Consider the following 56118-nt stretch of genomic DNA (forward strand, 5'->3'; position numbering starts at 1 on the left):
GTGCTCGGCGTCCTCACCGTCGTCCTGGGCCTGGCCTTCATGGGCGTCATCCCGGGCTTCGGGCGCGAGTTCCGCTTCCACCGCCTGCCGCGCGCCGGACTGGCGGGCGCCCCGCTGCTCGGCGTCCTGTTCGGCCTGGGCTGGACCCCCTGCATCGGGCCGACCCTGGCCGCCGTGCAGACCCTCGCCTTCGTCGAGGGCGGCGCCGGACGCGGCATGCTGCTGTCCCTGGCCTACTGCGTCGGCCTCGGACTGCCGTTCGTCCTGGCCTCCCTCCTCTACCGGCGCGCGCTGGGCACCTTCGACTGGCTCAAGCGCCGCACCCGCACGGTCACCGTGATCGGCGGGGCCATGCTCGTCCTGGTCGGCCTGGCGATGGTGACCGGCCTGTGGACACAGCTGACCATCGCCATGCAGGGCTGGGCCGCCGACTTCCAGACGGTGATCTGATGAGCACGACCGCGAACGACCGAGGGACCGGCACCGCCGCCCGGGACGGGGAGAGCGCCCGACCGCGCCCCAAGGGCCTGGGCGCGGCCGGCTGGCTGCGCTGGATCTGGCGCACCCTGACCTCGATGCGCACCGCCCTGATCCTGCTGTTCCTGCTGGCGGTCGGGGCCATCCCGGGCTCGATCCTGCCGCAGAACGTGGTGAGCGTCGACGAGGTCAACGTCTACTTCCAGGAGAACCCCGAACTGGCGCCCTGGCTGGACCGGTTCTACCTCTTCGACGTGTTCTCCTCGCCCTGGTACGCGGCGATCTACCTGCTGCTGTTCGTCTCCCTGGCGGGCTGCGTGCTCCCGCGCGCGCTGACGCACGCCCGCGCGGTGCGGGCCCGCCCGGTGCACACGCCCAAGAACCTGGGCCGGATGCCCTACGCCGCCGCGTTCACCACCGACGCCGACCCCGAGACGGTGCTGGAGCAGTCCCGCAAGGTCCTGCGGCGCCACCGGACCGAGCGCTACGGCGACTCCCTCTCCACCGAGACCGGCTACCTGCGCGAGGCCGGGAACGTCCTGTTCCACTTCGCCCTGCTCGGCCTGCTGCTGGCCCTGGCCGCCGGGTCCTTCTTCGGCTACCGCGGCAACATGCTCCTGGTGGAGGGCGACGGGTTCGCCAACACCCTGACCTCCTACGACGCCATCTATCCCGGGCACTGGACCGACACCGACTCCCTGGAGCCCTTCTCCATCCACCTGGACGACTTCGAGGCCTCCTTCATCGAGGACGGCGGTCTGCGCGGACAGGCCGAGTCCTACGTCGCCGACCTCACCTACAGGGAGGCGCCCGACGCGCCGCAGGAGCGGCACCGGCTGGAGGTCAACCACCCGCTGAGCGTGTCGGGCGTGCAGGTCTACCTGCTCGGCCACGGGTACGCGCCGGAGTTCGAGGTGCGCAACGCCGAGGGCGACGTGGTCTTCGACCAGGCGGTCCCCTTCCTGCACCGGGACACGGCCTCCTATACCTCCGACGGCGTGGTCAAGGTGCCCGACACCGGGGGCGAACAGCTCGGCTTCGTCGGGGTGTTCCTGCCCAGCGCGGTGGAGACGCCGGAGGGGGAGGTGGTCTCCAACTTCCCGGGCGCCCGGAACCCGCGGATCACGCTGGAGGGCTACCAGGGCGACCTCGGGCTGGTCGACCCGCAGTCGGTCTACCAGCTGCGCACCGGCGGCATGGAGGAGCTGGGCAGCTCCCCCGTGATGGAGATCGGGGACACCTGGGAGCTGCCCGAGGGCGCCGGGTCGATCACCTTCTCCGGCTACAAGGAGTACGTCAGCCTCCAGATGAACCGCGACGGCGCACGGCTGCCCGCGCTGGCCGCGGCCTCCCTGGCCGTCGCCGGGCTGATCATCACCCTGTTCGTCCGCCCGCGCCGCGTGTGGGTGCGCGCGACCCGGAGCGGGGACGGCCGCACCCGCGTGGAGCTGGCCGCCCTGGGCAAGACCGAGGCGGCCGGCAACAACGTGGAGTTCCACGAACTCACCACGGAACTCGCCGGACGGCTCCGGAGTCTGTCCGACGGGGACTCCGGCTCCGGACCGGACGGCCGTCCGGCTCCCGGTCCGGACTCCGACCCGGACCCCGCTCCGGGCTCCGACCCCCATCCGCCATCCGACCCGCCAGAGTCGACGACACAAGGGAGTGACCGGTGACGTACACACTCGCCGCACAGGTGGACGAGGTGATGACGTCAGTCAGTGACTCGTTGATCATCGCGATGATCGTCACGTACGCGGCTGCGCTGTTCCTCTTCGCCATCGAGGCCGCCTACGGACGCCGCACCAAGCTCAAAGCCGGTCGGCTCATGCCGGTCAACGCCGGTGCCGAGTCCGGCGCCGACGACGGCATCGAGGTCAACGTCCGCAGCACCGAGGCGGAGGCCAGGGCCTCCCAGAGCGTCCTGGGCAAGATCGCCCTGGGCGTGACGACGTTCGGCTTCGTGATGGGCGTCGCCCAGATCATCGCCCGCGGCCTGGCCGCCGGGCGCTGGCCCTGGGGCAACATGTTCGAGTTCGTCGTGGCCCTGTGCCTGGTCGCGGTGGGCGGTCTGCTCTTCGCCTCCTACCGGTACCAGGCGCGCTTCCTGGGCGCGTTCGTGCTGGTCCCGGTGCTCGTCCTGCTGGGCATCGGCGTCCGCTGGCTGTACGTGGACCCGGGCCCGCTCATCCCCGCCCTGCACTCGTACTGGGTGCCCATCCACGTGACCGCGACGATCATCGCGGGCGGCGCCTTCATGGTCTCCGGCGCGGCCGGCGTCACCTACCTCGTGGCGCACCGGGCCGAGGCCAAGCGCGCGCTGGGCGAGCAGGTGGCCGGTATCGCGGGCCGCCTGCCCAGCCCCGAGCTGCTGGACCGGATCTCCCACCGGTTCATCCTCTTCGCCTTCCCGCTGTGGACCTTCGGCATCATCGCCGGTTCCATCTGGGCCGACGAGGCCTGGGGCCGCTTCTGGGGCTGGGACCCCAAGGAGGTCTGGTCGTTCATCTCCTGGGTGATCTACGCGGCCTACCTGCACGCCCGGGCCACCGGCGGCTGGCGCGGGCCCAAGGCCACGTGGATCAACGTGGTGGGCTTCGCGACCATCCTGTTCAACTTCTTCGCGGTGAACTACATGTTCAGCGGTCTGCACTCCTACGCCTGATCCCGATCCGCGAACGGGGCCCCGCCACGGCGGGGCCCCGTTTCTTTGGGGCTCCGCTCCGTGTCCGGCCGCCCGGAGAGCGGGAACCTTCGCCGTCTCCCGTGTGATGGCTCGTTCCTCGCGATCACACGTCCGACGCCTCCAGAACCCCGCGGGCTCCCGGACGTGTTCGCTTTGGGGCTCCGCTTCGCTTCGCCCCGGGGTCCTGCGTGCTTCGGGGCTCCGCGTTCCCCGTGTTCAGGCGGGCGGGGCGGCGGTGGACCCGCGCACGACCAGGCGGGTGTCCAGGGTGACGGTGCCGGGGGAGTCCTCGCTGCTGATGCGGTGCAGCAGCAGGTCGATGGCGGCGCGCCCGGCCGCGGCGGTGGGCATGTCCACACTGGTCAGGTCGCAGTGCCGGGCGGTGTGGGTGTTGTCGACGCCGACGACGCTGAGGTCGCCGGGCACGGACGCGCCCAGGTCACGCAGCTTCTGGACCAGGCCGAGGGCGACCAGGTCGTTGTAGGCCAGGACGGCGGTGGCGCCGAGGTCCAGCACCTGCCGGGCGGCGGCCGCGCCGCCCTCCTCGGTGGGCTGGTTGGGGCCCACGCCGTGCAGGACGAGGCCGCGGCGCAGGGCGGCCTCCTCCGCCGCGCGCTCCAGGCGCTGGTTGGTCCACGACGCGCGCGGGCCGGTGAGCAGGGCGATCTCGCGGTGGCCGAGGGTGGCGAGGTGGTCCACGGCCTGCTCGGCGCCCGAGGCCACGTCCATGAGGACGGCGGGCAGCCCGGCGGGTTGGCGGTTGACCACGACGAAGGGCACGTCGGCGCTGAGTTCGGCGATCAGGCGGTTGCTCAGGCGCGGCGCGACCAGGAGCGCGCCGTCCACCTGGGTGGCCATGGAGCGGATCAGCTCCTCCTCCACGCGGGCCTGCTCGTCGGTGTCGGCGACGAACACGTGGTGGTCGCTGCGGCGGGCGTGGGCCTGCGCGGCCTTGATCAGGGGCGGGAAGAAGGGGTTGGCGATGTCGGCGACGATCAGCCCCAGGTTGCCGGTGCGGCGGGTGGACAGGGCGCGCGCGGCGCGGTTGGGCCGGTAGCCCAGGGCGCTGGCGGCGGCGAGCACCCGTGTCCGGGTGTCGGCGTTGACGAGGTGCGCGGCGGAGAAGGTCCGGGAGACGGTGGAGACGTGCACCCCGCTCGCCAGGGCGACGTCCTTGATGGTCACGGCCACCCGTGGCCTCCTTCGATGGGGAACGGTTCCGAGGTTACTGGCAACCGGTTGTGGTTGACCAGTGCGTGCTTTCAGGTCCGGTGCCTGGTTTTCCGGGGTTTTCCCGGGTGGGAGGGGTTGACGCCGGTCCGGCTCCTGGGAGATGTTCATGCAACCGTTTGCAGTTTCCCCCCTGAGGAGCAGAACCATGCGCAGGCTCGTACTCCCTCTGAGCGCGGTGTTGGTGATGACCGCCGTCGCGCCCGTCCAGGCGGCGCCCGACCCGGGCAGGCAGGTCCTGCCCGAGGGCGACGGCTGGGCCTCGGCCGGAGGCGGGACGACGGGGGGCGCGGACGCCTCCCCGGAGAACGTCTTCCGCGTCTCCACGGCGCAGGAGTTCCGCGAGGCGGTGAGCGGCGACGAGTCCAAGATCGTCTACGTCGAGGGCCTCGTCGACGCGAACACGGCGCCGGACGGCACGCCCCTGTCGTGCGGGGACTACGCCGTGGACGGCTACACGCTGGAGGACTACCTGGCCGCCTACGACCCCGGGGTGTGGGGCTGGCAGGACCCCAGCGGCCCGCTGGAGGAGGCCCGCGAGGCCTCGTCCGCCGCCCAGGCGGAGCGCGTCCGGGTGGAGGTCGGCTCCAACACGACCATTGTGGGCGCCGGGGACGGCGCCGAGATCACCGGGATGAGCATCCGGGTGATCGGTGCGCGCAACGTCATCCTGCGCAACCTCACCCTGTCCGACACGCACGACTGCTTCCCGGGCTGGGACCCCGGCGACGGCGGCGAGGGCAACTGGAACTCCGAGTACGACCACCTGGAGGTCTCCGGCTCCACGAACGTGTGGATCGACCACAACACGTTCGACGACGGCGACAACCCGGGCTCGGAGCTGCCGGAGTACTTCGGGCGCCGGTACGAGGTGCACGACGGCCTGCTCGACATCGTGCGCGCCAGCGACCTGGTGACGGTGTCCTACAACCACTTCGACAGCCGGGACAAGGCCATCCTCGTGGGCAACAGCGACGGACGCACCACCGACCGCGGGTACCTGCGCACCACCTGGCACCACAACCACTTCGACAGCCTGGGCCAGCGCGCGCCCCGCGTGCGCTACGGGCAGGTGCACGTCTACAACAACCACTACACGGTGGCCACGGACCTGTACCAGTACAGCCTGGGCGTGGGCTTCGAGTCGCACCTGTACGCGGAGAACAACCTGTTCGACCTGCACGACGGCATCGCGGCCGGGGAGATCGTCGGCAACTGGGGCGGCACCGACATCGTGGAGCACGGGAACGCGGTGATGGAGGACGGCCGCGGGCGCGTCACGGAGGTGGACCTGGTGCGGGAGCACAACGACGCCTACCCCGACCAGGCGCTGGGCACCGACCTGACCTGGGTGCCGCAGTTCTCCACGCGGGTGGAGCCGGTGCACGCGGTCCGCGGCGTGCCGCGCGAGGCGGGCGCGGGAGTGCTCTGAGTCCGGCGCTCCCGGCGTGGTCGCGTAACGGGAGGCAGGCCCGCCCGGCTCCGTCCGGGCGGGCCGCCGCGGTTACAGGGGCTGGTCGTCGACCTCGATGTCCCACTGGACGTCGGTGCCGTCGACCGAGGTGGTCGTGATGGTCACGCCGTAGTTCATCCCCCCGTCGACGAGGTTGCAGCGGATCTCGGCGCCCACCTCCGCGGGGAGGCCCTGGGGGCAGGAGAAGTCCTCGGGGGCCCTGCCGACCACCGCCTCCAACTGTGTTGCCGACTGCTGGGCGACCTGCTCGGCCGGGACGACCCCGTCGCTCGCGGCGGTGCCTCCGTCCCCGCCGCTGCCCCCGCCCGCGTCGTCCCCGGGGGTGTCCCCGGCCGGGGCGTCGTCGACCTCGACGTCCCACTGGACGTCGTCGCCGTCGACCGAGGTGGTCGTGACTGTCACTCCGAGGGTCTGGCCGTCGGCGGTGAGCTCACAGCGGATCTCGGCGCCCACCTCCGCGGGGAGGTCCTCGGGGCAGGTGAAGCCGTCGGGGGTCTGACCCACCTCCTCGGCCAGCATCTCGCTCGACTGCTCGGCGACCTGTTCGGCGCTGACCGCGTCGGGGCCGCCGATGCTGAACTCGAACGAACAGCCGGTGGACAGGAGGAGGGAAGCCGCCCCCAGCGCTGTTCCGGTGATGACTCGTCGGTGTCCGATCTGCCGCACTGCGACCTCCTCAGTGTTCGGTGGTGTGCACGGGTATGGACGCCGAACGCGAAGAGCGGGTTCCGGAGCGGACGGCCCCGATGCGGGGATGTGACATCGGTGTCCGGTCCGTCCGTGCGGTGCTGCGCCGGAGAACCGACCGGGCGCCCGGATGTACTTGCCCCGGGGCGGGGGAACGGGAAGGCTGGAACACAGCGGTGGGGGCCGCGTCCTGTCGGGCGGCCCCCACCGTCGTCGTGTACCGGTCCGGGTCGGTCGTGTCCGGGTCAGTCCTCCGGATCGATCCGCCGGTTGAGTCGTCGCAGGAACTCGGGGTCGTCGTCCGGTCCGAGCGGGTGCGGGCTGCCCGAGGGCTTGGTGAAGTCGGACGGGTCGAGGTCGTCGGCCGAGGCCGTGGCCTGTGTCGGGGAGGGCGCGCTCCCGCGGGGTGCGGCCGCCTGGCGCGGGCGGCCGAGGAGGAGCCACAGGATGGCGCCGACGGGCACGAACAGCACGATGACGAACACCCACAGCACCTTCGGCAGAGTGCGCACCTCAGAGGAAGGGGTGGTGAGCGCGTCGAAGAACGCGTACACCCACAGAACGATCGATACGAGCGTGATCAGGCCACCAAGCCACACCATGGTTCCAGCCTAACTCTTGCAGTCGACTCCTCACGGTCGGGACACCGGGCCGGAGGGCAGGTGGGAGTCCGCGGGCGGCTGACCGGCCGACGGGGCGGCCGGAGGGCCCTGCGGCTCCTGGAGCTCTGGCTCCCGCCGGATGGGCTGTCTCGGGGCACTCGGCCTCAGGGCGTGCTCTCGCTCGGCTCCCCGAGCAGGAGGGCGCGCACCTCCGACTCGCGGAAGCGGCGGTGCCCTCCCGGAGTCCGGATGCTGCTGATCCGCCCGGAGGCGGCCCAGCGCGTGACGGTCTTGGGATCAACCCGGAAGAGTGAGGCCACTTCCCCGGGGGTCAACAGGCGTTCGCTTGCTCGTTCCACCTTCACATTCCCCCAATCGTGCCCGCCTCGGACTGTGGGGGCGGCGGGCGTTTGATCCCCTAGTGTGCACGAGTTGGACCGTTTCCTCCCTAGTTTTCGGAGAAATTGCGGTGTTGGGGGGAGGAGTACCGGATATGTGACCGGAACGTGATGTTCGGGCCCTGCTGTCGGGATTGGAAACATCCCATGACTATGCGAATCGTGTTCGCCTATGTCCCGTTCCCCTGTGCCGCAGGCGACACACCGACCCGATGCCCGTCGCAGCGGGCACGCCCTTAACCTGGAGATAAGGACCTGTGGAAGGCCGTCGGCCCGACCCGTGCCGGGTGTGGGAACGTCCGGACACGGGTGTTGACCGGGCGTTCCGCGCCGCCGATGGGCGTAGCGACCAATCTAGTCCAGGTAATCGTCTGTTGTGAGGCTTTTGGATGCGTAGCTTGCTGACCTATACCGCCGCCCGCCTGGGGCTGTTCGCGGCGGCCTTCGGAGTGGTCTACCTTTTCGGCGCCCGTGCGTGGATCGCCCTCATCCTGGCCTGGCTGGTCAGCGGACTCGCCTCCTATGTCCTGCTGTCCGGGATGCGCGACAGGATCTCCGCGAGCGCGGTGGAGCGGATGGAGCGCCGCAAGGCGGACAGCGTGTCCGCGCGCCTGTCGGCCGCCTCCGCCCGCGAGGACGAGTTCCAGGAGGCGCCGGGCCAGGAGGCGCCCGGCCAGGAGGCGCCGGAGGCCCCGGAGCAGGAGGCGGCCCCGGCCGGGGCGGACGCCGATGCCGGGGAGGACAGGGTCGAGGCGAAGCGGGGCGGGGACGCGCCGACCGCGGCCAGGGAGTCCTGACCGGGCGCCCCGCTCCCGCGTACCTCAGCCGGGGTCGGCCGGTGCCGCCCCGGCGCGCCACGGCCGGGGGCCGGACCCCGCGCTCCCGCCCACCTCAGCCCGTGCCCGCGTGAGCCCGTGCCCGCGTGCGTGTGCCTCAGCCGGGGTCGGCCGGTGCCTCAGCCCGTGCCCGCCCCGTCAGGTGACCGGTCCGGCTCCGTCCCGCGCCTGTCCAGGCCCCCGGCCGCGCGACCCACGAGCGGCGGCAGGACCGCGGCCAGGTAGAGGGCCGCGCACGCCAGCAGCACCGGCGCCGCTCCGAGCAGCCCGGCCGCCGCGCCCGCCACGGGCGCGCCCAGCGGCGCCGCCATCCGGGTCAGCGCGCCGATCGTCGCCGTCCCCCGCCCCACGGCGCGGCGGGGCAGGCGCTCGAACATCACCGCGCCCAGGATCGGGTTGAGCACCCCGCCCCCGAGCCCGCACAGACCCCACACCGCCAGGACCGCCCACAGCGGCACGTCCAGCGCCAGTACGACCAGCCGGGGCGGCCCGGCCAGCACCAGCCCCGCGAAGAACACCGCCCGCCGGGGCAGCAGGTGCCCGACCGCCGTGGCCGCGAGCGAGCCCACCACCGAGGCCGCGCCCATCACGCCGCCCAGGAGGCCGACCACCGCGGGGCCCATGCCGTTCTCGTCCACCCACACCGGCAGCAGCACCGAGGCCACGGACATGTCGATCATGTTGGTGACCGCGAGCACGACCACCAGGACGCGCAGCGTGGCGTCGTCCCAGACCGCCCGCCAGCCGGTGCGCAGCCTCGCCAGGTAGCCCGAGTCCGCCTCGGGGTCCTCGCCCGGGCCGGGGCGCTCCCCGGGCTGGGTGGCGGCCAGCACCACCGCCGCCGCGGCGAGCAGCGCGGCGTTCGCGTACAGGGCCGGGAGCGCGCCGAGCAGGGACACCAGGCCGCCCGCGGCCACCGGACCGACGGTCGTGGACAGCCGGTCCACGGTTCCGGTGAGTCCGGTGACCCGTTCGAGGCGCGTCCCCGTGCGTTCGGCGACGGCCGGGGCCATGGAGACCTTGGCGGCCTCGGCGGGGCCGGTGGCCAGGCCGATCACCGTCACCAGCACCAGGAGCACGGGGAAGGACAGCAGCCCGGACGCGTGCAGCAGCGGGACGCAGACCACCGCCGCCGCGGCGACGAGGTCGGCGCGCACGCTCACCGCGCGCTGGCCCATCCGGTCCAGCAGTGGTCCGCCCAGCAGCCGGGCCAGGGTGTAGGAGCCGATCTCGAAGAAGGCCACCGCCCCCATGGACGCCGGGCTGCCGGTGGTCTCCAGGACGAACCAGGGGATGGCGATCATCGCCAGCCGCGTGGCGGTGTAGCACAGGGCCTGGGCGGCGACCAGTCCGCCGACGTCTCTCACGCCCCCGTCTCCGTCGCCCCGTCGTCCCCCTCGCCGTCCTCCGTGCCCGGTCCCCGGTCCTCGGGGTCGGGGAAGGCGGCGAACTGGACGTGCACCGGTCGGCTGCCGGGGGCGCCGGTCTCGCGCGTGTAGCGGTCGAAGAGCGCGCGGACCTCCTCCCGGAAGGCGGCGAGCTCCTCCAGGGTCAGTTCCGTGCGCCGCCCGGACATGACCTGGGCCTCGCGCCATCCCTCGGGCTGGGCCGCCCACAGGTTGACGGCCGAGGCCAGTTCCCCGCTCCAACTGGCGGCCAGGGCCATGCGCACGGCGGTGCTCAGCTCGGGCTCGTCGGTGTCCAGGTGCTCGGGGAAGCGGAAGCCCTTGTGCCTGGAGCGCCACCAGCGCTCCCGCGTGGTGCCCAGGGAGGGGTCCTCCTCGATGAACCCGTGCGCCTCCAACTGCCGGAGGTGGTAGCTGGCCGAGGCGGAGGAGACGTCCAGCCACTCCGAGACGGTCTTGCCGGTGGCGGGCCCCCGCTGCTGGAGGAGGTTGAGGACGCGGATGCGCAGGGGGTGGGCCAGCCCGCGGAGGGAGCGGGCGTCGAGGGTCGCCGCGTGGGCGAAGGGGTCGGGGGCGCGGTCCGGGACCTGGGAGGGGGTCTCGTCGTCGCGGGGGGTGGAGTCGTCCATGCGGTCACTGTAGACGCCCAAGGGTTCTTGGCCAAGAGTTGTTGGCCGAGAACCCTTGGTCTGGTTCCGGCAATCCGGAACCTCCGACTCCACGGGTCATATATCTAGTTTCCTGGGCGCTTGAGTAGCAACCGGCCTAGCTTTAGACTCATGGTCAACAAGCGGATGAAGGCGCGGGTCCTGCTCGCCCTGGTGCGCCGAATGGCGCGCAAGAACGGCCTGCGCCTGGAAGAACTCAAAGGACGAGGCAAAGGATCACACCAGACCTACGTCCTCCTGGGCGAAGGCGGAGTACAGGTCGGTCGTTTCATGGTCACGCAACATTCCAAGGAGCTGTCCCGGGGCCTTCTACAGGACGTGGAGGACGGCTTGCAGCACCTGTTCGGTGAGAAATGGATGGAGAAGTGATGCCTGACTACACGGCTACCGTCATCCGCGACGAGGACCTCTGGGTCGTACGTGTCTCGGGGCTGCCCGAACACGTCGTCGGAACGGTCGACTACGTGCACTTCTCCGAGATCAAGGACGAGGTTCCCGAGGCCATCGCCGACCTCACGGACACCGATCCGGAGGACTTCACGATCACCTGGCGTTACGAGTTCGGCGGCGAGGACGTCACCGAGGACGTCATCCAGTACCTCGTGGCGGAGGAGGAGTTCCGGCGGTCCCAGGCCGAGCGCGACCGGGCCCGCGCCCGGGTCCTGGAGACCATGCGGAGGGAGGGCGTCACACAGCGGGCCATGGCCGACGTCGTGGACCTCTCGCACCAGCGCGTCCACCAGCTGCTCAAGGGAGTGGACACGCCGGTGCCCGGCGGGCGCCGGGGGCGCCGCAGGGACGCCCCCGTGTCCTGAGGCCCGCGGTTCAGGAGAGCGGGAACATCCCCAGCCGGGCGTGGTACTCGCCGGCGAGGCGGTCGGTGTCGCTGCCCACGTACAGCCCGTCGGAGGTGGCCAGCATCGCCTCCACGCCGTGGCCGCGCGCCCGGCCGGGGTTCCACGGCAGGGCCTTGCCGGACTCGGGGTCCACGGCCGCGATGCCCTCGCGCGCCACCGAGCCGGGCCCCGGGTTGAGCGCGCCCTCGGGGTTGTCCATCCAGCGCTGGTGCCCGCCCACGTACACCGCCGCCGACGTGATCTCCACCGAGTACAGCGAGTCGCCGCCGGTCTTGTTGCTCCAGGTGGGCTCCGAGCCCGGGGCGTCGGTGTTCTCGAAGCGCGCGACGGACTTGCACAGGCCCGGCCTGACGTAGGGGCCGCCCGCCGTCACCACCGCGAAGTAGGAGCCGTCCGGGGAGAAGGCCATCCGCCGCATGTAGGTGTGCAGCTCCTCGTAGTCGCAGGCCGCCTCGTAGGCGGACGTGGACCACGGGGTGACCGAGCCGCTCGCAGTGTCCAGCATGGCGATCTGGTGCCGCTCGTGACCGTCGATCCTGGTGAAGGAGCCGTTGACGAGCAGCCGCCGCCCGTCCGGGCTCAGCGCCAGTTCCTGGACCTTCAGCACGCCCTGGCGCGCGTCGGACACGTCGGGCGTGAAGCCGGTGTCCACCTCGCCGGACCCGGAGTCGAGGCGGACCAGCGCGGGCTGGTCCACGCCGTTCACCCCCGAGAAGCTGCCGCCCACGTACAGGTGCTCGCCGTCGCCGGCGATGCGCTGGACGCGGCCCCCGTCGACGGAGGCGTCGAACTCCGGCACCCGGTCGCCGTCGTCCGCCGACAGCCGGGCCAGCCCGTCGGCGGGCTCGCCGTCCACCGAGCCGAAGTCCCCGCCCGCGATCACCGTCCCGTCCGGTCCGGGGGCCAGCGTGGTGACGGTGCCGTCCACCTCCGGTTCAAACCCGTGGAGGATCCGCCCGCTGCCGTGCTCGAACGCGAACAGGTGGGGCAGGTCGTGGGCGCGGCCCCCCTCGGTCTGGCTGACCTGTGTGAAGCTTCCGGCGACGAGGACGGCGTCGCCGACGCGCAGGATGTCCTTGACCGCGCCGTCCAGGACGTGCGGCGTCCACTGCACGGGCTGTTCGCTGACCACGCGCGCGTGGTCGGCCTCCGCGGCGGGCGAGGCGGCCGCGACCCCGGCGGGGAGTAGGAGCAACGTGCCCATTGTCAGGGCGAGCAGCGGGCGGCTGGGTTTCACGGAAGGACTCTCCCTCGGTCGTGCGGGTCCATGCGTGCGGGCCGACCGGCGGAGCCGGTCGGCGGGTGTCCGCACCCTCTCAGAGGGTCGCATAAAAACTACGGAGAGTGACGCAGGTCGGGTGCGGTTCCGGGCCTGTGGGGCCGGTGGGACAGGCGGGACCTCGGAACGGTGTGCGGTCCGCGCCCGGGGCTCTCGACTCGGCCGGGGCGGGGTTCGCTCGGGGTCGGGCCCGTCCGGGGCGGGGCCGGACGGCGAGGGGCCCGGCCGTGGTGCTCGCACGGCCGGGCCCTGCCGCCTTACGGGGTCCGGGTTCAGCGGGCGCGGGCGCCCGAGGTGTCCAGGCCCCCGTTGTCCGTCGGCCGCTCGACCGCGGCCCGGTAGTCGTCGGTGACCGTCTCCAGCAGGGTGCTCTTCTCCCGGTCCGTCCGCCCGGCCATCGAGCGCTCCGAACGGTCCATCCTGCGGTTGGCCCGGACGATCTCGTTGGTCGCGGGGAGCCGCACGTCCTCGTACCGCCGCAGCGCCGCCCCCACGTCGCCACCGGCCCCCAACTCGGCGGCGAGGGCCGCGGCGTCGAGGACGGCCTGGGACGCGCCGTTGGCCCCGATCGGGTACATCAGGTGGGCCGCGTCCCCGAGCAGGGTCGTGCGGCCCTCGCCCCAGTGCTCCAGCGGGTCCCGGTCCACCATGGGGTACTGGAGGATCCGCTCGCTGCGGGCGAGCACGCCGGGCACGTCGAGCCAGCCGAAGTCCCAGTGCGCGTAGTGCGGGGCGAGTTCCCCGATGCGCCTGCGGTCGTTCCAGTCCGCATCGACGGAGAGGCCGGGGGAGGGCACCAGGCACACCCAGTTGAGCAGGGCGCGGCCGCGCGCCGCGTGGCGGGCCGAGATCGGATAGGCGACGAGTCTGGCCGAGTGCTCGTCGTTGGCGACGATCATGGTGCGCCCGTCCAGGAAGCCGTCCAGCTCGGTCAGGCCCCGCCACATGTGGACGCCTCCGCCGGACAGGGCGGCGCGGTCGGGGTGGAGCTGCGCGCGGACGCGCGAGTGCAGCCCGTCCGCGCCGACCAGCGCCGCCCCCGTGACCTCCGCGGCTCCGCCGGACTGGTCGCGGGCCAGGGCGCGCACGCCCGTCGCGGTCTGCTCGAAGGACTCCAGGCGAAGGCCGGTGCGGACCGCGCCGGGGCCCAGGCGCTCGCGGACGGCCTCCAGCAGGAGCAGTTGGAGTTCACCGCGGTGGATCGAGTACTGCGGGTACTCGTTGCCCGCCGCCACGCCGCGGGGTTCGTTCCAGAGGGTGGTCCCCCTGTGGTCGAGGTAGAGGTGCTCCCTGGTGGGGATGCCCGTCGCGGCGAGCGCGTCGCCGAGGCCGAGGGCGGTCAGCTCGCCGATCGCTGCGGGCTGGACGTTGATGCCGACCCCGAGCGGCCGGATCTCCTCGGCGGTTTCCAGAACGGTGGCGCTGATTCCGTGGGAGTGCAGGGCGAGGGCTGTGGCCAGCCCTCCGATCCCAGCGCCGACGATCACGATGTCGGTGCCATCGGCTGAGGTCATGGCGGCCCTCCGTGCTTCCTGCGACCTGGTGGCCGCGTTGTCTGCGGGCACGCGCGCGCCCGTCGGGTGGTGCGGTCGATGGGCCCGGGGTCCCGGTGCACCAGAGGTGCTATCACGGCGGGGTCCGGTCACCCAAGGGAGTCAGCCGGGCGCCCGCACACGAGACGGGCGGAGGCCCGGGCGGACGGTGCGCCGACTTCCCGGTCGCGCACGTGTCCGGCTCCGGACCCCCGCCCGCTCGTGCAAGGGAGGATGAGGAGGAAGGACCTGTGATCCTTTGTCAGGCGTGGTGGGTCGAGACCACCGAGTACACGCCGGGGCCGGGGGTGGCCAGCGCCGCGGCCTTCTTGCCGTAGGCCTGGGCCTCGGGGTCGGCCATGGTCGCCTGGATGTCCGCCGGGCTGTTCCACTGGGCCAGGTTGATGACCTTGGTCCCGTCCAGGCTGGCCAGGATGTTCACCGACACGAACCCGGGACGGTTCTTCATGACCTTCTCGGTGCCCTCGTTGAGGACGTCGACGAGCTGCTGCTGCTTCTCCTTCTCCACCTCGAAGACGTTGACGAGGACGGCGAGGCCGTCGTTTGCGCGAATAACGGTTTCACTCATGAAATGGAGGCTAGCAGAACGGGTATGCGGAAACAAAGGTGGTTCCAGTGATTTTCGGGAAAAGTTGAAAACGCTTTTTTATACGCCAAATAAACAGGCGTCCCGGGTTGGAGCGGCAGCGCTCTTAATGTGCGCTGCCCGGGTGTGCGCCTGTTATTCGTGCGCGGTTCGACTTCCGGTTCCCGGAGTGGGGGCGGTTGGCTCGTTCGCTTTGGCCGCCACCCGGAGGGAAGTCCGTCCGGGCCTCTGTCGGACATTCACCCCGGCCGGGGTGCGGTCCCGTGTTTCGGTGAACCGGTACCGTGGCTCCGATCCGTGGTCTGGTGCGGCGTTCGAACCTTTCCTGCCGGCGCCCTCTCCGCTTCCGGTCCCCCTCCCGCGTGGTCTTCGGCGGTGCCCCTCCCCGGGGCCCCTACCTTCTCTCGGACGGTGCTTACGTCGGTGAAAATGCTGGTGGCAGCGGTTTCGGTACCACCGGAGGGCGGGTGCGGCGGCCAACGGCCTCCGCGGACCAGCCCCCGTCCGCCCGGCCGGGAGCGGCGCCGAACCCGGCACCCGCCGTCGTTCCGGCAGGCGGGTTAAAAGGATTCGACACGCCGACCAGGCCCTTTCGGTGGAATGGCGGGCAACGGTCACGGGGAATCAACCGGATGCGCTTCGAGTTCCCTTCGGGAGCCCCCCGGTGAGTCCCGGCCGTGCAACTGGGGATAACGCCCGGTTGCCCTCGGGTCCGCCGCTTTCCGCTTCGTTCCCCTCCTTTCTGACGAGGTGTGGTCGCGGGGGTTCGGTTTGCCTGGGCGGATGATTTGCGAACCCCTGTCGGCGGGTGCTCCCCGAGGTCACCTTCCGCCTTCGATGAGGCCGTAGACGTTGCCGTCCCAACCGGATACCTGGGCCCACCGGTTCCCCTTTCTCCACGCGGTGTCCTGCGGCTCCGTAAGAATTTCGATTCCCTGTCCGCGCAGGTTCTCGCACACGGCGTCGAGGTCGTCGCAGTTGAACCACCCCTGGGCCATGCGGCCGACCCGCGACCTCATCTCCTCCAGGAGTCCGGGGTCGACCCGGGCGATTGCCACGCTGGTCTGCGACCCGGGAAGGTGCACCTCCACCCAGCGCTGTCCGCCCTGGTGGACGGTGTCTACCTCCAGTCGGAAACCGAGCGCCTCCGTCAGGAAGTCCAGGGTCCTCTGCTGGTCGCTGGTGTAGAGCACGGAGAGCCGGGGGTGGGTGAGCATGGGCTTCCTCTCGGGGCCGACGGGGCGGCTGCGTCCGCAGCCGGAGGAACCGTAGTGCAGGCGGACTGAGGACTCACGCGACGGCCGCACACCGCCGCTCGCCCCTCCACCGCCCCCGTGCCGGCTCCCGCTCCTCCCCGCCGGGGAGGCCGACCGGCGGCCCGGGGCGCGCCCGCGCCCCGCTCCGCGCGGACTCCGCCCCTCCAACCGCGCCCCCGCGACGGTCATGAACCCACTCCTCTCCCCACCCGGCCCGCTGACGCCCTTCACCTCCATGACGGACGGCGGGGGGAGAAGGTGACCGGAGGCGGGGGAGAGGGTGACCGGCCGCGCGGGGCGCCGCCGATCCGCGGCCCCGCCCGAAGGGAACGGGGTCCGCGGAAGTACGCCATTTCCGTGGAGTCGCGCCGTGTCACGAAAGGTCACGCGGAGCGTTCATTCGGAGAAAAAGCAAGGAACCGACCGTGTTTCTCGGATTGTCCGCGCGACCCGTGCCCGTGCACGCGTGCCTGCCCGTGCTTGACGCCGTCGCCCCAGTTCACAAGGGCCCGGACACATTCCCTCCGGCCGTCGCCGGAGGACGGGAAGGTGTCTGGTTTCCCCCTCCCTGCCGCACTCAGGCCGCTTTCACCTGGGGTTTTCCGGGACGCCCGCCCCGGCCCCGTGTTTTCGCCGCTGTCCGATTGCGGACAGCTTCGCGCTGGCGCTGCTGCGGGTCTCAACCTAGTCTGAAACCGGTTGTGATCCCCTCTGGAGAGTCCACCCTGCTCGCATGCCCTTCACGAAGGGAAATTTCACTGTGCCTGCCCAAACCATCCCATCCGCCCCTGGACTGGGGGAGGGTCAGAGAAATGACGGTGACCTGCTTCCCGAGGTGGCTGACATACTCAGGGATCTACCCCAGGGAATTGTTCCGATCGCGGACCTCGCCCCTTCCCTTTCTCCGCGCGAGAAGATGGAGGACCCGGCCCACGCCCGTGTGATCGCGGAAATGGGAAGCGGTGTCGAACCCATCCTCGTCCACCGCCGCACCATGCGCGTGATCGACGGAGTGCACCGTATCCGTGCCGCGCGCATGAGGGGGAAGACCGAGATCAGGGCCCGTTTCTTCGACGGCAGCGACGAGGACGCCTTCGTCCTCGCGGTGCAGCTCAACGTGGGGCACGGGCTTCCGCTGACCCTGAGCGAACGCAGGACCTCCGCCCAACGCATCGTCCTGTCCCATCCGCACTGGTCCGACCGGGCCATCGCGAGGAGGGCCGGGCTGAACGCCAAGACGGTGGCCAGGCTCCGCCGGGAGGCGGGCGAGGGGGGCTCCGCCGCGGAGAGCAGGGTGGGCATGGACGGAAGGGCCAGGCCGCTGAGCAGCGTCGAGGGCCGACGCAGCGCCGCGGCCATCCTCGCCGAGAACCCCGAGATCTCGCTGCGTGAGGTCTCCAGGAAGAGCGGCCTGTCGGTGGGCACGGTCCGGGACGTCCGCAAGCGCGTCGACCAGGGCCAGGACCCCATCCCGGAGCGCTTCCGCCGCAACGGCGGGGAACACGCCCCCGTGTCTGTCGCGGTCCGCGAGCCGGACCGCAGGCCCCGGGTCACCGAGTCCACGGCGGTGGGCGAGACCGCGGCGGCGGTCCGCAAGCTCGCCCGGGATCCCTCCCTGCGAGCCACCGAAGCCGGTCGGACCCTGCTGCGCATGCTGACGATCACCGAGGTCGGACGCTCGCAGTGGGACGAGATCATCAGGACGATCCCCGAGCACTGGCTGCCCCTCGTCCGCGCCATCGTCCTCCAGCGCTCCCAGGAGCTGCGGGAGCTCGCCTACCTGGTGCCCGGTGAGGACGCGGACTCCGGCTGAGGCCCGTCCGGCGTCCCCCAGCGTTTCCCGCGGGAAATATTCAACACAGAAATGGAAAGGCCAGGTCGTTTGCCATGCCCGAAAACTTTGAGTTTCCTGCCGACGGTGACGAGGCCGCGATCCGGAAACACAACCGTGACGTGGTGGAAACATACATGAACACGAGGGGGCAGGATCGGCTGAAGCGTCACCTCCTCTTCACCGAAGAAGGCGTGGGAGGGCTCTGGACCAATGACACCGGAGAGCCTATCGTCATCCGTGGCCGGAATCGCCTCGCCGAACACGCGGTCTGGTCGCTGAAATGCTTCCCCGACTGGGTCTGGACCAATATCCAGATCTTCGAGACGCAGGACCCCGACTTCTTCTGGGTGGAATGCGACGGCGAGGGAGCCATCCGTTTCGAGGGTTACCCCGAGGGTCACTACACGAACCACTTCCTGCACTCCTTCCGTTTCGAGGAGGGGAAGATCGCGCAGCAGAGGGAGTTCATGAACCCCTTCGACCAGCTGCGGGCCCTGGGTATCCCCGTTCCCACGATCAGGCGTGAGGGAATCCCGACCTGACCCCGAGGGCTGGTTCGGATTCCGCTCGGGCTGTCGACTCCGGCACGCACACAGAACCGATCAATGGAGACGCGTGGACAACGTGATGCCCGACATCGAGACCAGAACCGCCCTGCAACAGCCCGAATGGAGCGACACCTCCCAGGTCCGGAGGGTGGCCGACGTGCTGTCCTCCCGGCCCGCCCTCGTCAGGACGGAGGACGTGCTGGCCCTGCGCTCGCTCCTGGCCGACGTGGCCCTCGGCCGGTCCCTGGTCGTCCAGGCCGGGGACTGCGCCGAGGACCCGGAGGAGTCCAGCGCGAGACACGTCAGCAGCAAGGCCGCGTTGCTCGACATGCTGGCCGGAGCCCTCAGGATGATCACCCACAAGCCCGTCCTGCGGGTGGGCCGCATCGGCGGTCAGTTCGCCAAGCCCCGCTCCAGCCCCACGGAGAAGGACGGCGAACTGGTGCTGCCGGTGTTCCGCGGCCACCTGGTGAACGGTCCCGAGCCGACGCCGGAGAGCAGGAAGGCCGATCCGCTGCGCCTGCTCACCGGTTACATGGCCGCGGGCGACGTGATGGAGCACCTCGGCTGGCGCGGATCGTTCACCCGGCCCGCCGGCGACCCGCCGGTGTGGACGAGCCACGAGGCACTGGTCCTGGACTACGAGGTGCCGCTGCTCCGGCAGACCGCCAAGGCGGACAGGCCGGTGCTCGGCTCCACCCACTGGCCCTGGATCGGTGAGCGCACCCGCCAGATCGAGGGAGCGCACGTCGCCCTGCTGGCCGAGGTCGCCAACCCGGTGGCCTGCAAGGTCGGACCGGCCATGGCCGAGGACGAGCTGCTCGCCCTCTGCGAGCGGCTGGACCCCCGGCGCGAGCCGGGCCGCCTGACACTGATCGCCCGGATGGGGGCCGACCGGGTCGCCGACCGGCTGCCGCCGCTCGTCGAGGCCGTGGCCGAGGCGGGCCACCCCGTGATCTGGCTGTGCGACCCCATGCACGGCAACACGGTCCGGACCCCGGAGGGCCACAAGACCCGGGTCGTGGCCGACCTCAGGAGAGAGGTCCGCGGCTTCGTCCGCGCGGTCGAGTCCGCGGGAGGAGTCCCCGGCGGCCTGCACCTGGAGACCACCCCCGACGACGTGACCGAGTGCGTGACCGACACGAGCGGGTTCCCGCGGGTCGGCGAGCGCTACACGACCTTCTGCGACCCCCGCCTCACCCTCTGGCAGGCGGTCTCGGTGATCTCCGCCTGGAGCGACTGACCCGCAGGAACCGATCGGAAAGGACGAACATGCCCGGTATCCCCGCCATCGAGCCCTACGCGCTCCCGGCCGCTGGTGACCTCCCCGAGAACACCGCCCGGTGGGTGCCCGACCCCTCCCGCGCTGTCCTCCTCGTCCACGACATGCAGCGCTTCTTCCTCAAACCCTTCCCCGAACAGGTGCGCGACGAGCTGGTCGGCAACATCGCCCTCCTGCGCGAGCGCGGTGCCCGGCTCGGCGTCCCGGTCGGTTACACGGCCCAGCCGGGCAGTATGAGCGACGAGCAGCGCGGCCTCCTCAAGGACTTCTGGGGGCCGGGCATGCGCAGGTCCCCCGAGGACAGGCTCGTGGTGGACGAACTGGCGCCCTCGCCCGACGACTGGGTGTTCACCAAGCTCAGGTACAGCGCGTTCCACAAGTCGGACCTGCTGGAGCGGATGCGGGCCGCCGGGCGCGACCAGCTCGTGGTCTGCGGCGTGTACGCGCACGTCGGGGTCCTGATGACGGCGGTCGAGGCCTACACCAACGACATCCAGACCTTCCTGGTCGCCGACGCCGTCGCGGACTTCAACGCCGACTACCACCGCATGGCCGTCCGGTACGCCGCCGAGCGCTGCGCGGTCGTGCTGCCGGCCAAGGAGGTGTTCGCGTGAACGCGCCGGACACGGCGCCATGGGCCGGGACGGAGGGGGACGGACTCCTGCGCACCGTCCTGGGGACGGAGCGGCCGCCCCCCTTCGCCCTGCTCGTGCGCTCCGGCGGCGACGGACCCGGCCGCGTGGACGTGCTGACCGGAGAGGTGTCCGCCGTCCCGGAGACCGCCGACATCCCCCTGCCCGACCTGACCGGGAGGGACGGGGGCGCGGAGCGCCACGACGTGCTGGCCCTCATCCCCTACCGGCAGATCACCGAGCGCGGCTTCGGCTGCAACGACGACGAGGCGCCCCTGCTCGTCATGACGGTCACCGGCCAGGAGACGATGCCGGTCTCCCGTGCCCTGGACCTCATCCCCGACCTGCCCGTCGCCCTGTCCGGCGGCCGCTTCGACGTCGGCGACGAGGACTACGCCGAGACCGTCCGCAGGGTGGTCAAGGAGGTGATCGGGGAGGGCGAGGGCGCGAACTTCGTGATCAGGCGCTCCTTCGTCGCCGACATCGGGGAGTACACCCCGCACAAGGCCCTGGCCGTCTTCCGCCGACTGCTCCGGGTCGAGGTGGGCGCCTACTGGACCTTCGTCGTCCACACCGGCGACCGGACCTTCGTCGGCGCCACCCCCGAGCGCCACGTCACCCTCCGGCGGGGGCTCGCCACCATGAACCCCATCAGCGGCACCTACCGCTATCCCCCCTCGGGCCCCTCGCTGCCCGAGGTCATGGACTTCCTCGCCAACCAGAAGGAGTCGGACGAGCTCTACATGGTCCTGGACGAGGAGCTCAAGATGATGACGCGCATCTGCGAGCCGGGCGTGCACGTGTCGGGGCCCCACCTCAAGCAGATGGCGCGGCTCGCGCACACCGAGTACTTCATCGAGGGGGAGACCCGCCGCGACGTCCGCGACATCCTCCGGGAGACGATGTTCGCCCCCACCGTCACCGGCAGCCCGCTGGAGAACGCCTGCCGCGTCATCCAGAACTACGAGACGGGCGGGCGCGGCTACTACAGCGGCGTCCTGGCCCTCGTCGGAAGCGACGCGTCCGGCGAACGCACCCTGGACTCGTCGATCCTCATCCGCACCGCCGACATCGACGACCGGGGAAGGATGGCCATCGGCGTCGGCTCCACCCTCGTCCGCCACTCCGACCCCGTGTCGGAGGTGGCCGAGACCCACGCCAAGGCCGCCGGGCTCCTCGCGGCGGTCGAGAGCCGCGGGGCCGGGGGGCTGGACACCCACCCCGACATCCGTGACGCGCTGGTCAGACGCAACGCGAACATCGCCGACTTCTGGCTGCTGGGCGAGGACCACCGGGGCGGCGCGGAGTTCCCCGGGCTGGCCGGGTGCCGGACGCTGATCGTCGACGCGGAGGACACCTTCACGTCGATGCTCGACCACCAGTGCCGCGACATGGGCATGTCCGTCACGGTCGTGCGCCACGACGACGTCCCCTCCTTCGACGGCTACGACTTCGTCGTGCTCGGCCCCGGTCCGGGCGACCCCCGCGACCCCGTCCACTCCAAGATGGCCAACATGCGGGCGGCGGCGCGGGCCCTGCTCGCCGAACGCAGGCCCTTCCTGGCCGTCTGCCTGAGCCACCAGGTCCTCAGCGCCGAGCTCGGGTTCGAGATCCGGCGGCGGCCCTCGCCCAACCAGGGCGTGCAGAAGGAGGTCGACCTCTTCGGCGACCGCCAGCGCGTGGGCTTCTACAACACCTTCGCGGCCTGGTCGGAGGCGGACGCGGTCGAGCTGGACGGCGTCGGCGCGGTGGACGTCTGCCGCGACCCCGACTCGGGGGAGGTGCACGCCCTGCGGGGGCCGCGCTTCTCCTCCCTCCAGTTCCACGCCGAGTCCGTGCTCACCCAGAACGGCCCCCACATCCTCGGTTCGTTCATAGGAAGGACGTTGAACGCATGAGCGGCAGTCCGGCGCTCCTGGAAAGGGCGCACTCCTACGTCGTCGTCGACGCGTTCACCGACAAGCCCCTGGCGGGCAACCCCGTCGCGGTCTTCTTCGGGGCCGAGGACCTCTCGGCCCCGCGCATGCAGAGCATCGCCCGGGAGATGAACCTGTCGGAGGTGACGTTCGTGCTGCCCCCCAAGCAGGGCGGCGACGCGCACATCCGCATCTTCACCCCCGTCAACGAGCTGCCCTTCGCGGGGCACCCCCTCCTCGGCACCGCGGTCGCCCTCGGCGACTCCGCAGAGAAGGACCGGCTCCGGCTGGAGACGGCCATGGGGATCGTGGACTTCGACCTCGAACGCGCCGGAGGCCGGGTGGTCGCCGCCGCGATGGAGCAGCCGATCCCGACCTGGGAGCCGTTCGACCGGGTCGACGAGCTGCTCGCCGCCCTCGGGGTGCCCGAACCGGAGACCCCCGTCGAGATCTACACCAACGGCCCCCGGCACGTCTTCGTCGGCCTGCGCAGCATCCCGGCGCTGTCCGAGGTCGACCCCGACCACCGCGCCCTGGCCGCCTTCCCCGACATGGCGACCAACTGCTTCGCCGGTTACGGGACGCACTGGCGCAGCCGCATGTTCTCCCCCGCCTACGGGGTGGTCGAGGACGCGGCGACCGGGTCCGCCGCGGGACCGCTCGCCATCCACGTCGCCCGCCACGGCCACGCCCAGTACGGCCAGTGGATCGACATCCACCAGGGCGTGGAGATCGGGCGGCACTCCCTGATGCGGGCCCGTGCCAGGGGCAACGGCGACCGCGTCACCGAGGTCCGGGTCAAGGGCAGCGGCGTCACCGTCGCCAGCGGGACCATCTACGTCTAGACAGTCGCGGGAGCACATGTGAGCAGCAGGTTCGAGACCCTGACCGGTGAGATGGAAGGGGGCTTCCCCGAGTACGAGACGCCTCCGGCCGCCCCCATGGAGCTGGTCGGGCGGTGGGTCGACGCGGCCAGGGAGAGGAAGGTGAGGGAACCGCTGTCCCTGGCACTGGCCACGGCGGACGCCAAGGGCCGCGCCTCCAACCGGATGGTCGCCGTCATCGACGTGTCGGACCGGGGCCTGGTCTTCACCACCCACAGCTCCAGCCAGAAGGGGCGGGAGATCGCGGCCACCGGCTGGGCCTCCGGGCTGCTGTACTGGCGCGAGACCGCCCAGCAGGTGATCGTCTCCGGGCCGGTGGAGCCGCTGCCCGAGGCGGAGTCGGACCGGCTCTGGGCCGCCCGGCCGCCGCAGCTGTACCCGATGACGACGGCGTCCCGGCAGAGCGAGCCCCTCGACGACGTGCCGGGCCTCCTCGAACGGGCCCGGAGGCTGGCGGAGGAGGGCGGCCACTCCCTGCCCAGACCCGAGCGGTTCGTCGGCTACCGCCTCGAACCGGACACGGTCGAGTTCTGGGCCGCCGACCGTGAACGGCTGCACCGCAGGCTTCGCTACGACCGCACCCCGGACGGCTGGGGGGTCGTGCGGCTCCAGCCCTGAGCCGTCGCAAGCCGTTCCCCGCCGTCCCGTCCCGCCCCCCGACGTCCCTCCGAACAGCGCGGGCCCCTCACCCCGGCCCGGCGCCCCCACCGACAACGCGGGCACCTGCCCCAGCCCGGCGTCCCCGGGTCCCCGGCCCTACCCCGCCGGGGCCCGGACCCCACCCCGCTCGAACACCATCCCTTCCCTCCACACGATCGTGAGGAACTGTCCCGTGACCGACCTGAAGAACACCGATCTCGACGCGATCGTCATCGGTGCCGGGTTCGCCGGCATCTACGCGCTGCACAAGCTCCGCAACGAACTGGGCCTGTCCGTCCGGGCCTTCGACAAGGCGGGCGGGGTCGGGGGCACCTGGTACTGGAACCGCTACCCCGGCGCCATGTCCGACAGCGAGGGCTTCATCTACCAGTACTCCTTCGACCGCGACCTGCTGCGGGAGTGGACCTGGAAGAAGCGCTACCTGTCCCAGGCCGAGATCCTGGGCTACCTGGAGGCGGTCGTGGAGCGGCACGACCTCGCCCGGGACATCCAGCTCAACACCGGCGTCGAGACGCTGGTCTACGACGAGGCCGAAGCCCTGTGGACCGCGACCACCAGCGGGGGCGAGACCCTCACCGCCCGCTACGTGGTGACCGCCCTCGGGCCGCTGTCCACCTCCCACTTCCCCGAGTTCAAGGGCCGCGACAGCTTCCGGGGCCGCCTGGTCCACACCGGTTCCTGGCCCGACGACCTCGACATCGAGGGCAAGAGGGTCGGCGTCATCGGCACCGGCTCCACCGGAACCCAGTTCATCTGCGCGGCCTCCAAGCTCGCCGGGCAGCTCACCGTGTTCCAGCGGACCCCCCAGTACAACGTGCCCTCGGGCAACACCGAGGTGGACGAGGCCTACTTCACCGACCTGCGCGGCCGCTACGACCAGGTCTGGGAGCAGGCCAAGAAGTCGCGCGTGGCGTGCGGCTTCGAGGAGAGCGAGATCGCCGCGACGAGCGTCTCCGAGGAGGAGCGCCAGCGGGTCTTCCAGGAGAACTGGGACCGGGGCAACGGCTTCCGCTTCATGTTCGGCACCTTCTCCGACATCATCTTCGACCCCCGGGCCAACGAGGCGGCGGCCGACTTCATCCGGTCCAAGATCCGGGAGATCGTCAAGGACCCGGAGACCGCCCGCAAGCTCCAGCCGACCGACTACTACGCCAAGCGCCCGGTCTGCAACGAGGACTACTACGAGTCCTACAACCGGGACAACGTCAGCCTGGTGAGCCTCAAGGAGACCCCGATCCGGGAGTTCACCCCCACGGGGATCGTGACCGAGGACGGGGTGGAGCACGAGCTGGACGTCGTCGTCTTCGCGACCGGCTTCGAGGCCGTCGAGGGCAGCTACCGGCAGATGGACATCCGCGGCCGGGGCGGCGTGACCATCGAGGACCACTGGGGGGACGCGCCCTCCAGCTACCTCGGGGTCAACGTCTCGGGCTTCCCCAACATGTTCATGGTCTACGGCCCCAACAGCGTCTTCAGCAACCTGCCCACGGCCATCGAGACCCAGGTCGAGTGGATCACCGACCTGGTCCGGATGATGGAGGAGCGCGACCTGACCTCCATCGAGCCGACCCCGGAGGCGGAGGAGGGCTGGACCGAGCTGTGCGCGCAGATCGCCGACCACTCCCTGTTCCCCAAGGTCAACTCCTGGATCTTCGGGGCGAACATCCCGGGCCGGAAGAAGCGGGTCCTGTTCTACTTCGCGGGGCTCGGCAACTACCGCCAGAAGCTCGGTGAGGTGGCCGCGGCCGACTACGAGGGCTTCATGCTCAAGGGCAACCCCTCGGCGGTGACCGCCTGACGGCGGCGGTGCCCGGTCGGCGCGGTCGGCCGACCGGGCACCGCTCCGTGTCAGCGCACCGCGGGCTCGCGCGGCGCCAGCAGCGCGGGCAGGCGGGTCACCCGCTCCTCCGCCTCCGCCAGGGAACGCGCGGCCATGTCCTGGAACTCCGCCAGTTCGGGGACGTCCGAGGCCCTGGTCATCTCGGCGTGGACGACGTGCACGTTCTCACCGGCGATGCCCAGGCCCTCCAGGTACATGCGCATGTAGGGCGTCTGGAAGTCGAACGCCTCCTTGGGCGAACCCGGCCCGTAGCCCCCTCCGCGCGCGGCGACCACCACGGCCCGGGCGTCGCGCAGCAGCGACTCCCCGGTGCGGGAGTCCTTGAAGGCGCCGGGGAAGGTGATCCTGTCGATCCACGCCTTGAGCGAGGCCGGGACCGTGTAGTTGTACATCGGGAGGCCGATCAGCAGGGTGTCCGCGTTCAGGACCTCCTCGATCAGGGGCAGGGTCCCCGCCCACTCCCGCTCCTCGGACGGCGACTCGGCCATGGCCGTCACCGCCGTCAGCGGCAGGGTCCCCCGCCTCTCCACCCGCTGGGCGAAGGAGCAGTAGGTGGCGGTGACCAGCGGCACCGGTTCGGCGGCCAGGTCCCGGTAGCGGTATCCCCCGTCCCCGTGCAGCCGCCGCCACTCCCTGGCGAACAGGCCGGTCAGGTACCTGCTCACCGAGTGGTCCGAGTGGCTGGAGTCCAGGTGCAGCAAAGACGTCATCGTTCTCCCCCGTTCGGCGCGTGGCCGTCGTGTCCCGCGCGGCTCCGGGCGCGGGGTCCGTGTGCGGATGCGGTGGGGCACGCGACTCGTCCCCCGTGGATGTCGTCGCTCAGTGCTCCTACCCCTATGACGGAGAGCGACGGGGAAAAGTGACCGGAGAGAGGGGACGGAGGATTCTCGGAAGGTGCCACGAGCAGCGCCGACACCGCCGCGGCCGCCCGCCCGCCGGGCCCGGGCCCGGTCGGCGGACGTCGCGGCCGGTGTGCGCTGGGTCACCGCTACGCCGGGTCGGCCACGGAGATCTCCAGCTCCCGCAGGCGCTCCGGGGCGCCGATGATCTCGACCCCGCTGACGCGGTCGCCGCGGACGGTGATCTCCAGTACGAACAGGAGCCGACCGCCGGGGGCGACGACGGCCCCGGGCATGCCGTTGACGAGCGCGGGGCGGGCGAAGCGGGTCCTGCGGACGTTGTTGGCGGTCTCCCCGGCGACCTGGCGCGCACCGCGCAGCACCGCGGGCTCGCGCAGCCGGAGGGCCTGCGGGTCCGCCCGCCGCACGACGTCGGGGGCCAGTACCCTCAGCAGGCCGTCCAGGTCGCCCGCGCGCGAGGCGTCGAGGAAGGCGTCCACGACCTCGCGCTGTCGTGTGAGGTCCGGTTCGGGGACGCTCGTGGTGCCCTGTACCCTCTGCCGCGCCCGGCTCGCCATCTTCTTGGCCGCGGCCGGGGTGCGCTCGACGATCTCGGCGATCTCGGCGAAGGGGACGGCGAACAGATCGTGCAGGACGAAGGCGACGCGCTCGGCGGGGCTGAGCCTGTCCAGCACGACGAGCAGGGCCAGGCCCACGGAGTCGGCCAGCACCGCCTCGCCCTCGGGGTCCGCGATCCGGTCCTGGGCGAGCAGCGGTTCGATGTCGCTGACGTCCATGAACTCCTCGCGGCGGCTCTTGCGCGAGCGCAGCATGTCGAGGCAGACGCGTCCGACGATCGTGGTCAGCCACCCCGTCATGTTGGCGACCTCGTCGAAGTCCCCCCGGCACGCCCGGATCCACGTCTCCTGGAGGGCGTCGTCCGCCTCGGCGGCCGACCCGAGCATGCGGAAGGCGACTCCGCGCAGATGTCTACGGGAGCGTTCGAAGTGATCCGCCAGCTCGATCTGGCCGTTCATCGTTCACCTTTCCTTCGTCCGTGGCCGCTGCGCGTGCGCGTTTCGAAAGCGCGACAGAAGAGGAATGCGGCTGTAGGCATTGAATTACCGGTATGGGTGGAATTAGTGCTTCGTGGCGGGGCAGGGGCGGTCGTCCCGGCTTCCCTCCTGGCGCCGCCAGCCCGGCCCCGCCCCCGGCTCAGGACGGTGTGAGCAGCGGATACGCGGTCGGTTCCGGCAGGACTTCCGTACTCGGGGGATCGTGATCCGGGTGCGTGGGACGGTGGGGATTCCGGCCGCTTCGGGCTGATCCCCTTCATCCTAAACGGGTGGAGAGGGGTGCCACATGAGGGATCGCCGCTGGAGTATTCGCGCACTACAGCGTGTTTATGCGGCCGCGGTACGCGCCGGATTCCCGCCTCCGGCGCAGCGGGGTCAGCGGGTGAACACGAAGGGGCGCAGGCCGGGCGGCACCGCGTCCGGGTCCACGGGGAAGACGGCCCACACGTGGGTGCCCAGGTCGGCCCAGGGCGCGAGGCGGTAGTGGCCCCAGGCGGCGGACAGGTTCTCGACCAGGAGCAGGCCGCGCTGGCCCTCGGCCCAGTCCCACTCGTCGGCCGTGCGCTGGTGCGGGACGGCCGGAACGCCGCCCCCGCCGCCGCAGTCGGACAGGCCCACGCGCAGGGTGGCCGGGTCGGGCATCGACAGCGCGCGCAGGACCTCGCCGCCGGAGCGGCCCGAATCGGTGTACTTGCAGCAGTTGGCGAACAGTTCGCTGGTGACCAGCGTGAGCGTGTCCACCAAGTCGGGATCGAACCCGGCCAGGTCGCGGGCCAGGTCGGCGCGGACCTCGGCGAGCCGGGACAGCGCACCGGGGTAGACGCGGTGCTCCCAGTGGACGTGGGCGCGGCGGACGGCGGAGTCGAGGCCGGAGGCGGTCATGCCGGAACCCCCTGTCGCTGCTCGTCCCAGACCCGGATGAGGGAGGCCAGTTCGCCCCACTCGGCGTAGCGGGCGGGCTTGGCGGGTGTGGTGGGATCGGCGGGCCCGGCGGGGCGCACGACGCCGAAGCGGGGTGCGGGTTCGCCGAGCAGGTCGCCGCCGGGGTCGTCCCGCCACTGCTGGACAAGCGCGGCGGCGCGTTCCTGGACGAGGGCGAACGCGCGCCGGACCTCGTCCGTCTCCGGAGCGGGTTCGGCGCTGCGGGGCGCGGGAACGCGGGGCGCGGCGGAGGCGGTCAGGCGTTCGTGGGCGGCGAAGTAGGGGCGGACCAGGGCCACGTCCTCGGCCGGGATGACCTCGCGGGCGGGAGCGAGCCTCGGCATGGCGGGCTCGGAAGCGGAGACGTGCGGGGCCTCGGGAACGTAGCGGCGGACGCGGGTGGAGCGGCGTCGGCGGCGACCGGCCACCGTGGAGTGGCGTCCGCAGGGTGCGGAGAGGAAGGCGATCAGCGGGCCGAGGGCACGGCTGAGAAGGGCAGCGCTAAACTGGCGCATGCTAGCAGTCCTTGTGTTTGAAGAGGTCGAAGTTGCTGGCCACGGCCCCGGACGGTACTTAGTCGTCGCGGGGTCATTTGAGTTGTGTGTTCGAGAGAGAGAATAAGGGGTGGTGGGAGTGGAATGCCAAAATACTGGGGAGTAATGTGTGGGGGAATGAGAAAACGGCCGACCAGAATGCTGGTCGGCCGTTGTTATGTCCCTTTTTTAGGATTTTGCGAGGGAGGTGCAGCTCAGGAACGCGGTCCAGGCCTCGGGGGTGTAGTCGAGGTGACCGTGTTCGCGGTTCTGGGTGTCGCGGACGAGGACCGTCTGCCCCTCGGCTACCTCGACGCAGCTTCCCGAAGCGCCGCTGTAGCTGCTCGTGTGCCAGGTATTCACCGTGTCTCCCCTGCGGTGTGGGTTCACGCGCGGTGGGTGGTCACCCCGCGCAGGAATGATGCCCACGCTTCGGGGGTGTAGTCGAGGTGGCCGTGTTCGCGGTTCTGGGTGTCGCGGACGAGGACCGTCTGCCCCTCGGCTACCTCGACGCAGCTTCCCGATCCGCCGCTGTAGCTGCTCTTGTGCCAGTGGGGTTCACGCTTTGCCATCGAGTTCTTCCTTGACCTTCCTGATCAGATCCAGGCTCGCACGGGGCGACAGCGCCTCCGACTGAAGAACGCCGAAGAGCGTCGCGCAGTGCTGCACCGGCATCATGTCATCCATGAGTGCTTCGCCCTCCATGTGCTCCGCTGAGGCGATCGTGGGCTTGTCTGGGAAGGTGTAGAGCCGGAAGGGCCCGGAGCCGCCCGGGTGGCACTCGGCGTTAGCGGGGACCACCTGGAAGCGAATCCTCTCCTCGTCGATCAGGGTCAGGACCCGCGCGATCTGCTCGCCCAGGACCTTCCGGCCGCCCCTGATGTTGCGATGGAGCACGGCCTCCTCCACCACGACCGACACCAGCGGCGGGTTATCGCCGGTCAGGATCTCCTGACGCTCCATGCGCAGGGCGACCATCCTCTCGACCTCCGTCGTGGAGAACCAGGGGACGGTGTCGGCGAGCAGGCCCTTGGTGTACGACTCGCACTGCACGAGCCCCGGGAAGATCACCGGCTGGTACTCGCGCAGCTCGATCGCCTCGCGCTCCAACTGGCCGACCTCGGTGTACCAGGGCGGTAGTGCGTCGGGCGTGTTCGCGGTGTTCCAGGCCTGCTTTATCGCACCGGAGGAGCCGAACAGCTCGTCCAGCCTCTCGGCCTGTTCGACGGGCAGCTTGCGCTTGCCGCACTCCCAGGACGACATGGTGGACTGCGTCACCTTCAACGCCCGGGCGACCTGGGTTTGCTGCATCCCCACCGAGTCACGAACGCTCCTGAGCTTCTTTCCCAGGCGCACGCGCTTGGGGTCCAACTTGCGGCCCATTACGACTCCCATGTCCGGGCTATCACCGTCATCACCCATGCAAGACCCAGGCGCGACCCGATAAGGCGGAGAACGACGAAGTGTGACCGTTCGGTGATATCCCTGGCGCGCCCGAGCAGCCGTTGTTCATGGTGGTGCCGCGCGCCGCGGTGGTCGCGGCGGCGCGGAAAGGGAATTCAGGTGGGTGTGGTGATCCGTATCATTCCTGGTAAAAACGGTACTAATCGTCATTCCGACCCGTTGCCGCGGCGGGTCACCGACTCCGAAGCACGGGCGCCGATCGTGCTGGGCCGGATATCGCAGCATCACCCGAACCACGCGCTGAAACTGCCGGGGGTGCCCGACCAGGCGCGGGTGCTGCGCAGGCGTCTGGGCGCGGTGCTGCCGGACGCGCTCACGGACACGGCCCTGGCCCTGACCAGCGAACTGTTCAACAACGCCCTCGCCCACACGCGCAGCGGGGAGGCAGGCGGCGAGGTCACCGTGATCGTGAACCGGTTCCCCGGCCGGGTCCAGATCAAGGTCATCGACCAGGGCCCGCGCGACGCGCACGCCTCCTCGCCGCACCTGCGCCCGGTAGTGCCGGTCCGGGCGGGAGGGGCGGACGGGTCGCGCGGTGCGGGTGGGACAGACGGCGGTGCGGGGGAGGCCAGCGGCGGCGTGGGCGGGTGGGGCCTGCGCATGGTGGCCGCGGAGTCCAGCCGTTGGGGGACCCTCCACGACGGGGGCCGCACCACGGTGTGGTTCGAGCTGGACCGGCCGCGCACGCGCCCGCTGAAGTGAGGGCGGCGGAGGTGGGCTGGAACCACGCCGACGACCTGGACCGGTACGAGACCGCGCGGGTGCTCGACCGGCGGTGCGGGCGGCTGTGGACGGTCATGTGGAGTCCGTCGATGCGGGTCTACACGGCCTTCTACCTGGGGCCGGAGGCCGTGCCGTGGCAGGCCGCGCCGTCCCCGGCCGGGCTGGTGGAGCGGTTGCGGGAAGTGGAGCACGAGGTGTCGGGGGCCGCCGGCGGTTACTGGAGCTGCCCGGTCGCGGGGTGCGCGTGGTCCTCGATCCGTCCGATGCGCCACCCGTGCCCGCTGCCCGCCGACGGCAGCCGCACCGTCGGGGTCCCCCGGCCGCGCCCGCCGAGCGCGACCGGGGGATGAGGGTGGAGAGATCACTCCATCGCGCGGCCTTCGGCCTCTTCCCGGAGCTTCTCGCGGAGCCAGTCGGTCATGTACTCCTCGTCGCGCGGGAAGTAGACCAGGTCGTTGGTGAACCCGAAGGCGGTGGGGAAGGTGATGCCGGGGTCCTCGTCGTAGTTGTAGGTGACGTTGAACCTGCCGGGCGGGGTGATGACGTACTCGAAGGAGAACCAGGTGCCCTTGCCCTCCTGGTACATCCCCGCCCTGAGGTCGTCGATCATCATGCCCATACCGGATGGAGGAGATTTCCGACGGGTCGTCCCGCCCACGAACTCGACGATGAACAAGCCGGTCGAATGGTCGATAACCGCCTTTTCCGTGTAGACAATTCGTGTCCATCCTTCGGGGGCTTCATCGAGGATGCGTCCACCGATCTGCGTGAGGACCTTCTGCTGTGCCTCAGGGCCCATGTGCCCGCGCTGGAAATGACTCACCGCTTGGTTGTCCTCCGTAGCCGGGGCGGCTCCCCGAGTTCCGCCGTAGGTTCTTAGACGGGGAACTCGCCGTACCAGGATCGCTGCACGAGGTGTTTGGGCAGGTAGCCGGACTCGACCTCCAGGCGGAAGTCCGGGTCGACCTGATCGGTGTCGTAGGCCAGGCAGGCCAGGGCGAGCAGGGGCAGGGACACGACCCCTTCGATGTCTCTGGTGCGTTCGGCGTCGGAGGTCTGGTAGGTGCGGAACAGCTCCAGGCCTTGGGCGAGGGCGTCGTTGAACTTCTCGGTGTCGCGCTCGACCAGGCGCAGGAAGGTGTTCATCGGGGGGAAGACGATCATCTCCATCAGTTCGGGAGAGCCGATGTCCACTCGGTCGGGGGCGGATAGTTCCATCGCGGCCAGGAGTTCCTCGCCCAAGCCGGGGCGGTTGAGGACGAAGGCCTGGAGGGCGGAGATCCAGTGGTAGGTGAAGGGGTTGTACTGGGTCCCCTCGCTCTCCCCGGCCTCGCGCAGGCGGTCGACGGGGATCTCGCACAGTTGACGGTAGCGCTGCTGGTCGCGGCAGACGACGGCGAGGAAGAAAGCCGTGAGCCAGTTGCTGGCGTTGGTGCAGTAACGCGGCCCGGTGGCTTGGGGGTGTCGAACCTGGTGGTTGACCATGAGTTCGAGTTCGGTGCCCGGTGGGTTGGTGGTCATCGCGAACATGGCGTGGTGCATCTGCATCGCTGTGGTCCAGGCCTCCCAGGTGTCCACCTGAGCCGCATCAGGGTCCGAATGGACGCTGTACATCGCGTTCAGGTAGAGCGTGGTCAGGGAGAAGTAGATGGTGCTGGCGTCCTCGGTGTCCAACCGAGCCGACCAAGCTTCGCGATTGAGCTTGTTCAGCTCCCAAATCTCTTCCTCGGGCTCGCGGTTCAGGTCGTGCCGGGGCACATAAGTGTTCATGAAGCCTTCTCGGACAAGTCGAAAATCTGGTGACAGAGGCTCGCCGAACTGCTTGCACCGCCCGTATCCGTTCATCGAAACGGATATGAAACAGGGTTTCTTCGGCCGTGCCTGGGGGCGCGGCCGAAGAAAGAACGGAGCGTTTATTCCATTGCCCGGCCCTCGGCCTCTTCCCGGAGCTTCTCGCGGAGCCAGTCGGTCATGTACTCCTCGTCGCGCGGGAAGTAGACCAGGTCGTTGGTGAACCCGAAGGCGGTGGGGAAGGTGATGCCGGGGTCCTCGTCGTAGTTGTAGGTGACGTTGAACCTGCCGGGCGGGGTGATGACGTACTCGAAGGAGAACCAGGTGCCCTTGCCCTCCTGGTACATCCCCGCCCTGAGGTCGTCGATCATCATGCCCATGCCGCTCGGAACGGACTCCCTCTGACTGGTTCCGTCCTCGAATTCAACGACGAGGGTGCTCGTGGACTGTTCGATGACGGATTTCCTGGTGTAGACGATCCTTTTCCACCCCTGGGGGGCTTCATCGAGGAGGCGTCCACCGATCTGCGTGAGGACCTTCTGCTGTGCCTCAGGGCCCATGTGCCCGCGCTGGAAATGACTCACCGCTTGGTTGTCCTCCGTAGCCGGGGCGGCTCCCCGAGTTCCGCCGTAGGTTCTTAGACGGGGAACTCGCCGTGCCAGGAGCGCTGCACGAGGTGCTTGGGCAGGTACTCCGACTCCACGTCGAGGGAGAAGTCGCCGCGTTGGGACTTGTCGTAGGCCAGGCAGGCCCACGCCAGCAGCCCCAGTGGAACAATGCCCTGGACCCCGGGCGGGGCGTCCTCGCGGGTGTGGTAGCTCTTGAAGCCCTCCAGAGCGAAGACGAGGGCTTCGTTGAACTTGGTGGAGTCACCCATCAGTAGACGGCGGAAGACCTCCATCTTGGGAAAGACCAGGAGATCGAGGCTCTCGCCTCCGAAGGCGCCGCTGCGGGGAGAGGACTGTTCCATGGCCGACCGCAGCTCACTCACCAGGTCATCGGTGCCGTTGACGTAGGCCTGGAGAGTGGCGATCCAGTGGTAGGTGTACTCGTTGTACCGCACCTTTGCGCCCTCGGCCGCGCGGCGCAGGTGTTCCACGGGGACGTGGCACAGGGCGTCGGCGCGGGCGTTGTCGCGGCAGACGACTGCCAGGTAGAACGCCTTCTCCCACGTGGCAGGGTCGGCGCAGTGGAGCATCCCAGGGGCTTTCAAGGTGTGGGCCTGCTGGTCGATCAGGTACTCGACCTGCGTCCCCTTCTCCGCCTCGGAGACGGCGAACACCGCGTTGTAGTACTGCATTGCGGTGGTCCACGCCTCCCAGGTCTCCAGCTTCGCGGCCTCGGTGTCCAGCAGAAGGCCCAGTTCCGCGCCGGAGTAGATCGGCGACAGGTAGACGTCCGCGTTGATGGGTTCCATCACCAGGGTGCGGACCATTTTCTTCCGCCGCTCGGCCTGGTAGTCGAGCTCCTCCTGGTCGACGCCGTGGTCTATGTCGTGGCGGGGCACGTAGGTGGTCATGAGGCCTTCTCTGACAGGTCGAAGATCCGGTGGTCGTATCCGTTGGCAGTGGACTCGCCGGTCCACTCGCGCTCGCCTTTCTCATTCTGCTGGTAGGAGTCCACAGGGTCTCCCTTGAAGACCGAGTAGACCACCCGCCCCTGGAGGAGCTTGTCCCGGATCTCCTCCGCGAGGCGTGCCTCAGCACGGTTTCCCTCCAATTGCCCCCGTTCCTCCATCTTCTTGAGGATGTCCTCCAGGTATGCTCGCGTGCCCTGGCTCACCAGACGGGGATCCTCACCGGGCACCTTGATCTCGCGCTCGCCGAGTTCGGTCCTGGTACTGCTCTTCGCCTCGACGATGACGAAGTCGCCGTCCACGGTGCGGTAGATCTGGTCGAACTGGTGGTTTCCGTTCCCTGGGGCGAACGGTGAGGCCGGGATCTCGGTCGCTCCTTCGAGGTTCGGCCTCAGCTCGACCAGCTTGGGTTCACCGTTCTCGTAGACGGTGTCACCGTTAGCGTCGACCTCGTGCCTCATCAGCGGATTGCCGTCGTTGTCCAGAATGGGGCTGCCGTCGAACTCGAACCTGGCGCCGTATCTGGCAGTCATCTCGCCGAACACCTCGGAGAGGTCCGTGGAGTGGCTATGGGCCTCCCTGTAGTCCTTCTTGGCGGCTTCCACCAGGGGATGGTTGGGCCCGCTCTCCTTGAACTTGCCGTACTGCTCCTCCATGTCCTTCAGGTGCTTATCGGCGGCCATGGCCTCGTCGATGGCCATGCGCCGCCTTTCTGTCAGAGAGTCCAGCCCCTCCAGGTCGGTTCGGAGTTGTTCGCGTCGGGCGATCTCCGTGTCGATTCGCGCCGCCTCCTCGGCTGAGAGGTTGTCCCCCCTCTCCGGCATGAAGTCTGGGTCGTCGAGGCGGACCTCGGTCTTGTCACCCAGGTAATCAGGCGCTTCCGCGGGCTTCAGCGGAACCCAGTCACCGTTGTCGGCCCGGCTGATCCGGGGGAGCTCCCAGTTCTCCGCGCCGACCACGGTGTCAGCCCGCTTCCGGTGACCGTTGTTCTCCTTATAGAACTCCCGGTAGAAGTCGTTGTACTCGCGGTTGCCCTGACGCTCGTTGAGGAGCCGTCGGAGATCGTCGAGGAGCTGCTGCTGGTTGGCGGGGTCGTTCCTGTCCCCCCACGAGTGGGTCCTGAACTCGTCCGCGTTCGTCGGGCCGTTGTTCTCCCCGCCGTTGTCGCCATCCCGGTCGCCGGAGGTTCCGTCCCCGTTGAGCACGGGCGTGCCCGGGACGCCCGGCCGGTCGCCTCCGCCTTCGCCGCCTGTACTGGTGCCGCCGTCGCCGGACCGGTCCAGGACGTCCGTGCCGCCGGGGGAGTTCCCGTCGGTGTCCAGCGGGTCACCACCGTTGCCGTCCCGGTTGGTGACCTCCGGCATGGTGTTGCTCATCCGCGGGCCATCGGCGTCGAACCGGTCGCCGAAGGCTCCGTCGAACCCGTCGCCGAGGTCGTCGAGGCCCGCGACGTCGATGACGCTGCGATCGCCGATGACCGTGTCTGGACGGGGCGCATCGGCCTGGGCGTCGAACGTGTCGTTGTTCCCGCCGCCGACGAGGGCGGGAACCCTCCCCGACTCCGGGCCGTCCGGGGACTGGTTGGCCTCCCACGCCGGGTAGTCCGAGGCGTGCGCGTTCATGTCGCTGAACACCGCCTCCAGGGACGGGTCCAGACCCAGCTCCTCCAGGTCGGGCTGCCCGGAACGGTTCGGCCGGGGGGCGTCGCTGTCGCCGCCCTCCTCGCCGAGGACCCTGCGCCCGAGGTCGCCCAGCTCGGCGGAGTCCGGGCGGGAGGTCAGCAGCTCCAGGAGCTCCCGGCTGTCGTCGAGTTCACGCGTGGTCGGGTTCACGGCGGGCCGGGTGTCGGCAGGGCCGCCCTCCTCGTCGCCGTGGTGGTTGGCGACGCGCTGGCTGTTGGAGCCCTCGGAGCCGTTCCCGTTCCCGTCGCCGCCGGAGCCGTTGCCGCCCGGGTTGTCCCCGCCGCCGAAGAAGCCCCCGCCGGTGAACCTGCTCAGCAGGTTCTGCATCTCCGACAGCCGGGAGGTGCTGAAGGCGCCCTCCCGGAGCTGGCCCAGGTCGATCCTGAGATCCGCCAGGGAGACGTTGCCGAACCTGGGCAGGCTCAGGTTGATCCGGCTCATGTCCGGCACGTCCACGTCCGGGACACTCGGCCCGTCCCCGCCCATCCGGTTGAGCATGGCCGATCCGCGCCAGGCCATCAGCGGCACGCCCACGACCGCGCCCACGCCGGTCGCGGTCAGGACGGCGCCGCCCACGGTCGCGCCGATGTTGAGCAGTGCGGTTCCGATGACGTAGCCGGGCCGCTCGCCCCACTCCTCCCAGGGCACCACCGCGTGCGCGGCGTCCTTCCAGGCGTTGCCGACGGTGTCCCAGCCCGACCAGCCCCAGCTGTCGTTCTCGGAGTCGTACATGCCCGCCAGCGAGGCCAGCGACTGGAGGTTGCCCTCGTGGTACTCCCACATGGCGTCGCCCCAGGACATCTCGAACCAGCCCTCGGAGCTGTACATGCCGGTGATGCCGCCGACGTCCTCCGCGATCCCCACGAAGAAGTCGCCCACCGCCGCACCCGCGTCCACCCACCAGCCGTGGTCGGTCTCCATGGGACCGCCCCAGGCCATGGCGACGTCACCGAGGTAGCCGTCGTAGCCGTGCTCGAACTCGCCCGGCGCGGACTCCCCGTCGCCGTCGCCCGCGACGAAGTTGGTGCGGTCGGGGATGTCGGCGTTGATCGCGTTGGCGCAGGCCCGCTCGGCCTCCTCGTACTCCCGCCGCAGCGTGTCCGCGCGGTCGAGCAGCGCCTGGTGTTCCTCGACCTTGTCGCTCTCCCCGCCGAAGAACCCGGATATCCCGTCGGCCTTGCGCCAGTCGTCGTCGCCCTCGATGGAGTTGAGGAAGGTGTAGGAGTCGCTCTTGAGGGTGGTCCACTTGCCCTTGATGTCGCGGACGGCCTCGGCGAAGGTCTCCAGCGCGCTCGCGGCCTTGTCGAAGGAGGTCTCCACCTTGCCGCCGTCGGTGGCGACCGGGTCCACCACCGCGTACAGGGTCTCGGCCTCGGGCGCGGAGTAGCACGAGGACAGTCCCGCCCAGGCGCTCTTGATGTCGCCGCCGATTCCGGCGACGTTGGCCCCCTCGCGGCGCAGGTCCCCCGCCTGCCTCTCCAGCGTGGCGGGACTGGCGGTGGGAATGGGGAAGGCCGCGGGGTTGATCAGGCCGCCCGTGGGCGTGCACATCTCGGTCACGGGGATGCCTCCGTCTGGGAGCTGAGGGAAGAACGCGTCGGGGGTCCTCGGGGCCGGGGGACCGGGGGGAGGGGATCGGGGGATCGGGGGAGGGAATCGGGCGCGGCACCGCCGCGGCCGGAGCGGAGCCCGCTACACGGGCCTGTAGGGGCCGTACTGCTGGGGCGGCTCGGGCTCTGGGATCACGCCCGCGTTCTCCTGCGCCTCGGCGGCCATGTCCAGGTTGCCGTTGAAGTAGTGCGTGGTGGCCTCGCTGGCCCCGGTCACGGCGCTCACCGTCAGCCCGGCCATGTCGCCCATGAGACCGAAGTTGTGCTCGGCGAACTCGCCCAGCGCGACGCTGACGGGCGCGCTGTCCGCCTCCTCGCTGACGGCCGTGATCAGGCCCTCGGCGGAGGTCATGGCGCCGACGAGGCCGTCGCCGCCGCCCTCCTCACCGATGTATCCGGCGACGCTGGTCAGCACGGCGCCCACCTCGGCGGGCTGGATGTTCCACCCGGTCATGCGGACATTCTCCTCTCAGGGGCTCTCGGAGCTGTCGGGGGCTTTCAGGAGTCGCCGGGGCGCGAGAAGGCACCCGCGCGGAAGTTGGCGGGCGGTGCGGCGTCCGCGGGCGCGGACCCCTCCCGGCGCTGGACGGTCTGGATCTGCTCGTTGAGCATGCCCAGGGAGGCGTGCAGGGTGGCGAGGTCGTCCCGGAGTCGGGAGCGCATCCGCGCGGACGCCATGACGAGTCTGGGGTGGACGCCGCGTGCGGCGTCCCCACCGGCGTCCCCACCGGTGTCCTCGTCGAGGACGGCCTGCTCGTCGCTCGGCTCCACCAGGTCGAACTTCATGTACTCCCCCTCTCGGCCGGGCCGTGTCCGTTCCTTGTGACGTCCTCAGGCCCTCGGTGGTTCGGGAAACCTCGTGCACACCTTATTCTCGCGCGCGGACAGTCGGTCTGCCCAGGGGTTGTCCGCTTCACGGCGGCGATTCCGCTTCGTACGGGCCCGCGGGGTCGGGGCGCTCGGGCCGCCCCCTTAGTCTTGTGCCCATGACCCGCGCCAAACTCGACAAGAAGCCCCAGGACGTCGCGGCGATGTTCGACGGCATCGCCGACAGGTACGACCTCGTCAACGACGTCATCTCGCTGGGCCAGGACCGCATCTGGCGCAAGGCCGCGGTCAACGCGGTCGACGCCTACAGCGGCGAACTCGTCCTGGACCTGGCGGCGGGCACGGGCACCTCCTCGGAGTCCTTCGTCAGGAAGGGCGCCCGCGTGGTGGCCTGCGACTTCTCCCTCGGCATGCTCCGCGCGGGAGTGCGGCGGCGCGGGGGAGCCTCCCGGGGCGGCGTGACCTTCGTGGCGGGCGACGCCCTGCACCTGCCCTTCGCCGACGAGACCTTCGACGCGGTCACGATCTCCTTCGGCCTGCGCAACGTCAACGACGTGGACCAGGCGCTGCGCGAGCTGCGGCGCGTCACCAAGGTCGGCGGACGGATGGTCATCTGCGAGTTCAGCCACATCCCGGTGGAGTTCGTGGACCGGCTCTACTCCACCTACCTCATGGGCGCCCTGCCCAAGATCGCGGGCGCGGTGTCCGGCAGCGGCGACTCCTACGACTACCTGTCCGAGTCGATCATGGCCTGGCCCAAGCAGCCCGAGCTGGCCCGCCGCCTCCAGGACGCGGGCTGGTCGCGGGTGGCCTGGCGCAACCTGTCGACGGGGATCGTCGCGCTGCACCGCGGCTTCCGCGACAAGTAGGACCACCGGAACGGGGGCGCCGCGGCGGGCGTCCCCGATGCCGTCGCCGGACCCCCGCCGATCCGCCGCCCGGCCGGGCCACCGGCCCCGCTGCGATCCGACACCGCCGCGGGCCGACGCCGCGGACGCGGTCGGCCCCACCGCGAGCCCGCCCCGCGGGCCCCGGACGGCCCAAGCACACCGGGCATAAAAATCTCGTAATCCCGAGGAGCACCCCGCTCCTCGGGATTTTCGTGTTGCCCCTGTGGCGCCTGAGGCGGTGGTCACCATTCTGAACTGGGGCTCTCGCGGAGCGTGACGGCGTTCGGGGCCTGTGAAGGCTTCTGAGGCCTATATCCCCTTTGATAGCAGGCCGTCTGAATACCCCCCTGGGACTCGCCTCCGACTCCGGGAGGGTCTAGACTGCCGAAAAGGCCTTGTGAAGTGCTTCACAAGTCTAGGAGGTATAGGACACATGCCTCTATGTCGGACATAACGGACTCCCCACAGCATCCATACAACTCCCCCCGTGAGCGGGTCCATCCCGCAGGCAGACCCGCCACGGTGCATCCGCGCGAGCAGTCGAGGACCCACCCGTGAGCGAGACAGCCACCTCCTCTCCCCGAGGCCGGGAGCGGACCGAGTACGACGCCGACGTGATCGTGGTCGGCGCAGGTCCCTCCGGCTCCACCACCGCCTACTACCTTGCCCAGGCAGGACTGGACGTCCTGCTCCTGGAGAAGACCTCCTTCCCGAGGGAGAAGGTCTGCGGAGACGGACTCACCCCCCGCGCGGTGAAGCAGCTCACCGCCATGGGGGTCACCTTCGACGACCCGGGGTGGATGAAGAACCACGGCCTGCGCATCATCGGCGCGGGCGTCCGCCTGGAGCTGCCCTGGCCCGACCTGGCCGCCTACCCGGGTTTCGGCCTCGTGCGCACGCGTTACGACTTCGACCAGATCGTGGTCAACCGCGCGGTGGCCGCCGGGGCCAAGCTCCTGGAGCGCACCACCGTCACCGGCCCCCTCATGGACGAGCGCAGCAACCGCATCGTCGGTGTCCGGGCCAAGAACGCCGACCGCGAGCCCGTCACCTTCCGGGCGCCGCTGGTCGTGGCCGCCGACGGCAACTCCTCCCGGCTGTCCGTGGCCATGGGCATCCGCAAGCGCGACGACCGCCCCATGGGCGTGGCCGTGCGCACCTACTTCGAGAGCCCCCGCCACGAGGACGACTACCTGGAGTCCTGGCTGGAGCTGTGGGACCGCAGCGGCGACAAGGACGTCCTCCTGCCCGGCTACGGCTGGGTCTTCGGCGTCGGCGACGGCACCAGCAACGTCGGCCTGGGCATCCTCAACTCCACCTCCTCCTTCCAGGACATGGACTACCGCAAGCTCCTGCGCCGCTGGACCGAGTCCATGCCCGAGGAGTGGGGCTTCACCGAGGACAACCAGAAGGGCGCCATCCGCGGCGCCGCGCTGCCCATGGGCTTCAACCGGGTGCCGCACTACTCCCGCGGCCTCATGCTCGTCGGCGACGCGGGCGGCATGGTCAACCCCTTCAACGGCGAGGGCATCGCCTACGCCATGGAGGCCGGGAACATCGCCGCCGACGTGATCGTGCAGGCGCACGGAAGACCCACCCAGCAGACCCGCGAGCGGGCCCTGCTGCGCTACCCGGACGTGCTCGCCGACACCTACGGCGGCTACTACACGCTCGGCCGCTACTTCGTGAAGGTCATCGGCCAGCCCGAGTTCATGAAGTACGCGACCAGGTACGGCCTGCGCCAGCGCACCCTCATGAAGTTCGTGCTGAAGATGCTGGCCAACCTCACCGAGCCCACGCAGGGAGACGCCATGGACAGGGTCATCAACGGCCTGTCCCGCATCGCCCCCGCGGCCTGACGGGCGGGTCCGGGCGTCCGCGCCCGGACCCGCCCGGACGGGGCGCCGCCCCGGGAGGACCGGAGCCGCGCCGGCGCCGCCGGCCGGGCGCCGGGGCCGCCGGGGCACGGGGCGCCGCCCCGGCCGCGACACACAACCCACCGGGCGGTCGAGCCCGGCTCCACAACAGGACACACGGGACGACCGGAGATGAGCCCGCACAAGTGAAAGCAATCACAAGCGCTCCCGGCACGCCGCGCGGGCGTGCCCAGCAGCCAGGAGGAGGGTGAGCGTGGAGCTGTACACACCGATCTTCGTGCTCGGCGGGATCGGCGCCGCGTTCGTCGTGGTGTCGATGGTCGCCGGTGCGGTCCTGGGGCCCAAGCGCTACAACCGCGCCAAGATGCAGGCCTACGAGTGCGGCATCGAGCCCACGCCGCAGCCCGCGGGCGGCGGCCGATTCACCGTCAAGTACTACATGACGGCCATGATGTTCATCGTCTTCGACATCGAGATCATCTTCCTCATCCCCTGGGCCGTGCACTTCGACGCCCTGGGCTGGTTCGGACTGGTCGCGATCGTCCTCTTCCTGGTGAACGTCTCCATCGCCTACGCCTACGAGTGGCGCCGGGGAGGCCTCGAATGGGACTGACCGCGCCGACCGCAGAGCACACCCAGCAGCCCAGCCCGGAGGAGGACGTCTGATGGGACTAGAGGAGAAACTGCCCAGCGGCATCATGCTCACGACCGTCGAGCAGGTCGTGGGCCTGGCCCGCAAGAGCTCCATGTGGCCCGCCACGTTCGGCCTGGCCTGCTGCGCCATCGAGATGATGTCCGTCGGCGGCCCGCACTACGACCTGGCGCGGTTCGGCATGGAGAAGTTCGGCGCCACCCCGCGCCAGGCCGACCTGATGATCGTCGCCGGTCGGGTGAGCCAGAAGATGGCCCCCGTCCTGCGCCAGATCTACGACCAGATGCCCGAGCCCAAGTGGGTCATCGCGATGGGCGTGTGCGCCTCCAGCGGCGGCATGTTCAACAACTACGCGATCGTCCAGGGCGTGGACCACGTCGTCCCCGTGGACATGTACCTGCCCGGCTGCCCGCCGCGGCCGGAGATGCTCCTGGACGCCGTGCTCAAGCTGCACGACAAGGTGCAGAACACCAAGCTCGGCGCCCACCGGGAGCAGGAGATCACCGAGAACGAGGAGCGGATGCTCCGCCGTTCGCTGCCGCTGGTGAGCAAGGACTGACATGAGCACCGAGAACGAACGCGAACGCGACGAGGAAGCGGCCAACCTCCCCGACAAGCTGGGCCGCGAGCGGTTGGCCGCTCCGGTCCGGCGCACCGGGATGTTCGGCGCCACGACCACCGGCGACACCTCCGGCTTCGGCCGCCTGCAGGTGCGGGGGAGCGCTCCCGCGCGCAGCCAGCGCCCCTTCACCGACCCCGAGGACCCGCGCACCGCCGACTTCGACCGGGTGGCCGACGACCTGGAGGCCGCCCTGGGAGATGACGCCGGAGCGGTCGAGCGGGTCGAGGCGGCCCGCGGCGAACTGACCTTCCACGTCCGCCGCGAGGCCCTGCCGAGGCTGGCCCGCCTGCTGCGCGACGAACCCGCCCTGCGCTACGAGCTGTGCACGGGCGTGGCGGGCGTGCACTTCCCCGACGACACCGGCCGGGAGTTGCACGCGGTCTACCACTTCCGGTCGATCACCCACAACAGCGAGGTCCGCGTCGCCACCACCTGTCCCGACGCCGACCCGCACGTGCCCTCGATCGTGTCGGTCTACCCGACCAACGACTGGCACGAGCGCGAGGCCTGGGACTTCTTCGGGATCGTCTTCGACGGCCACCCGGCGCTGACCCGCATCCAGATGCCCGACGACTGGCACGGCCACCCCCAGCGCAAGGACTACCCGCTGGGCGGCATCCCGGTCGAGTACCGGGGAGCCACCGTGCCCCCGCCGGACGAGCGGAGGTCCTACAAGTGAGCCCCGCCAACCCCACGCACTCCGTCACAGAGGGAGGCCCGGCATGACCGTCACCGAGGACTACATCGACGCCTCCGGCGGGGACTGGGACGACGTCATCGAGAAGGCGCAGGCCACCAGCGCCGAACGCCTCGTCGTCAACATGGGACCCCAGCACCCCTCCACGCACGGCGTCCTCCGGCTCATCCTCACCCTCGACGGCGAGACCTGCACCGAGGCGCGCGTCGGTATCGGCTACCTGCACACCGGTATCGAGAAGAACATGGAGTACCGGACGTGGACGCAGGGCACCACGTTCGTGACCCGCATGGACTACCTGACGCCGCTGTTCAACGAGGCCGCGTACTGCCTGGCGGTCGAGAAGCTGCTCGGCATCCAGGACCGCGTCCCCGAGCGGGCCAGCGTCATCCGCGTGATGATGATGGAGCTCAACCGGATGGCCTCGCACTTCGTGGCGATGGCGACCTTCGGCATGGAGCTGGGCGCGACCACGGTCATGACCAACGGCTTCCGTGAGCGCGAGATGATCCTGGACATCTTCGAGCTGGTCACCGGCCTGAGGATGAACCACGCCTACATCCGCCCCGGCGGCGTCGCCCAGGACCTGCCGCCCGGCGCGGCCGGCAAGGTCCGCGAGCTGCTCAAGGAGATGCCCAAGCGCATCGCCATCATGCGCAAGCTCCTGGACGAGAACCCCGTCTACCTTGCCCGCACCCAGGACGTGGCCCACCTCAACCTGCCCGGCTGCATGGCGCTCGGCGTCACCGGCCCGCTGCTGCGGGCCTCCGGCCTGGCCTGGGACCTGCGCAAGGCCAAGCCCTACTGCGGCTACGAGGACTACGAGTTCGACATCCCCGTCTCCGACGGCGGCGACGTCTACGCCCGCTACCGGGTGCGCATGGCCGAGATGGAGGAGAGCCTGAAGATCATCGAGCAGTGCCTGGACAAGCTCCAGCCCGGCCCGGTGATGATCCAGGACGCCAAGATCGGCTGGCCCGCCAAGCTGGCGCTGGGGCCCGACGGCCTGGGCAACTCGCCCGACCACATCGCGCACATCATGAGCGGCTCCATGGAGGCGCTCATCCACCACTTCAAGCTGGTCACCGAGGGCTTCCGGGTCCCCGCGGGCCAGGCCTACGCGGCCGTCGAGAGCGCCAAGGGCGAACTCGGATGCTACGCGGTCAGCGACGGGAGCACCCGCCCCCACCGCGTGCACTTCCGCGACCCCTCGTTCACCCACCTCCAGGCAGTCGCGGCCATGTGCGAGGGGGGAACGGTGGCGGACGTCATCGCGGCCGTGGCCAGTATCGACCCCGTGATGGGAGGCGTGGACCGGTGAGCGAGCACGAGACCACCGAGACCGCGGCGACGGCCGAGCCCCGCGAGGCCTTCGCCGCCGAGGTCACCGCCCGGCTGGAGCCCGAGGCCAAGGAGATCATCGGCCGCTACCCGCGGCCGCGCTCGGCGCTGCTGCCGCTGCTGCACCTGGTGCAGGCCGAGGAGGGGCACGTCAGCAAGGCCGGGATGCGCTTCTGCGCCGACCAGCTCGGCATCACCCTCGCCGAGGTCAACGCGGTCGCCACGTTCTACACCATGTACCGCCGCCGCCCCGGCGGCGACTACCAGGTGGGCGTGTGCACCAACACCCTGTGCGCGGTGATGGGCGGCGACGAGATCTTCCAGACCCTCAAGGACCACCTGGGGGTCGGCAACAACGAGACCACCGGGGACGGCAAGGTCACGCTGGAGCACGTCGAGTGCAACGCGGCCTGCGACTTCGCGCCGGTCGTGATGGTCAACTGGGAGTTCTTCGACAACCAGACGCCCGACACGGCCAAGCGGCTCGTGGACGACCTGCGCCTGGGCCGGGACGTCGCGCCCACGCGCGGCCCCGCCAGCCTGTGCACCTGGAAGCAGGCCTCCCGGGTGCTGGCCGGGTTCGAGGACGGCCGCGCGGGCGAGGGCGTCCAGGCCGCCGCCCCCTCCCTGGCCGGGCTGAGGCTGGCCAGGGAGCGCGGCTGGACCGCTCCGGACCCCGACAACCTTCCGCCCCGCGAACAGGGTGAGGAGGACGCCAAGTGACCACCCTGACCCCGATCCTGTCGCGCGACTGGGACCGCCCCGACTCCTTCACCCTGGAGGGCTACCGGGCCACCGGCGGCTACGGCGCGCTGCGCAAGGCGCTGGCCATGGAGCCCGACGCCATCGTGGACCTGGTCAAGAAGTCCGGCCTGCGCGGCCGCGGCGGCGCCGGGTTCCCCACCGGGATGAAGTGGGGCTTCCTGCCCGCGGACAACCCCAACCCGCGCTACCTCGTCGTCAACGCCGACGAGTCCGAGCCGGGTACCTGCAAGGACATCCCGCTCATGCTCGCCAACCCGCACGTGCTGGTGGAGGGGGTGGCGATCGCCGCGTACGCGATCAGGTCCAGCCAGGCCTTCATCTACGTGCGCGGCGAGGTCCTGCACGTCATCCGGCGCCTGCGCCGGGCCGTCGCCGAGGCCTACGAGGCCGGACTGCTCGGCAGGGACGTCCTGGGCACCGGCTTCGACCTCGACGTCGTCGTCCACGCCGGGGCGGGCGCCTACATCTGCGGCGAGGAGACCGCGCTGCTGGACTCCCTGGAGGGCTACCGGGGCCAGCCCCGGCTCAAGCCGCCCTTCCCCGCGGTCGCCGGGCTCTACGCCTCGCCGACCGTGGTCAACAACGTCGAGTCCATCGCCAGCGTGCCGAGCATCGTGGCCAACGGCGCCGACTGGTTCACGTCCATGGGCACCGAGAAGTCCGCCGGGTTCGGCTTCTTCTCCCTGTCCGGGCACGTGGCCAACCCCGGCCAGTACGAGGCCCCGCTGGGCGTGACCCTGCGCGAGCTGCTCGACATGTCGGGCGGGATGCGGCCCGGGCACCGGCTCAAGTTCTGGACGCCCGGCGGCTCCTCCACGCCGATCTTCACCGAGGAGCACCTGGACACCCCGCTCGACTTCGAGTCGGTGGGCGCCGCCGGGTCCATGCTCGGCACCCGCGCCCTCCAGATCTTCGACGAGACGACCTGCGTGGTGAAGGCCGTCGGCCGCTGGATCGCCTTCTACGCGCACGAGTCCTGCGGCAAGTGCACGCCCTGCCGCGAGGGCAACTTCTGGATGGTCCAGGTCCTGGACCGGCTGGAGAACGGGCAGGGCACCGAGGCCGACCTCGACAAGCTCCTGGACATCTGCGACAACCTGCTCGGCCGCTCCTTCTGCGCCCTCGGCGACGGCGCGACCAGCCCGGTGACCTCCTCGATCAAGCACTTCCGCCAGGAGTACATCGACCACGTGGAACAGGGCGGCTGCCCCTTCGACCACTCCCGGGCCACCCTCTGGGGCGACCGGCCGACCACGACGGGAGGACAGCAGTGACCGTCACCTCCAACTCCTCCGGCGGAGCCGCGCCCGCACCGCCGCCCGAGGACCTCGTCACCGTCACCATCGACGGGTTCCAGGTCCAGGTGCCCAAGGGGACCCTGCTGATCCGGGCCGCCGAACTCCTCGGCATCCAGATCCCGAGGTTCTGCGACCACCCGCTGCTGGACCCGGTCGGGGCCTGCCGCCAGTGCCTGGTCGAGATCCCCGACATGGGCAACGGGCGCGGCATGCCCAAACCGCAGGCCTCCTGCACCATCACCGTCATGGAGGGGATGGTGGTCAACACCCACCTGACCTCCCCGGTGGCGGAGAAGGCCCAGCGCGGGATCATGGAGTTCCTGCTCATCAACCACCCGCTGGACTGCCCGGTCTGCGACAAGGGCGGCGAGTGCCCCCTCCAGAACCAGGCCATGTCCACCGGGCAGGGCGAGACCCGCTTCGTCGACGTCAAGCGGACCTTCCCCAAGCCGATCGCGCTGTCCACCGAGGTGCTGCTGGACAGGGAGCGCTGCGTGCAGTGCGCCCGCTGCACCCGCTTCGCCGCGCAGATCGCGGGCGACCCGCTCATCGAGCTGATGGAGCGCGGCGCCGACGAGCAGGTCGGCATCGCCGAGGGCGAGCCCTTCCAGTCCTACTTCTCCGGCAACACCGTGCAGATCTGCCCGGTCGGCGCGCTCACCGGCTCCGCCTACCGGTTCCGGTCGCGCCCCTTCGACCTGGTGTCCACGCCCAGCGTGTGCGAGCACTGCGCCGACGGGTGCGCCCAGCGCACCGACCACCGGCGCGGCAAGGTCATGCGCCGCCTGGCCGGGGACGACCCGCAGGTCAACGAGGAGTGGAACTGCGACAAGGGCCGGTGGGCGTTCAGCTACACCACCCAGTCCGACCGCCTGTCGCGCCCGCTGGTGCGCGACGGGGAGTCCCGGGCCCTGGAGTTCGCCTCCTGGTCCGAGGCCATCGGCGTCGCCGCCCAGGGCCTGGCCGCCGCGCGCGGCCGGGTCGGCGTGCTGACCGGGGGCCGCCTCACCTACGAGGACGCCTACGCCTACGCCAAGTTCGCCCGCGTGGCCCTGCGCACCAACGACGTGGACGCCCGCGCCCGCGCGCACTCGCCCGAGGAGGCCGACTTCCTGGCCGCCCACGTGGCCGGGACCCCGGTCGGGGTGGACTTCACCGCCCTGGAGAAGGCGCCCGCGGTCCTGCTGGCCGGGTTCGAGCCCGAGGACGAGTCGCCCCTGGTCTTCCTGCGGCTGCGCAAGGGCGTGCGCAAGCGCGGCCTCAAGGTCTACTCGGTCGGCTCCCACGCCAGCCTGGGCCTGACCAAGACCCACGGGACCCTGGTCCGGGCCGTCCCCGGCGACGAGGCCCGCGTCCTCAACGCCCTGGACGCCGACGACCCCGAGGTCGTCGCCGCCCTGAACCAGGAGGGCGCGGTCATCATGGCGGGCGAGCGCCTGGCCGCCGTGCCCGGCGCCCTGACCGCCGCCGCGGCCCTGGCCGAGCGGACCGGCGCCCGCCTGGTGTGGGTGCCGCGCCGCGCCGGGGAGCGCGGGGCCGTGGACGCCGGGGCGCTGCCGGGCCTGCTGCCCGGAGGCCGACCGGTCGCCGACCCCTCCGCCCGCGCCGAGGTCGCCCAGGTCTGGAACGTGGGCTCCCTGCCCGAGACCCCCGGCCGCGACACCGCCGCCATCCTCGCGGCGGCCGCCGCCGGTGAGCTGGACGCCCTGGTCGTCGCCGGGGTGGAGCTGGACGACCTGCCCGACCCCGACGCCGCCCGCGCGGCCCTGGCCCGGGTGCCGTTCGTCGTCAGCCTCGAACTGCGCGCCAGCGACGTCACCGACCGCGCCGACGTGGTGCTGCCGGTGGCCGCCGTCGCGGAGAAGTCCGGCACCTTCGTCAACTGGGAGGGTCGCCACCGGCCCTTCGGGGACGCGCTCAGGGTGCCCGGCGCGCTGTCGGACCTGCGGGTGCTCTCCGCGATCGCCGACCAGATGGACGTGCACCTGGGCCTGCCCGACGCCGCGTCCGCCTACGGCGAGCTGATGGAGCTGGGCCTGTGGACCGGTGAGCGCGCGGACGGACCCCGCGTGCGGCCCGTCGAGGCCGTGCGGCCCGAACCCGGACAGGCCCTGCTGTCCACCTGGCGGCAGCTCCTCGGCACCGGCCGCATGGAGGACGGCGAGCCCTACCTCGCCGGGACCGCCCGGCAGGCGCGCGCCTACCTGTCCCCGGCCACGGCCCAGGAGATCGGCGTCCCCGACGGCGGAACCCTGCACGTCACCGGCGCCCGCGGATCGGTGACCGTGCCGGTCATCGTCACCGACATCGCCGACCGCGTCGTCTGGCTCCCGGCCAACGCCGACGGTTGCGACGTGCCCCGCGACCTGGGCGGAGGCGCCGGGCAGACCGTCCTGCTGTCCGCGTCCACCACCACCGGAGCCGGTAGCAACGGGTCCGCCAGCACCCACGGGAGGCAGCAGTGACCCCCGCCGCTCTCGGCCAGGGCGTGACCGCCCACCTGGCCTCCGAGGAGACGCTGAGCGCCTTCGGCGGCGACCCCTGGTGGATCACCACCATCAAGGCGCTGGCGATCTTCGTCTTCCTCATGCTCTGCGTGCTGATGATGATCATGGCCGACCGCAAGGTCATGGGCCGGATGCAGCAGCGCCACGGACCCAACCGGATGGGCCCCTTCGGCCTGCTCCAGTCGCTCTTCGACGGCATCAAGCTCTCCCTGAAGGAGGACCTGATCCCGCGCGGGGTGGACCGGTTCGTCTACATCGCCGCGCCGATGATCGCGGCCGTGCCCGCCTTCATCGCCTTCTCGGTCATCCCGATCGGGCCCGAGGTGAACCTGTTCGGGGTCATCACCCCGCTCCAGCTCACCGACCTGCCCGTCGCGGCCCTGGTGGTCCTGGCCACCGCCGCGCTGGGGGTCTACGGGTTCGTGCTCGGCGGCTGGGCCTCCCAGTCGCCCTACGCCCTGCTCGGCGGCCTGCGCGCCTCCGCGCAGGTGATCAGCTACGAGATCGCGATGGGCCTGTCCTTCGTCGCGGTCTTCATCATGTCCGGGACCCTGACCACCTCGGGGATCGTCGAGTCCCAGCGCGGACTGTGGTTCGCCGTGCTGCTCCTGCCGTCCTTCCTCGTCTACCTGGTGACGATGGTCGGCGAGACCAACCGGCTGCCCTTCGACCTCGCCGAGGGCGAGGGCGAGATCGTCGGCGGCTTCATGACCGAGTACGGGTCCATGAAGTTCACGATGTTCTTCCTCGCGGAGTACGTGAACATGTGCACGGTCGCCGCCGTGTCCGTCACGCTCTTCCTCGGCGGCTGGCTCGCCCCGCCCGGGATCGCGGCGATCCTGCCGGGCGCCAACGAGGGCTGGTGGCCCGCCCTGTGGTGGCTGCTCAAGTTCGTCTGCGTGATGTTCCTGTTCATCTGGGCGCGCGGCAGCCTGCCCCGGGTGCGCTACGACCAGCTCATGAAGCTGGGCTGGAAGGTGCTCATCCCGATCCAGCTGGTCTGGATCACCGCCGTCGCCGTCGTGCGGATGCTCGTCCTGGACGGCGCATCCCCGCTGGTCGTCGGCGCGGTGATCGCCGGCTTCACCGCCGCGACCGTGGCCGCCTTCGCCGCCTGGCTGCGCCACGTGCGCCGCGAGCGCGCCGAGGAGGCCCGCCAGCGCGCGGAGAACGCCCGACGGGCGCACCGGGAGCCCGCCTTCGGCGGCTTCCCGGTTCCGCCGAGCGCCGCACCGCACTACGGCAGCAGCGTGCTCGCCGAACCGCCGCGGACGGCCCCGGCCGCCGCCGACCGCAACAAGAAGGGTGAGGAGGTTACCGGTGCTTGAGTGGCTCAACCCCGTCAAGGGTTTCGGTGTCACCTTCCACACGATGTTCAAGAAGGTGCCGACCGTCGAGTACCCGGAGGTCAAGCGCCCCACGGCGCCGCGCTTCCACGGACGGCACCAGCTGAACAGGTGGGCCGACGGCCTGGAGAAGTGCATCGGGTGCGAACTGTGCGCCTGGGCCTGTCCGGCCGACGCCATCTACGTGGAGGCCGGTGACAACACCGACGACGACAGGTACTCGCCCGGCGAGCGCTACGGCCGGGTCTACCAGATCAACTACCTGCGGTGCATCCTGTGCGGGCTGTGCGTGGAGGCCTGCCCCACGCGCGCCCTGACGATGACCAACGAGTACGAGCTGGCCGACGACAGCAGGCAGAGCCTGATCTGGACCAAGGAGCAGTTGCTGGCCCCGCTGCGCGAGGGCATGGAGCAGCCGCCCCACCCCATGCGCCTGGGCGAGACCGAGCAGGACTACTACGCCACCGGGCGCGGCCAACACGGCTCGCAGGACGGGCACGAGGCGCCCGAGACTCCGGAGGCGGTCCGTTGAACCCGCTCACCAATCCTGCCGTGCCGCTCGGCCAGCCGCTGTACCTGGCCGCGCCGATCGGCGGCGGCGAGGCGACCGCGTTCTGGATCCTGGGCGCCGTGGTCCTCCTCGGCGCCCTGGGCGTGGTCTTCTCCCGCAAGGCCGTGCACTCGGCGATGTCCATGGCGCTGACCATGGTCGGCCTGGCGATCTTCTACGGCATCAACGCGGCGCCCTTCCTCATGGTCGTGCAGATCGTCGTCTACACCGGCGCCGTCCTCATGCTGTTCCTGTTCGTGCTGATGCTCATCGGCGTCAGCTCGGCCGACTCCCTGGTGGAGACGATCAGCGGACAGCGCCTCATGACGGCCGTCGTCGCCCTGTGCTTCGTCGGCGCCCTGGCCACGGGCATCACCCGCATCGCCGTGGGCGACCCGGTCGGCCTCACCGAGGGCGCCGCGGCGGCCGGGGGCACCATCCCGTGGATCGCGGGCGAGCTGCTCCTGCGCTACGTGATCGCCTTCGAGGCCACCGGCGCGCTGCTCATCACCGCGGTCCTGGGCGCGATGGTCCTGGCGCACACCGCCCGCACCAAGAAGCGCCGCACCCAGCGGGAGATCGCCGAGGACCGCATCCGCGGCGACCACCCGACCCCGCTGCCGGGACCGGGCACCTACGCCCGGCACAACGCGATCGACATGCCCGCGCTGCTGCCGGACGGCACGGTCTCCCAGCTCTCGCTCAACCCCGTCCTGGCCGCCCGCGCCCCCGAGTACCAGTCTCAGGTGCCCGAGACCGTGCGCGCCGGCCAGGCCCCGCTGCCCGGCGGGGCCTCGGACTCGGCCGACTCCAAGACGGCCGAGCCGGTCGCCGACGACCGGGCCCGGCCCGCCGCGGAGAGGCCCGGGAACCGGGTGGGGAACGGAACGCGGGTCGCGGCCGAGGACGACGCCGACGAGGGCGGCGGCGCGGCCGCGGGCCCCGACGGCTCCGACGACGCGGACGGGCCGCGCAACGGCAACGGCAACGGGCAGGAGGTCGAGTCCTCGTGGACCCGATGAACTACATCGTCCTCGCGGCGCTGCTGTTCACCATCGGCGCCGTCGGCGTCCTGGTCCGGCGCAACGCGATCATCGTCTTCATGTGCGTGGAGCTGATGCTCAACGCCTGCAACCTGGCGTTCGTCGCGTTCGCCCGGATGCACGGGGACATCGAGGGGCAGGTCATCGCCTTCTTCGTGATGGTCGTCGCCGCCGCCGAGGTGGTCGTGGGCCTCGCGATCATCATGCAGATCTTCCGAACCCGCAGGTCGGCGTCGCTGGATGACGCCAACCTGCTCAAGCACTAGAAGGCGACGTGGCTGTGACATCTCACGCGTACCTCGCCGCCGAACCCGTGGTGGCGACCGCGGCCGACAGCGCGGTGCTGTCGGCCGCATGGCTGCTCATCGCCCTGCCCCTCGCGGGCGCGGCGGTCCTGCTGCTCGGCGGCAGGCGCACCGACAAGTGGGGGCACTGGCTGGCCACGGCCCTGCCGGTCGCCTCCTTCGCCTGGGCGCTGCTCGTCCTGTTCGACCTGCTCGGCAGGGCGGCCGACGCCCGCAGCGTCTCCGTCCCCGTCTACGAGTGGTTCTCCGTCGGAGAGTTCTCCGCCGGGGTGGACCTGCTCGTCGACCCCCTCTCGATCAGCTTCGTCCTGCTGATCACCTTCGTGGGGTCGCTCATCCACATCTACTCCATCGGCTACATGGCCGAGGACCCGGGCAGGCGGCGCTTCTTCGCCTACCTCAACCTGTTCGTGGCCGCCATGCTCGTGCTGGTGCTCGCGGACAACTTCGTGCTGCTCTTCCTCGGCTGGGAGGGCGTGGGACTGGCGTCCTACCTGCTCATCGGGTTCTGGCAGTACAAGCCCTCCGCCGCGGTGGCCGCCAAGAAGGCGTTCATCATCAACCGCGTCGGCGACATGGGCCTGCTCATCGCGATCATGATCATGTTCGCGGTGCTGGGCGCGGTCAGCTTCAGCGACGTGTTCGCCGCCGTGCCCGGCGCGAGCGACGGAGTGCTGCTCGCCGTCGGTCTGCTGCTGCTCCTGGGCGCCTGCGGCAAGTCCGCGCAGCTGCCGCTCCAGGCGTGGCTGCTCGACGCCATGGAGGGCCCGACCCCGGTGTCCGCGCTCATCCACGCGGCCACCATGGTCACCGCGGGCGTGTACCTCATCGTGCGCGCCGGACCCATCTTCGAGGGCGCCCCGGTCGCCCAGACCGTGGTCACCGTCGTGGGCGCCGCCACCATGCTGGCGGGCGGGATCATCGCCTCGGCCAAGGACGACATCAAGAAGTCCCTGGCAGGGTCCACGATGAGCCAGATCGGCATGATGGTCCTGGCCGCCGGGCTCGGCCCGGTCGGCTACGTGGCCGCCATCGCCCACCTGGTCACGCACGGCTTCTTCAAGGCCGGGCTGTTCCTGGGCGCCGGATCGGTCATGCACGCCATGAACGACGGCGTGGACATGCGCCGCTACGGCGGCCTGGCCCGGGTCATGCCGGTCACCTTCGCCACCTTCGGCCTCGGCTACCTGGCCATCATCGGCTTCCCGCTGCTGTCGGGCTGGTGGACCAAGGAGAGCATCATCTCCGCGGCCTTCGGCGTGGGCGGCACCCAGGGCATGGTGCTCGGGACCGCCGTCATCGTCGGCGCGGGGCTCACCGCCTTCTACATGTCGCGGATGGTCTTCATGACCTTCCTCGGCAAGAAGCGGTGGGACGAGGGCGTGCACCCGCACGAATCGCCGGTCAGCATGACCGCCCCCATGGTGGTGCTCGCCGTCGGGTCGGTCGCGCTGGGCGCCTTCCTCACGCTCGGAGACCGGTTCGCGGGCTTCCTGACCCCGGCCACCGGGGCCCACCCGCACCACTTCGACGTCGTGCACGCGTTCACCGCGCCCTACGGACTGGCCGCCCTCGGCGTCATGGTCCTGGGCGTGGCCGCCGCCTGGGCGGTCTACCTGCGCAAGCCCGTGGAGCGCACCGCGCCCAAGGGCAACCCCGTCACCGTCGCCGCCAGCCGCGAGCTGTACGGCAACGAGATCAACGAGGGCCTGCTCATGCGGCCCGGCCAGCAGCTCACCCGGGCCCTGCTCGTCATCGAGGACAAGGTCATCGACGGGGCGGTCAACGGGCTCGGCGCCGGGGTGCGCGACTCCTCCAGCGGGCTGGGCCGGGTCCAGACCGGGTTCGCCCGCACGTACGCGCTCACCATGCTCTTCGGCGCCGTCATCGTCGCCGCGACGCTGGCTGTGAGGTTCTGACATGATCCCCTGGCTCACCATCGCGATCGCGCTCCCCGCGGTCGGCGCGGTCCTGGTCTGGGCGCTGCCGCGCACCGCCAAGGCCGCCACGGAGCGGACGGCCGCGGCCTCGGCCGCCTCGTCCGCCACCGCCTCCTCCGGAGGCGCCACCGCCACGGCGACGGCCGTGCGGCCCGCCGCCGCGGCCAAGGGCGGAGCACCGGCCGAGACCGCCAAGCGGATCACGCTGGGCTTCTCGCTCGCCACCCTGCTCGTGCTCGGGGCCATGGCCCTGCAGTTCGACACCTCCCGGGCGGGAGCCCTCCAGTTCGAGGAGGTCTACCCCTGGATCCCGCGCTTCGGCGTCAGCTACGCCGTGGGCGTGGACGGCATCGCCCTGGCGCTGGTACTGATGTCGGCCGTGCTGGTGCCGCTGGTGGTCCTGGCCGCCTGGCGCGAGCACGACGACCGCGAGGACGGGGGGCGCGGGTACTTCGCGCTCATCCTGGTCCTGGAAGCGATGATGATCGGCGTCTTCGCCGCCACCGACGTCTTCCTGTTCTACGTGTTCTTCGAGGCCATGCTCATCCCGGTCTACTTCATGATCGGGCGCTACGGGCGCGGCGACGACCGGTCCAGGGCAGCGGTCAAGTTCCTGCTCTACAGCCTCGCCGGCGGCCTGGTCATGCTGGTCGCGGTGATCGGCGTGTACGTCGTCGGCGGCACCTTCCTGTGGAGCGACCTGGTCGGCGAGGGCAGCGCCCTGGCCGCCGTCGACCCGGCCACGGCCCGCTGGCTGTTCCTCGGCTTCTTCATCGCCTTCGCGATCAAGGCGCCGATGTGGCCCGTGCACACCTGGCTGCCCTCGGCGGCGGGCGCCTCGCGCCCGGGCACCGCCGTGCTGCTGGTGGGCGTGCTGGACAAGGTCGGCACCTACGGGATGCTGCGCTACTGCCTGGAGCTGTTCCCGGCGGCCGTGTCCTGGTTCGTGTGGCCGGTGGTGGCGCTGAGCCTGGTGAGCATCATCTACGGCGCGATCCTGGCCATCGGGCAGAACGACATGATGCGCCTGGTGGCCTACACGTCGGTCTCCCACTTCGGCTTCATCACCCTGGGCATCTTCGCCCTGACCGCGCAGGGACAGGCCGGGGCCGCCCTGTACATGGTCAACCACGGCTTCGCGACCGGGGCGCTGTTCCTGGTCGTGGGCTTCCTGATCGCCCGACGCGGCTCCGCGCTCATCAGCGACTACGGCGGCGTGCAGCGGATCGCGCCCAAGCTGGCCGGGGTGTTCCTGGTGACCGGCCTGGCCGGTCTGGCACTGCCCGGTCTGGCGCCGTTCGTCAGCGAGTTCCTGGTGTTCGTCGGCGTGTACGCGTTCAGCCCGGCACCCGCGATCGTCGCGGCGGTCGGCGTGGTCCTGGCCGCGCTCTACATCCTGTGGATGTACCAGCGCACCATGAACGGACCCACCCGGGAGGACCTGACCGGCCTGCGCGACCTGTCGGCGCGGGAGACGTGGGCGGTGGCCCCGCTGCTCGCGCTCATCCTCCTGCTCGGCCTGTACCCGCAGCCGGTGCTGGACGTGATCAACCCCGCGGTGGAGCGCACCGTGGAGGTCGGCGCGGGCCCTGACAGCGGGACCGGGGGCGCCGCGGGCGCCCAGGAAGAGGAAGGAGACGCGGAGTGATCC

Annotated in this window: 57 protein-coding genes (2 of these 57 only partly in view); 33 read left to right on the forward strand and 24 right to left on the reverse strand. The window is 70.7% G+C overall.

The genetic code is table 11. The annotated features are described in order from the left end of the window. The 3 genes in view from AC0VX6_RS02595 to ccsB are tightly spaced (each overlapping or abutting the next) and all read left to right on the forward strand, a layout consistent with a single transcriptional unit that may run on beyond the window. Positions 1 to 450, forward strand: partial view of a cytochrome c biogenesis CcdA family protein gene (locus AC0VX6_RS02595; RefSeq protein ID WP_475467319.1) — the 3' portion only. It extends 363 nt beyond the left edge of the window; 450 of the gene's 813 nt are visible here — the last part of the coding sequence; its start codon lies off the left edge, out of view; its stop codon occupies positions 448 to 450. After that, on the forward strand, positions 450 to 2153 hold the full coding sequence (gene resB, locus AC0VX6_RS02600) for a cytochrome c biogenesis protein ResB (RefSeq protein ID WP_274976047.1): 1704 nt from the start codon (positions 450 to 452) through the stop codon (positions 2151 to 2153). The genes AC0VX6_RS02595 and resB overlap by 1 nt, the downstream gene beginning before the upstream one ends. Further along, positions 2150 to 3142 carry a c-type cytochrome biogenesis protein CcsB gene (ccsB, locus tag AC0VX6_RS02605; protein ID WP_274976048.1) on the forward strand — a complete coding sequence of 331 codons (993 nt, stop codon included), beginning with the start codon at positions 2150 to 2152 and terminating at the stop codon, positions 3140 to 3142. Before resB ends, ccsB begins: the two co-directional genes overlap by 4 nt. 237 nt (positions 3143 to 3379) lie before the next feature. Here the strand turns inward: ccsB and AC0VX6_RS02610 are convergent, their stop codons facing one another. Beyond that, positions 3380 to 4354 carry a LacI family DNA-binding transcriptional regulator gene (locus AC0VX6_RS02610; protein WP_274976049.1) on the reverse strand — a complete coding sequence of 325 codons (975 nt, stop codon included), beginning with the start codon at positions 4352 to 4354 and terminating at the stop codon, positions 3380 to 3382. Positions 4355 to 4541: 187 nt separating this feature from the next. Here AC0VX6_RS02610 and AC0VX6_RS02615 point away from each other — a divergent pair, with 187 nt between their 5' ends. After that, positions 4542 to 5825 (forward strand): pectate lyase family protein, encoded by a 1284-nt coding sequence (locus AC0VX6_RS02615; protein WP_274976050.1) that lies wholly within the window; start codon positions 4542 to 4544, stop codon positions 5823 to 5825. 72 nt (positions 5826 to 5897) lie between these two features. Here the strand turns inward: AC0VX6_RS02615 and AC0VX6_RS02620 are convergent, their stop codons facing one another. The 3 genes from AC0VX6_RS02620 to AC0VX6_RS02630 form a co-directional block, all read right to left on the reverse strand. Next, positions 5898 to 6533 carry a DUF4333 domain-containing protein gene (locus tag AC0VX6_RS02620; protein WP_475467320.1) on the reverse strand — a complete coding sequence of 212 codons (636 nt, stop codon included), beginning with the start codon at positions 6531 to 6533 and terminating at the stop codon, positions 5898 to 5900. Positions 6534 to 6799: 266 nt separating this feature from the next. After that, complete coding sequence (locus tag AC0VX6_RS02625; protein WP_248773343.1) at positions 6800 to 7156, reverse strand: PLD nuclease N-terminal domain-containing protein; 357 nt, start codon at positions 7154 to 7156, stop codon at positions 6800 to 6802. A 164-nt stretch (positions 7157 to 7320) separates the two neighbouring features. Further along, entirely contained in the window at positions 7321 to 7521 is a 201-nt protein-coding gene (locus tag AC0VX6_RS02630; RefSeq protein ID WP_017535950.1) for a BldC family transcriptional regulator, read from the reverse strand. Between the two features lie 422 nt (positions 7522 to 7943). On the opposite strand from AC0VX6_RS02630, the gene AC0VX6_RS02635 reads away from it, so the two are divergent. Next, entirely contained in the window at positions 7944 to 8351 is a 408-nt protein-coding gene (locus AC0VX6_RS02635) for a DUF4229 domain-containing protein (protein WP_274976052.1), read from the forward strand. Between the two features lie 158 nt (positions 8352 to 8509). On the opposite strand, the gene AC0VX6_RS02640 is transcribed toward AC0VX6_RS02635, so the two are convergent. Both AC0VX6_RS02640 and AC0VX6_RS02645 read right to left on the reverse strand, forming a co-directional pair. Further along, positions 8510 to 9757, reverse strand: a complete 1248-nt coding sequence (locus AC0VX6_RS02640; protein WP_274976053.1) for an MFS transporter — start codon at positions 9755 to 9757, stop codon at positions 8510 to 8512. After that, entirely contained in the window at positions 9754 to 10425 is a 672-nt protein-coding gene (locus AC0VX6_RS02645) for a winged helix-turn-helix domain-containing protein (RefSeq protein ID WP_274976054.1), read from the reverse strand. Before AC0VX6_RS02645 ends, AC0VX6_RS02640 begins: the two co-directional genes overlap by 4 nt. Positions 10426 to 10575: 150 nt before the next feature. On the opposite strand from AC0VX6_RS02645, the gene AC0VX6_RS02650 reads away from it, so the two are divergent. Both AC0VX6_RS02650 and AC0VX6_RS02655 read left to right on the forward strand, forming a co-directional pair. Then, entirely contained in the window at positions 10576 to 10833 is a 258-nt protein-coding gene (locus AC0VX6_RS02650; RefSeq protein ID WP_212641680.1) for a hypothetical protein, read from the forward strand. Further along, entirely contained in the window at positions 10833 to 11279 is a 447-nt protein-coding gene (locus AC0VX6_RS02655) for a hypothetical protein (RefSeq protein ID WP_212641679.1), read from the forward strand. Before AC0VX6_RS02650 ends, AC0VX6_RS02655 begins: the two co-directional genes overlap by 1 nt. 10 nt (positions 11280 to 11289) lie before the next feature. Here AC0VX6_RS02655 and AC0VX6_RS02660 read toward each other — a convergent pair whose 3' ends face one another. From AC0VX6_RS02660 to AC0VX6_RS02675, 4 genes are all read right to left on the reverse strand, one after another. After that, positions 11290 to 12558 (reverse strand): delta-60 repeat domain-containing protein, encoded by a 1269-nt coding sequence (locus AC0VX6_RS02660; RefSeq protein WP_274976055.1) that lies wholly within the window; start codon positions 12556 to 12558, stop codon positions 11290 to 11292. Between the two features lie 314 nt (positions 12559 to 12872). Further along, positions 12873 to 14114, reverse strand: a complete 1242-nt coding sequence (locus tag AC0VX6_RS02665; RefSeq protein WP_475467321.1) for a flavin-dependent oxidoreductase — start codon at positions 14112 to 14114, stop codon at positions 12873 to 12875. 280 nt (positions 14115 to 14394) lie between these two features. Further along, positions 14395 to 14721, reverse strand: coding sequence for an antibiotic biosynthesis monooxygenase family protein (locus AC0VX6_RS02670; RefSeq protein ID WP_274976057.1), 327 nt, complete (start codon positions 14719 to 14721; stop codon positions 14395 to 14397). A gap of 839 nt (positions 14722 to 15560) precedes the next feature. Beyond that, positions 15561 to 15956 carry a VOC family protein gene (locus AC0VX6_RS02675; protein WP_274976058.1) on the reverse strand — a complete coding sequence of 132 codons (396 nt, stop codon included), beginning with the start codon at positions 15954 to 15956 and terminating at the stop codon, positions 15561 to 15563. 991 nt (positions 15957 to 16947) lie between these two features. Here AC0VX6_RS02675 and AC0VX6_RS02680 point away from each other — a divergent pair. The 8 genes from AC0VX6_RS02680 (at position 16948) to AC0VX6_RS02715 (ending at position 25549) form a co-directional block, all read left to right on the forward strand. Then, complete coding sequence (locus AC0VX6_RS02680; RefSeq protein WP_274976059.1) at positions 16948 to 17808, forward strand: ParB/RepB/Spo0J family partition protein; 861 nt, start codon at positions 16948 to 16950, stop codon at positions 17806 to 17808. A 74-nt stretch (positions 17809 to 17882) separates the two neighbouring features. Further along, a complete protein-coding gene (locus AC0VX6_RS02685) occupies positions 17883 to 18371 on the forward strand; it encodes a PhzA/PhzB family protein (protein WP_212641673.1) in 489 nt (162 codons plus the stop codon). A 73-nt stretch (positions 18372 to 18444) separates the two neighbouring features. Further along, on the forward strand, positions 18445 to 19620 hold the full coding sequence (locus tag AC0VX6_RS02690) for a 3-deoxy-7-phosphoheptulonate synthase (RefSeq protein WP_274976060.1): 1176 nt from the start codon (positions 18445 to 18447) through the stop codon (positions 19618 to 19620). A 29-nt stretch (positions 19621 to 19649) separates the two neighbouring features. Next, entirely contained in the window at positions 19650 to 20273 is a 624-nt protein-coding gene (locus tag AC0VX6_RS02695) for an isochorismatase family protein (RefSeq protein WP_274976061.1), read from the forward strand. Beyond that, positions 20270 to 22189: an anthranilate synthase family protein gene (locus AC0VX6_RS02700; protein ID WP_475467322.1), complete on the forward strand. Its 1920-nt coding sequence runs from the start codon at positions 20270 to 20272 to the stop codon at positions 22187 to 22189. The genes AC0VX6_RS02695 and AC0VX6_RS02700 overlap by 4 nt, the downstream gene beginning before the upstream one ends. Next, positions 22186 to 23052, forward strand: a complete 867-nt coding sequence (locus AC0VX6_RS02705; RefSeq protein WP_274976063.1) for a PhzF family phenazine biosynthesis protein — start codon at positions 22186 to 22188, stop codon at positions 23050 to 23052. Before AC0VX6_RS02700 ends, AC0VX6_RS02705 begins: the two co-directional genes overlap by 4 nt. Before the next feature lie 18 nt (positions 23053 to 23070). Further along, positions 23071 to 23709 (forward strand): phenazine biosynthesis FMN-dependent oxidase PhzG, encoded by a 639-nt coding sequence (gene phzG / locus AC0VX6_RS02710; RefSeq protein ID WP_475467323.1) that lies wholly within the window; start codon positions 23071 to 23073, stop codon positions 23707 to 23709. Between the two features lie 214 nt (positions 23710 to 23923). Continuing rightward, positions 23924 to 25549, forward strand: coding sequence for a flavin-containing monooxygenase (locus tag AC0VX6_RS02715; protein ID WP_274976065.1), 1626 nt, complete (start codon positions 23924 to 23926; stop codon positions 25547 to 25549). A 50-nt stretch (positions 25550 to 25599) separates the two neighbouring features. Here AC0VX6_RS02715 and AC0VX6_RS02720 read toward each other — a convergent pair whose 3' ends face one another. The 7 genes from AC0VX6_RS02720 to AC0VX6_RS02750 all read right to left on the reverse strand — a co-directional run bounded on the left by AC0VX6_RS02720 (position 25600) and on the right by AC0VX6_RS02750 (position 30343). After that, a complete protein-coding gene (locus AC0VX6_RS02720) occupies positions 25600 to 26301 on the reverse strand; it encodes an FMN-dependent NADH-azoreductase (protein ID WP_248773358.1) in 702 nt (233 codons plus the stop codon). Positions 26302 to 26579: 278 nt separating this feature from the next. Beyond that, a complete protein-coding gene (locus AC0VX6_RS02725) occupies positions 26580 to 27467 on the reverse strand; it encodes a sigma-70 family RNA polymerase sigma factor (protein WP_475467324.1) in 888 nt (295 codons plus the stop codon). 414 nt (positions 27468 to 27881) lie between these two features. Then, complete coding sequence (locus tag AC0VX6_RS02730; protein WP_475467325.1) at positions 27882 to 28388, reverse strand: ATP-binding protein; 507 nt, start codon at positions 28386 to 28388, stop codon at positions 27882 to 27884. Next, the gene (locus AC0VX6_RS02735) at positions 28385 to 28942 is read right to left on the reverse strand and encodes a hypothetical protein (RefSeq protein WP_475467326.1); all 558 of its coding nucleotides are present in this window, start codon (positions 28940 to 28942) and stop codon (positions 28385 to 28387) included. Before AC0VX6_RS02735 ends, AC0VX6_RS02730 begins: the two co-directional genes overlap by 4 nt. A gap of 207 nt (positions 28943 to 29149) precedes the next feature. Beyond that, positions 29150 to 29323, reverse strand: a complete 174-nt coding sequence (locus AC0VX6_RS02740; RefSeq protein WP_475467327.1) for a DUF397 domain-containing protein — start codon at positions 29321 to 29323, stop codon at positions 29150 to 29152. A 23-nt stretch (positions 29324 to 29346) separates the two neighbouring features. Further along, complete coding sequence (locus AC0VX6_RS02745) at positions 29347 to 29532, reverse strand: DUF397 domain-containing protein (RefSeq protein ID WP_274976078.1); 186 nt, start codon at positions 29530 to 29532, stop codon at positions 29347 to 29349. Continuing rightward, the gene (locus AC0VX6_RS02750; protein WP_274976079.1) at positions 29519 to 30343 is read right to left on the reverse strand and encodes a helix-turn-helix domain-containing protein; all 825 of its coding nucleotides are present in this window, start codon (positions 30341 to 30343) and stop codon (positions 29519 to 29521) included. Before AC0VX6_RS02750 ends, AC0VX6_RS02745 begins: the two co-directional genes overlap by 14 nt. Positions 30344 to 30679: 336 nt before the next feature. Between AC0VX6_RS02750 and AC0VX6_RS02755 the strand changes: the two genes are divergently transcribed. Together AC0VX6_RS02755 and AC0VX6_RS02760 are read left to right on the forward strand one after the other, a co-directional pair. Continuing rightward, complete coding sequence (locus tag AC0VX6_RS02755) at positions 30680 to 31126, forward strand: ATP-binding protein (protein WP_475467328.1); 447 nt, start codon at positions 30680 to 30682, stop codon at positions 31124 to 31126. 11 nt (positions 31127 to 31137) lie between these two features. Beyond that, positions 31138 to 31497, forward strand: a complete 360-nt coding sequence (locus tag AC0VX6_RS02760) for a hypothetical protein (RefSeq protein ID WP_475467329.1) — start codon at positions 31138 to 31140, stop codon at positions 31495 to 31497. A gap of 11 nt (positions 31498 to 31508) precedes the next feature. On the opposite strand, the gene AC0VX6_RS02765 is transcribed toward AC0VX6_RS02760, so the two are convergent. From AC0VX6_RS02765 to AC0VX6_RS02795, 7 genes are all read right to left on the reverse strand, one after another. Then, the gene (locus tag AC0VX6_RS02765; protein ID WP_475467330.1) at positions 31509 to 31760 is read right to left on the reverse strand and encodes a hypothetical protein; all 252 of its coding nucleotides are present in this window, start codon (positions 31758 to 31760) and stop codon (positions 31509 to 31511) included. A 263-nt stretch (positions 31761 to 32023) separates the two neighbouring features. Continuing rightward, complete coding sequence (locus tag AC0VX6_RS02770; RefSeq protein WP_013156032.1) at positions 32024 to 32917, reverse strand: immunity 49 family protein; 894 nt, start codon at positions 32915 to 32917, stop codon at positions 32024 to 32026. Between the two features lie 143 nt (positions 32918 to 33060). Next, positions 33061 to 33498, reverse strand: a complete 438-nt coding sequence (locus AC0VX6_RS02775; RefSeq protein WP_475467331.1) for a hypothetical protein — start codon at positions 33496 to 33498, stop codon at positions 33061 to 33063. Positions 33499 to 33575: 77 nt separating this feature from the next. Next, positions 33576 to 34457 carry an immunity 49 family protein gene (locus AC0VX6_RS02780; RefSeq protein WP_475467332.1) on the reverse strand — a complete coding sequence of 294 codons (882 nt, stop codon included), beginning with the start codon at positions 34455 to 34457 and terminating at the stop codon, positions 33576 to 33578. Beyond that, positions 34454 to 37747 (reverse strand): hypothetical protein, encoded by a 3294-nt coding sequence (locus tag AC0VX6_RS02785; protein WP_475469246.1) that lies wholly within the window; start codon positions 37745 to 37747, stop codon positions 34454 to 34456. Before AC0VX6_RS02785 ends, AC0VX6_RS02780 begins: the two co-directional genes overlap by 4 nt. A gap of 141 nt (positions 37748 to 37888) precedes the next feature. After that, positions 37889 to 38260 carry a DUF6507 family protein gene (locus tag AC0VX6_RS02790; protein ID WP_274976085.1) on the reverse strand — a complete coding sequence of 124 codons (372 nt, stop codon included), beginning with the start codon at positions 38258 to 38260 and terminating at the stop codon, positions 37889 to 37891. A 44-nt stretch (positions 38261 to 38304) separates the two neighbouring features. After that, on the reverse strand, positions 38305 to 38592 hold the full coding sequence (locus AC0VX6_RS02795; protein ID WP_274976086.1) for a hypothetical protein: 288 nt from the start codon (positions 38590 to 38592) through the stop codon (positions 38305 to 38307). Between the two features lie 200 nt (positions 38593 to 38792). Here AC0VX6_RS02795 and AC0VX6_RS02800 point away from each other — a divergent pair, with 200 nt between their 5' ends. The 16 genes from AC0VX6_RS02800 to nuoN form a co-directional block, all read left to right on the forward strand. Next, a complete protein-coding gene (locus AC0VX6_RS02800; RefSeq protein ID WP_274976087.1) occupies positions 38793 to 39503 on the forward strand; it encodes a demethylmenaquinone methyltransferase in 711 nt (236 codons plus the stop codon). Positions 39504 to 40078: 575 nt separating this feature from the next. Further along, positions 40079 to 41383 carry a geranylgeranyl reductase family protein gene (locus AC0VX6_RS02805; protein ID WP_274976088.1) on the forward strand — a complete coding sequence of 435 codons (1305 nt, stop codon included), beginning with the start codon at positions 40079 to 40081 and terminating at the stop codon, positions 41381 to 41383. Between the two features lie 271 nt (positions 41384 to 41654). Further along, a complete protein-coding gene (locus AC0VX6_RS02810; RefSeq protein ID WP_026114451.1) occupies positions 41655 to 42014 on the forward strand; it encodes an NADH-quinone oxidoreductase subunit A in 360 nt (119 codons plus the stop codon). 52 nt (positions 42015 to 42066) lie between these two features. Continuing rightward, positions 42067 to 42612, forward strand: a complete 546-nt coding sequence (locus AC0VX6_RS02815) for a NuoB/complex I 20 kDa subunit family protein (RefSeq protein ID WP_013156042.1) — start codon at positions 42067 to 42069, stop codon at positions 42610 to 42612. Position 42613: 1 nt separating this feature from the next. Further along, positions 42614 to 43354, forward strand: coding sequence for an NADH-quinone oxidoreductase subunit C (locus AC0VX6_RS02820; RefSeq protein WP_274976089.1), 741 nt, complete (start codon positions 42614 to 42616; stop codon positions 43352 to 43354). A 43-nt stretch (positions 43355 to 43397) separates the two neighbouring features. Beyond that, positions 43398 to 44693 carry an NADH-quinone oxidoreductase subunit D gene (locus AC0VX6_RS02825; protein WP_274976090.1) on the forward strand — a complete coding sequence of 432 codons (1296 nt, stop codon included), beginning with the start codon at positions 43398 to 43400 and terminating at the stop codon, positions 44691 to 44693. Continuing rightward, on the forward strand, positions 44690 to 45436 hold the full coding sequence (gene nuoE / locus AC0VX6_RS02830; protein WP_475467333.1) for an NADH-quinone oxidoreductase subunit NuoE: 747 nt from the start codon (positions 44690 to 44692) through the stop codon (positions 45434 to 45436). The genes AC0VX6_RS02825 and nuoE overlap by 4 nt, the downstream gene beginning before the upstream one ends. Then, positions 45433 to 46752: an NADH-quinone oxidoreductase subunit NuoF gene (gene nuoF, locus AC0VX6_RS02835; protein WP_274976092.1), complete on the forward strand. Its 1320-nt coding sequence runs from the start codon at positions 45433 to 45435 to the stop codon at positions 46750 to 46752. The genes nuoE and nuoF overlap by 4 nt, the downstream gene beginning before the upstream one ends. After that, on the forward strand, positions 46749 to 49241 hold the full coding sequence (locus AC0VX6_RS02840) for an NADH-quinone oxidoreductase subunit G (protein ID WP_274976093.1): 2493 nt from the start codon (positions 46749 to 46751) through the stop codon (positions 49239 to 49241). Before nuoF ends, AC0VX6_RS02840 begins: the two co-directional genes overlap by 4 nt. Then, complete coding sequence (gene nuoH, locus AC0VX6_RS02845) at positions 49238 to 50611, forward strand: NADH-quinone oxidoreductase subunit NuoH (RefSeq protein ID WP_475467334.1); 1374 nt, start codon at positions 49238 to 49240, stop codon at positions 50609 to 50611. Before AC0VX6_RS02840 ends, nuoH begins: the two co-directional genes overlap by 4 nt. After that, positions 50604 to 51161 (forward strand): NADH-quinone oxidoreductase subunit NuoI, encoded by a 558-nt coding sequence (gene nuoI, locus AC0VX6_RS02850; RefSeq protein WP_013156049.1) that lies wholly within the window; start codon positions 50604 to 50606, stop codon positions 51159 to 51161. Before nuoH ends, nuoI begins: the two co-directional genes overlap by 8 nt. After that, positions 51158 to 52201 (forward strand): NADH-quinone oxidoreductase subunit J, encoded by a 1044-nt coding sequence (locus AC0VX6_RS02855; protein ID WP_274976094.1) that lies wholly within the window; start codon positions 51158 to 51160, stop codon positions 52199 to 52201. The genes nuoI and AC0VX6_RS02855 overlap by 4 nt, the downstream gene beginning before the upstream one ends. Then, the gene (gene nuoK / locus AC0VX6_RS02860; RefSeq protein WP_013156051.1) at positions 52189 to 52488 is read left to right on the forward strand and encodes an NADH-quinone oxidoreductase subunit NuoK; all 300 of its coding nucleotides are present in this window, start codon (positions 52189 to 52191) and stop codon (positions 52486 to 52488) included. Before AC0VX6_RS02855 ends, nuoK begins: the two co-directional genes overlap by 13 nt. Before the next feature lie 14 nt (positions 52489 to 52502). Continuing rightward, positions 52503 to 54446: an NADH-quinone oxidoreductase subunit L gene (gene nuoL / locus AC0VX6_RS02865; protein WP_475467335.1), complete on the forward strand. Its 1944-nt coding sequence runs from the start codon at positions 52503 to 52505 to the stop codon at positions 54444 to 54446. 1 nt (position 54447) lies between these two features. Then, the gene (locus tag AC0VX6_RS02870; RefSeq protein ID WP_274976095.1) at positions 54448 to 56115 is read left to right on the forward strand and encodes an NADH-quinone oxidoreductase subunit M; all 1668 of its coding nucleotides are present in this window, start codon (positions 54448 to 54450) and stop codon (positions 56113 to 56115) included. After that, positions 56112 to 56118: the start of an NADH-quinone oxidoreductase subunit NuoN gene (gene nuoN / locus AC0VX6_RS02875; RefSeq protein WP_475467336.1), read on the forward strand. Its footprint extends 1655 nt past the window's final position; the window shows 7 of its 1662 coding nt (coding positions 1-7); the start codon lies at positions 56112 to 56114; the stop codon falls past the right edge of the window. Before AC0VX6_RS02870 ends, nuoN begins: the two co-directional genes overlap by 4 nt.

The sequence above is a fragment of the Nocardiopsis sp. iso_25 genome (assembly GCF_056173305.1).

What these genes read in the sequence shown, in the direction of transcription:
- resB (WP_274976047.1), top strand. Translation starts at nt 450, where the DNA reads ATGAGCACGACCGCGAACGACCGAGGGACCGGCACCGCCGCCCGGGAC.
- AC0VX6_RS02615 (WP_274976050.1), top strand. Translation starts at nt 4,542, where the DNA reads ATGCGCAGGCTCGTACTCCCTCTGAGCGCGGTGTTGGTGATGACCGCC.
- AC0VX6_RS02625 (WP_248773343.1), bottom strand. Translation starts at nt 7,156, where the DNA reads ATGGTGTGGCTTGGTGGCCTGATCACGCTCGTATCGATCGTTCTGTGG.
- AC0VX6_RS02635 (WP_274976052.1), top strand. Translation starts at nt 7,944, where the DNA reads ATGCGTAGCTTGCTGACCTATACCGCCGCCCGCCTGGGGCTGTTCGCG.
- AC0VX6_RS02645 (WP_274976054.1), bottom strand. Translation starts at nt 10,425, where the DNA reads ATGGACGACTCCACCCCCCGCGACGACGAGACCCCCTCCCAGGTCCCG.
- AC0VX6_RS02650 (WP_212641680.1), top strand. Translation starts at nt 10,576, where the DNA reads ATGGTCAACAAGCGGATGAAGGCGCGGGTCCTGCTCGCCCTGGTGCGC.
- AC0VX6_RS02655 (WP_212641679.1), top strand. Translation starts at nt 10,833, where the DNA reads ATGCCTGACTACACGGCTACCGTCATCCGCGACGAGGACCTCTGGGTC.
- AC0VX6_RS02665 (WP_475467321.1), bottom strand. Translation starts at nt 14,114, where the DNA reads ATGACCTCAGCCGATGGCACCGACATCGTGATCGTCGGCGCTGGGATC.
- AC0VX6_RS02670 (WP_274976057.1), bottom strand. Translation starts at nt 14,721, where the DNA reads ATGAGTGAAACCGTTATTCGCGCAAACGACGGCCTCGCCGTCCTCGTC.
- AC0VX6_RS02675 (WP_274976058.1), bottom strand. Translation starts at nt 15,956, where the DNA reads ATGCTCACCCACCCCCGGCTCTCCGTGCTCTACACCAGCGACCAGCAG.
- AC0VX6_RS02680 (WP_274976059.1), top strand. Translation starts at nt 16,948, where the DNA reads ATGGGAAGCGGTGTCGAACCCATCCTCGTCCACCGCCGCACCATGCGC.
- AC0VX6_RS02685 (WP_212641673.1), top strand. Translation starts at nt 17,883, where the DNA reads ATGCCCGAAAACTTTGAGTTTCCTGCCGACGGTGACGAGGCCGCGATC.
- AC0VX6_RS02695 (WP_274976061.1), top strand. Translation starts at nt 19,650, where the DNA reads ATGCCCGGTATCCCCGCCATCGAGCCCTACGCGCTCCCGGCCGCTGGT.
- AC0VX6_RS02705 (WP_274976063.1), top strand. Translation starts at nt 22,186, where the DNA reads ATGAGCGGCAGTCCGGCGCTCCTGGAAAGGGCGCACTCCTACGTCGTC.
- AC0VX6_RS02720 (WP_248773358.1), bottom strand. Translation starts at nt 26,301, where the DNA reads ATGACGTCTTTGCTGCACCTGGACTCCAGCCACTCGGACCACTCGGTG.
- AC0VX6_RS02725 (WP_475467324.1), bottom strand. Translation starts at nt 27,467, where the DNA reads ATGAACGGCCAGATCGAGCTGGCGGATCACTTCGAACGCTCCCGTAGA.
- AC0VX6_RS02730 (WP_475467325.1), bottom strand. Translation starts at nt 28,388, where the DNA reads ATGACCGCCTCCGGCCTCGACTCCGCCGTCCGCCGCGCCCACGTCCAC.
- AC0VX6_RS02735 (WP_475467326.1), bottom strand. Translation starts at nt 28,942, where the DNA reads ATGCGCCAGTTTAGCGCTGCCCTTCTCAGCCGTGCCCTCGGCCCGCTG.
- AC0VX6_RS02745 (WP_274976078.1), bottom strand. Translation starts at nt 29,532, where the DNA reads ATGGCAAAGCGTGAACCCCACTGGCACAAGAGCAGCTACAGCGGCGGA.
- AC0VX6_RS02750 (WP_274976079.1), bottom strand. Translation starts at nt 30,343, where the DNA reads ATGGGCCGCAAGTTGGACCCCAAGCGCGTGCGCCTGGGAAAGAAGCTC.
- AC0VX6_RS02765 (WP_475467330.1), bottom strand. Translation starts at nt 31,760, where the DNA reads ATGATGATCGACGACCTCAGGGCGGGGATGTACCAGGAGGGCAAGGGC.
- AC0VX6_RS02770 (WP_013156032.1), bottom strand. Translation starts at nt 32,917, where the DNA reads ATGAACACTTATGTGCCCCGGCACGACCTGAACCGCGAGCCCGAGGAA.
- AC0VX6_RS02775 (WP_475467331.1), bottom strand. Translation starts at nt 33,498, where the DNA reads ATGGGCCCTGAGGCACAGCAGAAGGTCCTCACGCAGATCGGTGGACGC.
- AC0VX6_RS02780 (WP_475467332.1), bottom strand. Translation starts at nt 34,457, where the DNA reads ATGACCACCTACGTGCCCCGCCACGACATAGACCACGGCGTCGACCAG.
- AC0VX6_RS02785 (WP_475469246.1), bottom strand. Translation starts at nt 37,747, where the DNA reads ATGTGCACGCCCACGGGCGGCCTGATCAACCCCGCGGCCTTCCCCATT.
- AC0VX6_RS02790 (WP_274976085.1), bottom strand. Translation starts at nt 38,260, where the DNA reads ATGACCGGGTGGAACATCCAGCCCGCCGAGGTGGGCGCCGTGCTGACC.
- AC0VX6_RS02795 (WP_274976086.1), bottom strand. Translation starts at nt 38,592, where the DNA reads ATGAAGTTCGACCTGGTGGAGCCGAGCGACGAGCAGGCCGTCCTCGAC.
- AC0VX6_RS02800 (WP_274976087.1), top strand. Translation starts at nt 38,793, where the DNA reads ATGACCCGCGCCAAACTCGACAAGAAGCCCCAGGACGTCGCGGCGATG.
- AC0VX6_RS02815 (WP_013156042.1), top strand. Translation starts at nt 42,067, where the DNA reads ATGGGACTAGAGGAGAAACTGCCCAGCGGCATCATGCTCACGACCGTC.
- AC0VX6_RS02820 (WP_274976089.1), top strand. Translation starts at nt 42,614, where the DNA reads ATGAGCACCGAGAACGAACGCGAACGCGACGAGGAAGCGGCCAACCTC.
- AC0VX6_RS02825 (WP_274976090.1), top strand. Translation starts at nt 43,398, where the DNA reads ATGACCGTCACCGAGGACTACATCGACGCCTCCGGCGGGGACTGGGAC.
- AC0VX6_RS02870 (WP_274976095.1), top strand. Translation starts at nt 54,448, where the DNA reads ATGATCCCCTGGCTCACCATCGCGATCGCGCTCCCCGCGGTCGGCGCG.